This is a genomic window from Pedobacter sp. GW460-11-11-14-TSB4 (genome assembly GCF_059423705.1).
Window position 1 is genome coordinate 1 of record NZ_JBWKYI010000029.1, and the last position, 57,671, is coordinate 57,671.

The window sequence follows — 57,671 nt, forward strand, 5'->3', positions numbered from 1 at the left end:
CAAAATAGATTTTAATGGTTCTTTTATTTTTATAATTTAGTAAAATAAATAGTCAACTTTTTCAAGGACTAGACATTTCGATCATTATAAGCCTTAAGCCCGATTCTTTGTAGCGTTTTAATCGCTTTGACCATCTAGTCTTAGCGTCTCGCTAAGGCCAAAACGGAGGCAACAAAAAACTGAATATGTAATAAAACTGCCCTCATTTACAAACATCAAATAAAAGGTGGATCTTGCATAAGAAAAAAACAGAGGGCTTAGAAAGTTTTTGATAAAGGAAGTATTATTCCTAGAAATTGGTTGTTATTTTTTTCTAATTATTGGTGTAGTATATTTTTTTAAATTTATGAGTTTTCAGATTTTTATTGGTTTTTTGGCACCAGTCTTAATTATTTTTTTAGGAATATTGCTTAGGTTTTCCATAAATGATGGCTGGTCGTCTTACAGAAAATATTGGCTGTTTTTCGTTGTTATTGGTATACTTTTATTTGTCTATCAATTATGTTGTTAAAAGGGTTTAAACCAGAAGAGCTAATATTTGGAGGAATAGCTATTTCATCAATTATATTAGAAACAGGCTCTGTTGTTCCAGCACTAGTATCTTGTTGCTTGTTGAGTTTTTATTATTTGGCTTTTTGTTGGTATTTGTTCGCTGTGAAAAATGAAAAAAGGATTTTTCGCTCAATATCATTTGGGATCTTATATGCTTTAATCTGGTTAATTATTGGTGCTTGTACAGTTAAAATGTTTGGAGAACTGGGCTGGTTCTTTTATCTTATAGAAGCCTTACTGATTTTATCTGTTAGCTTGTATATATTTTTAAATAGAAAAAACAATAGTGATGTTTTTAATTCAACAAATTATTGGAGAATATCTGTAATTATAATCCTTAATATTTTTATTCTTATTTTTAAATAATAGAATTAATCTCCAATCTGGCGCAAGTGTTAAGTGCAGGGTGACTTCTGCCTAAGACAAAATCAAAGTCCAGCAGTTTAAAACTGTTGGGCTTTGTTATTTTTGTAAGAGTTCCAGTTTGATTAGCCTGGCTTTGAGGCTCCATATGTTCGGGAATATAGTTTGGCGAGTTGGGTGCCTTTCTGGTCTTAGCGTCCCCATCTAGTCTTAGCAGGCAGAGCCTGGTAGAAGATGGTCACCATATAACTATGGATTTGATAATCCTATTAAGTTTACTAATCCTGATGGAAGGTGGTAACAATTTCTTAACAGGGGGGCAATAAGTGGCAAAAAGCATGTCTGAAGAATTGATGAAAAAGAAAGACAAAAATTAATATGAATATTCAATTTTTCATAGTTGGTATTATAGCTGCAATATTGGGCGTGGTTTTGATATTGAACCATAAGTTTTACAAATATAAAACAAGCGATATGCTGTTTGTTGCTAAATTGAGGGTGTTTTTAGGTTCTTCAGTTTTAACCTTGTTTGGGCTGTTGGTTTTATATGATGAGCTAAAGAAGGTTGTCAATTAGTATTACTTTAAGCTCGGCAGCCTACCTTATTATGGATAAATAAAGTATGGACATCACACTTTTTTCAATAGGTTTTGTTACCATGATAATTGGAATAATCTTAATGATTAGAAACAGATTCTATAAACATAAATCAAGCGATATGCTATTTGTAGCGGAACTGAAAATATTTTTAGGAGGATTGATTTTAACGGGAATGGGAATAGCAATCTTAATTAATGAGCTAAATAAGATGTGAGTTGATTGTTGCGAAGCCGTTACAGGCCTATGGCTTGTGAAGAATAAAAATAAAATTAGTTTGAATGCCTAGGCGGGTATTCTTGTTTAATGAGCGTATAACGGTGAGTAGTAAAGATTCCCATTTATCATAAGAATCACACTAGCCTTAAGATCTCGCTATGACCTTTTTCGCTCTATAAACAATCATCTAAAGGCATTACAATAATAGCAGGAAAACCTTATTATATTGGTCCGGCAAATCACTTACCTGAACCTTAAATATTGGCGTAGATTTTCAAAATGTTTAAAATACAATACAAAAAACGGGTAGCTCAAACGAATTTGTCAAATACTGACTTAATTAAAAATATATTATTTGAACTTGATAAGTCAGGTTATAATGTAACTAGACAAGATCAAAAGGGTATAGACTTTAAGGATAATATATGGCGATTGGGTTCCCGGAGTGAAACCTTTCGTCGTGTAGACGGAGGAATATTCGAAATTAACCCTGAAGGTGGAAGTATCACTTTTACTTTTTATATCACTTTAACCTTTGAAATCCTATTAACAGGCATTATTGTACTGATTTGTCTTTTTCAGGACCCCTTTATTTTGATTTTTATAGTTTTTATCTGGTTGATGTTTTTGGTAAGGCTATTTGCAGTGAAAGATGCGGGTACAAGAATGCTGGTTAACGTGTTAAAAGCTTCTTGGTGAAAAAGCTATCCGTCACAAATACCCGATACGGCTAGAAATCAAACTATTATTCGAAGGTCATTTTCGTAGCTAATTATTTGTAGCGTTTTAATCGCTTTTGTCGTTTCTCCTTAAAAACCGGAAAACGATGAAAAAAATAACGCTGCTATTATTAATGGGTATGGCCCTGCTTTCGTGCAAAAAAAATAAAACTTCTGATTGTGAAAAGAAAATGTGTACTTACCAGTTTGCCTCGGTAGGGATCAGGTTTGTAAACAACAAAGGCGAGGCTACCGAAGTAAAAGACTTTAAAGTAGTCAACCAGCGAACCGGAGAGAAACTGCAGGCCAATTCTAGCATTTCGATTAATACCATAAAAGGAGCCTTTGTTGTAGTTGATGATGGTAATATTCAAAGCTTGTCTGAAGAAGGGGATGATTTAAAAATTACGGGTACATCAGTAGAAACTAGTCAGACTAAATCTGGTATCATTAAAGTTAGCGGCGGCAAGTGCGCGTGTCACATCGATAAAATCTCAGGTCCGCAACAGATTGCTTTCGATTAACAAGTATTCTTTATAGATTTTGATGGACTTGGCTTTTATAAGCTGAGTCTTTTTTGTTTTGTGATTTTCTACCGGGATTTTATTTTATCAATAATTGAATTAATTTGTTGAGTAACAATAAAATTGGTCAATCGTTTGCGTGATTTTTAGGCTTGATTAAGCAGATTTCTGGTGATACTTTTATTAGAAATCTTTATTGCTGGTTTAAGTGAGAAGCTGGTAATGTAAACCTAAAATTATGACCGGATTAAAAAAGTGTCTGTTTTTTGCTGCTGTAATGATGATGGCGGTATCGGTATTGGCGCAGCAAAAAACAAATAAGGCAGGCAAAAGACTACCTAATATCATTTACATTTATGCAGACGACCTGGGTTATGCTGATATCGGCCCATATGGACAAACAAAAATAAAAACACCTCATTTGGATCGGTTGGCCAAAGAGGGGATGAAATTTACGCAGCATTATACCAGTACGCCCGTTTGTGCACCCGCAAGGTGTATGTTAATGACTGGTAAACATGGAGGGCATTCCTATATCCGCGGAAATTACGAAATGGGTGGTTTTCCTGATAGTTTAGAGGCCGGACAAATGCCTTTGCCCGAAGGCGTTTTTACAATTCCTAAAATGTTGAAGCAAGTTGGTTACGCCACAGCATTAACGGGAAAATGGGGGCTGGGAATGAATAATACCTCAGGTTCGCCCTTAAAACAAGGTTTTGATTATTATTACGGTTATTTAGATCAAAAGCAATCGCATAGCTTTTACCCAACCCATTTGTGGGAAAACGATCAGGTGGTTCCATTAAACAATACATTTATTGATGTTCATCGCCAGTTAGACAGCACAAAAACACTTCATGATGCCGACTGGGATTATTTCAAAGGAAAAGAATACTCGCAAGATCTGATCACTAAAAAAGCGGTCCATTTTATTGAAGGGCATAAGGACGCACCATTTTTTCTTTACATGCCTTATACTATCCCGCATGTTTCGCTACAGGCACCAGAAGCATACATCAAAAAATACATAGGATTGTTTAATGAAAGGCCATATTACGGACAAAAAGGTTATGCCGCTACTAAATATCCCTTATCAACCTATGCAGCAATGATTACGTATTTAGATGATCAGGTAGGCATTATTTTAGCGGAAATTAAGAAGCTGGGGCTTGATGATAATACCATCATTATGTTCTCGAGTGATAATGGGGCTACTTTTAATGGCGGCGTTGATGCGAAATTTTTTAATAGTGTTAACGGTTCAAGGGGTTTGAAAATGGATGTTTATGAAGGTGGAATAAGAGAACCTTTAGTTGCCCGCTGGCCAGGCAAAATCCCCGCAAATTCAGTGAGCGATTTTGCATCGGTACAGTTTGATATGATGGCTACCTTTGCAGAAATAACAGGAACAAAAGCCAATAACACCGATGGCATTTCATTACTGCCAACTTTGTTGGGAACACCTGCCAAACAAAAACAACGCGAATATATTTATTGGGAATATCCCGAAAACGGAGGTCAGCTCGCCATCAGGATGGGTGATTGGAAAGGTGTTAAAACAGCCGTGCGTAAAAACCCGAAAAATACCGCCTGGCAGATCTTCAACATTAAAAATGATCGTTTTGAAGCGCAAGATGTAGCTGCCGAACATCCGGAACTGGCAAAACGGTTTGATGAAATTGTAAAAAAAGAACACCAGGTAGCGCATCTATTAGAATGGGAGTTTCTAGACAACCGCGGGCCTAAAAAAACCGGTAAATAGACCCGTTTAATATAGATATCAGCCGTTATACAGTTTTAAGTTATTTAAGGCGACAATATACCTAACAATTATTGAGTAGTATTAAACACGCTAGTATGTAGTATTTTAAGAAATAAAATTTTGTAATTGTCAATTCGTTTGTTTAGTTTAGTTAAACAAAATTGTATTTTATGTAAACAATATTTTAACCTTAACTTAACTATGAAAACATTAAAACTTTTACCATCCCTAATTTTGTTAACGGCTTTGTCCATCATGTCCTGTAAAAAGGCCGGCACGACAATTCAAGAAGAAAAACAAATTTCAGATGAACAATCTTTAGCAAAGAGTGCATTGGTTGTGAAACCTAAAAAGGTTTTGTTTATTGGTATTGATGGCTGTGTATGGAAAGCAATTACGGCCACAAACGCACCAAACCTTAAAACCTTAATGGATCAGTCGTACACCAGTACCAATGCATTGGCCCAGGTGCCTACATGGTCATCAAATGGCTGGTCGGCATTGTTTACCGGTGTGGGCGTAGCCAAGCACAAAGCATCCGATAATAGTTTTTCGGGTTCTGATTTTGTAAACTACCCGTCTTTTTTTAGGCAGATTAAAACCAGTTTGCCTGCGTTGCGCACCGCATCAATTGTTACCTGGTCTTCAATCAATAGCTATATAGTGGCAACCCCTGATGTAACCGTGAAACAGAACAGCGCAAATGATAATGCTACCGAAACCAGGATTATTCAGGAAATTACCACCAGCAATACCGATGTTGCATTTTGCCATTTCGATAATGTTGATCATGCCGGTCATGCCAGCAATTACAGAACCACAACGCAAATGTACATGGATTCGGTAAAAGCGGTCGATTTGCGCGTAGGAAGGATATTAACTGCTTTAAAAGCAAGACCAACTTATAATAATGAAGATTGGTTAATCGTTGTGGCAACAGATCATGGTGGAGATTTAAGTCATGGTGGTGCAAGTTACCTGGAACAAAATGCATTTATCATTTTAAACAACAGTGCCATTGCTCCTCAATTGGTTAATGCTTTACCAACCACCTCAACAGAATCGACGCCACACAGCATCTCTACTGTTAATTTTAAAACCAATGTTTATGGTCAGTTGCCTACGCTCAGTAGTCTTAATCTTAGCGCAACCAGTAGTTTTACCATCGAGTTTAGGGCAAGGGCAACAACTGCCACAAGCGATCCGGTAATTATCGGAAACAAAAACTGGGCAAGTGGTTACAATAAAGGAATTATCATTGCCAATAGAAACGGGGTAATCAGAGCAAACTTTGGCGATGGCACCCATAGGTTGGATATTGATGGTGTTGATTTAACCGATCAGTTGTGGCACCAGGTGGCGATAGTGGTTAATCGCAGCACGCAGAAAGCAACCATGTACGATGGCGGGGTTCAGGTAGCCGAAGGTAATATCTCGGCAGTTGGCGATTTGCAGAGTAATATTGCCTTTCAGATCGGGCAAGATGGTACCGGAAATTACAGCCCATACTTTACAGGTAATATCTCAGAAATCAGGTTGTTTAAATCTGCACTGCCTGCAACAAGCATTAGCGCTTACAGCTTTACTGCTTTAACTTCAGCACACCCGCAATACGCTAATCTGGTTTTATACACCAAAGGAAACGAAGGAAGCGGAACCACCTATAATGGAAGTTTGGTTACCCCTCAAATTAGCATCCTCACCAAAAACAGCGCAACGGTTACATGGAGTGCTTTAACTACACCTATATTTAAACGTAAAATAACCGATTACCATGGCGCACCTTATTTATATAGCGTGCCACCAACCATATTAAAGTTTTTAGGAATTACTGCGCCTAGCTATTATGATGGGCAAGCCCTGGTTAATTTCTAAATTTATAAGAAAAAAAAGCTGTACCTGGTTATGGGTACAGCTTCATTATCAATTTACTCCGAGAAATAATTTTAATCGAGCAATGTCCAGGTTTTTCTGGCCTGTACCTGCTGTACAACCTGCTGTTCGGCAACCACAATATTTTCTTTGCGCTGGCCAATATATTCTAATCCACTCAACTTATTCCAAAGCGCCACCAGTACATTCATAAACTCGCTGGCCATTAGCATACTGTTATTAATTTGTTTATGATCGTAAACCAGTTCGATGGTTTTGGCTAATAGCTCTTCAAAGTTTCCTGGAGTTACATCTTTCCACTCGTAAAAATACTTAAGCAGTTCTTCTCTTTCACGGGGATCAATCAGTTTAATGGCTGTAAAAAAGATATGAGCCAGACTGGAGAAATAACCGGTTAGAACTGCCGGCGATTCACGGTGTGCAATGTTTCTGTATTCGTAAAATAAACCTGCAATATAATCTACAATTTTCTCCGAGATCAAACGGATATTCTTGCCTAGCGGGGTAATATTATCACGTCCTCCCGTTTTATCAATAATTTTAAAAGCCGCCAGCTGTAAATCATTTAGTAAAACACTAAAAGATTCATAGTATCTGATCAGGGCCGGATGACTGGTTATGGTTGAACTGGGCGGTATATAATTGTTGTTGATCGTTAATCTTCCGTTCTCGTAATAAACCTGCCCGATAGTTAGAAAATAACTGTCGGCAGTTTGTGTGCTTACTTCGCTCTCAGGTAAAACGGCAATGGAGTAGCTTTTTGCCAACTCCGGATAACGGATTGGGCTTTCTTCGGGATTTGGTGTGCCTGTTGGGACGCGGTTAAACGGACTCACCACCAATAAAATAACGTAGTTACGCGGTTCTGACTGACCAAAATAATGGTTGTGTACCAGCGTGTCCATGTTATCTGATTGTACAATATCAATGTGGCAGCCTTCAGGTGTAATGGCATTACAATATCTTACCCTTACCTCGATATGGTTGGTTGCTTTTTCAATAATCTCAATATCATGCGAACTTTTGTAACCGGTAAACGGCGGTAAGAACCCATAATTGCTATTATTTAAATGTATAGATACGGCATCCCGAACAAAATCCTGTAAATAGAGGTCGCTTACTGTAAAATGATCACTAGAAAGCTTCATGCCATTAATCCAGTTAATGGATTTATATTTTAGCGGCTTTATCATGGTAAATGTTTTTATATAGGTTAGATAAAGATAGCACTTTCTCCAACTTCATTAGGCTTATTTACATTTTCTGAAACGCGTTTGGCATAAATCGTCATTTTTTCGGTAATGCCATTTTCTACAATATCCAGATCCGGATCAATAAAAATATTGCGTTTAAAAAAGGAGGTTTTAATAAAGAAAATCCATTTATAATTCTCCTGGTCATCGCCTTTAAACGCTACCGGGCTTTTGGCAAACTTCAGGTTATAATCGTCAATAAACTTATGGAACCAGGTACCAAAATTCATGTTTTCTACCGCTTTAACTTTTACTTTAAGGGGCTCTGGATCGGTACTTTTTTTATACAGTTCCAGTTCCAGTACCAATAGCCTGTTAAAATCGACATGGTCCATATTGATGTCCAGGGGCGTATCAGGATATTTCCAGATTTTATAGATTTCCGAAGGGATGCCGAGCAATGAAACATAAGCCCACCAAAAAATAAGCGGAACAAAAAAGCAGGTGATGCTGCCCGCACCAAACCACCCAAAATTTACTGAGCTTAACCAGTTAAAGGCCAGCTGAAATAAATAAACAGCTAAAATAGCCGAGATTAGTGTGGCGAAAAAGATAAAAACCTTGCGTTCCAGTAGGTCTTTTGGGTAGTATTTAGTTAACAGGTAAACGAAAACTGTACCCATTAAAAGATAAAAAATACAGCAAATAATATAACCCCAGGGCATAAAATTAAAGTTCAGAAAACCCAGGAAACCTGGAGCAGCTAAAATAATACCGATGAGCAGAACACTTACGATAAGTCTTTTGTTATTAAGAAACTGGTTCTTTTTATTAATGATGGAAAGAACCGCCGTTGAGATAAGGAAAATCAGCGGAAATAAGAGAAAGCGAATAAAAAATGATTGAACGTCCATTAATTTTTATAGATGTGATGTATTACAAATATAGTATCTTTAGTATTTGATTATAATCCTATTTTTTTTCGATAATATAAATTTAACCTATAACAAATAAGCAAGCTTAAAGTTTAAATGAAAAAAGGAACTTTGATTAATAACGAACTCTTTACCGATTATAAAGCGGTAGCCCATGCTGCCGACTTAATAGAGCGTGAAGTAATAGATGCTGATCGTGTTGAAGTTATCCCAATAGGGCCAGATAAGCGTGCTTTTGCAAAAGATATTGAAAACACCAGTACCTATTATACTGAAAGAAGAAGGCACGACCGTATCCGCATCAACACCAATAGAGAAAGTTTATATGATATGCTGCCCGAAGGGCTTTTTCATCGGCCGCCAACAGGCAGTGCAGGGATGGATGAGGAGTCGATGATTAAGGATATCAGGGATAGGAGAGAAGAAGAAAAGCAGGCGAGGTTGTTTTTCACCCCCTTTGATGCTGAAATTAATCATGTAAGGATTATGACCGAGCTTTATGAAAACAGGCTCGATAAAAAAACTACTTATTCTGATTTAAGCCAGATATTCGAATTTGGCTGGGGTGAATTTAACCTATTGAATAAAGAACAAAGCATCATCTGGATGCATCTATTGCCCGAAATTCAACTAAAAAGAAATGATATTGGCTTTGTATCTAAAGTGCTTACCGCCTTGTTTAATTTGCCGGTAAACCTTGTTGATACTACGGCTAATATTGGCCCGTTAAAAATTGCAGATGAACTGCAGATGGAGCTTGGCACCAGCGCACTAGGCATTGATACCATTATTGGGGATAGTTTTATGCCAGAACATGAGGCTTATCATGTTAATATTGGTCCCACCACACCACAAGAGCTGATTGGCTTTATTCCGGGTCAAAAGAACAGGGCCATTTTGGATATGGCGCTGAGTTACCTCATGCCGCTTGATGCGGAGGTAAGTGTTGAGCTGCTTACCGCAACCGATTTTCAGGAAACAGTATTGAGTGCAGATGGCGAAAGCGCCTATTTAGGATATACGGTATATATTTAATTGCAGGAAGAAACAAAGAAGCAATTCATTTTTACTAACTACTTACAAACCAGCATATCCATCTTAGCACCTTAAACCATTTTATATACCGTTGGCTTTAATAGTAAGCGGTAATGCACATTCATGGTGCTCCTTAATTTTAATTTAGCCAGGGTAAGGCCAAGCAGTTCTTCCCAGTCTTGCGGCGTAAGGTTTAGGTTATCTGCCGGCTCAATTATAATATCGGTGGTTTTAATAAATCCAGCATTGGGCCTGTTATCCATCACAATACCTTTGGCTAAAGTAATGCCTTTAAGCTTTTGGGCCAATTCGTAACGGCAAAAGTTAATTACATCTGCCCTGGTAATAATTCGATCTGCAGTAGTTAGTCCATACTTGTAAGCCTGAACGCGGTTGGCCGCATTTAGCCGGCTGCGGCCTCCTTTTGTTTGGCTCAATAAAAAAATGCTCTCTGCATTAACTTTGCTATTATCGTAGGTCACTAATCGGCTGCCTGCATTAATGTGGTTAGCCTCTTCGGCCTGTGTAACCCAGATATCCAAAAATAGAATATCGGCATCATCAATCGGTTTTAAAACAATATAGCTGGGTAATTCTTTGATGTCTTTTAATGCCGAACGGCTCTTTTGCTCAATTAGGGCAATGTTTTGCTCTAAATTTTTGAGCACAGTACTTAAAAAATCAGGGCCATAGGCAGAAAAGGAAGCCTTTTCATCTCTCAGCAATTCAAACAAATAATCGACCAGTTCTTTTGCATTTCTCGTATCGAAACGCTCGGTGCCACCATATCTGATTGAGAACGAACCATCACCCTTATCGTTCTCATTGGTGTATGGAATTTCGTTATAACTTTTGCCTTTATTGTCTTTCAGATTTTCTACTGCCAGCATTTGGTCCATCGCTTCGGTTTTAATCGGGATGATGTTATTCATCGTTTTAAGCCGGTGTTTTATCTGGCTTAACCTTTTATTCACCACCGGAAATGCATTGATGTAGATATGAAGTTCGTTCAGCATTTCCTGATTGATGGCCGCAGGAAAAACCACTTTAAGCCATTTCACTTTTTCATCAATCTGGTTTAAGCTGGCTGACTGGAAAATGTTTTCAAAAGCACCTGGCAATTCTTTGCTTTCATCAATGTTAAAGTCGTTGAGATCGCCAAGGGTAATAAACCTGTTGCTGTAAAACTGGAGCACATCAGCCTTAATCAGATTAAGCAGTTGTTTATGCTGAAAAGGCGCCTCTTGTTTTCCTGTTAAAGGCTCGTCCATAAAGCGTTCGGTATAAGCACTAAGCTCATTGTCTTTGTAGAACCATTTCCCTAAGGATAACAGATCGTAAGTATTTTCAGGCACCGAATAATTTTTCCAGTCAAAAAATAAATTCAGTTTATTAAAATCCATCCAGTTTTTTATACCACTAAAACCAATGTAGATGGTATTTTTTTCTATTGCTGAGCCGGGTAAAGTGTTCAAAACAGGTTGCTTGCTCAATTGCTCAACATTAAAAAGGGTATTTCCGGTGGCAATATATTTTACAGCAGCATTTTGAACTTTTACATGGTGTAAGGGACTAAAGAAAATATCGATTTTTTTTGCCTTATCATTTTCTTGCTGAATATTTTTCTTAAAGGCAAATTGTGTATAGGGCGAAAGGTAATCCTCATCTTCGATTGGCCTGGCGTGGATAATCGCATGTGCGGGCAACGATGAGGTTAAATGATCTGGAGCTAAAATGCGGCTGATCTTATCAAAAATTCTATTCTCAAGATTTTTAACATCATTGGCCACATTAAAAAGTTCGTTACTTAAGGCTTCAATAATCAATTTTACAAGCGGATCGAAATCATGACTATCCTTAACGTTCCAAAAATCTTCGGCATTTTTTAAAATTCTGTTCCGGATTTCATCTTTTGATGAATAAAAAACTGGTTTCATGTGTAGAATATTTTGGGCGTTTTAGATTATGTTGATAGTGGGCTAAGAAATAAAGCGGTGTTGAAAAAATATTTTTCTCCTGTGGTTTTTATTAGTGCGCTAACACTAATATCTACCTTTTTTTTAATCTCGGTTATCTTACGCAGTGGGTATACATTTTCGACCTCAGTAATACGTACTTCTACCTCGGTATTATATATCCTGAATTCATAATCAATAATGGATTTTAGCAACGATTTGCGGAATTTTTCCTCCCAAATGCTCTCGCTTACGATTAATTCAAAATCCAGATCCCATATTTCACATCCGAAATCACGATGGAATCTATGCTCTCCAAAACGGGTGAAAATAATCAATTCAATGTGGTTAGAAATCGATTTTCCGAGATTAGTTGCCTGTAGGCCAGCACCTGAAAAGATGGAGTTAAATCTGAAGGGTTTGTTGAAAAAATTTTCAGACATAGATGTTTGGCTTAAAGTTTGTTAAAAGTAAAAGAAATAAAATCGTTTTTAATAACCAAACAACAAATATTAAAAATTGTTATAGTACAATGTTAATTTGAAAAGGTTTGCATGATTTTTAGTGAGGTTGATGTCAGATTAATTATTAGTCAATTGCTATGTGAAACTATTAAATCTATATGAAACCCATTAACGCCACTGAAATTAGGAATTCATATACGAAGTTTATTTTAAACTTTGTTTTCCTAACACTCTTCTCCATTCTTTGTATTTATCTCTTTTTTGCAGCTTCTGATTATGAGTATACTTTACTCGATAAAAAAGTAAAAGAAACTGAAAAACTATCCTATTTACGAAAAGATATCAATACCAATTTCGATCTGATTTTAGTCCGCTTTAAAGAGCTTGCCCAATACCGCGATTATAATGCAAATGAAATGAGCAAACAAAGCATTTTATTGGGCGACATTCAAACCGCCAACAACAGGATAAAAGATTTGATTACCAGGAAAACCGAAGCGAGCCCGAGTTTCGATCTCTACGGAAAACTCAATAATAATGTTGGTGCAATGGCCGATTTACAGGATTCTCTGATCAAATCGAGAGGGGATATTCAAAGATATAAAGAACAAATAAACGACTGCCATCGGGCAAACCAGTCGGCAGCGAACAAAATTAGAAATGGCAGATACGGTCGATAATTAAAGATTATGATAAAACTAAGCATAAAAGAAAGACGGGAACAATTCTTGTTTTTTTTAGCCCTATTTGTTTTTACTGTCGGGCTTTTAAGCTTTGGCATTTTTTACAGCGGTACATCCCGGTACGAAATTTCTAAAGAAGAACTGGAAGTTAAAATTAGTGAAAACGAGGCCTTTGAAAATATGGTAAAAGAAACCATGCCTACGGTTGACACCACCTTTAAACAAATTACACGCTATAACCCAAATGTACAGGCGGTATTTTTAAAGAATGATATTCAGCTTTCGTTAGGCTCCATTAAAGCCGCATTTGATCGCAAAGCATCAGATTCACGATACAAAATCTTCGTTCAAACCTCGCAATTGTACGACAGGTTATTTTACGATAGACAAGAACAAAATAGAAACATAACGGATATCGAACTGCACAAAAGGCAATTAGACGACTGCATTACCAACAGACGTCAGCTGCAGCAAACCATATCTGCAAGATAAACATCCCACAACCTATAAAAAACGCTACCTATGTCTGACACAAACACCAAGCAAGTTAACTCAAATTCGCAAGGCTACGTTATTCTCTACATCCTTTTGGCTGTGCTGCTCTTAACAGGCCTGATTTTTTTATTTAAAAGCTCTTTGTTCGAAAAGAGAGCTATTGATGCACGGATCCTTAAAGATGAAATTTATTTAAACGAGGATTTGGTTTTTACCGACAATACGCCCAAAGCCACTAAATGGTTATGGGAGTTCGGTAACGGCGAAAAAGCAACTACAAAAACAGGCTCCTATCATTACACCAAACCCGACACTTATATTGTACGTTTAACGGTAGACGGCGAACTGCGCCAGGAATTTCCAATAACCGTACGAGATACTGTGAAAGCAGCGGTGATCGATAGCGTACTCACCATAAGCGGGCCAACTGCTGGTCTGGTTAATGAAGAAATCAGGCTGGAGGGCGATGGTGAAGGAAAAGATTTCGAATGGTCTTTTGGCGAAACCGGAAGGGTTGATGTTAAGGGAAAAACCGCCCTATACACTTACCGCGCTCCAGGAAAATATGTCGTTAAACTTCGCTCAGATAAAGCACGTAAGCCTGCTTTTTTAACCATCCTGATTACCGATCCCAATGCGGAAATAGTGGAAGATCTGGTTGCACCCGGCGATGGTGAACGTAAAACCATTGATGATATCAGGGCCCGCTTACAGGCCATTGCAAATGGTGCCGATTTCAACTCCAACTATTATTACCTCATTAACAAATACATGTGCAACAATGAAAAAGTAACGGTAAATGTGGAGATGAACGGAAAGAAAAAGCAGACCGATATTTATTCTTATTGCATGGGGCTAACTTTTGGTGGCGAAATAGCCGTTGATGAAGCGCAGTTAACCATTAAGCCCAATTCTACCTGTGCCAGTTTGTTAAACATTAAACAACATTCGGGAACAGCCCAGCCTGCGGCAACAGCAACTACTGATGCTGCGGCGAAAACAAAATAGATTTAACATCTGAACCTAATTTTAAAGCTCATCTACAATATTATGAAAAAATATTATGCCTTAACCATCCTGTTTTTAGGAATATCCTTTGCGTATGCACAATCGCCCGCATCGTTTGGCAAAAAAGTAAAATACATGCCTAAATCGTATGAAAGGCCAGCCGAAACCATAAATGTTAACGATAATACCAGTAGCAGCAGTTTACCCTGGATTGTTTTTTCCGACCGCGAAGATAATTATACCACTACTGCTCCAGGTGGAAGCCTGATTATGAAAAAAATAAGTTTTATGGAGCCTTTTTATGTTTCAAAAGAAGAAAACGGTTACCTGAAACTAATCAAGTACAAGGCGGGAATGATCAGGGGAAGAAAAATAAACGATAAAAAAAGTGCCATCAGTTATGGTTGGATAGCAAAATCTAAACTGCTTTTATGGCAACGGGCATTCTCTAATCAAAAAACAGGTTATGCCGAAAAAGCCATTGGCATTATCAACGGCAAAAATGCACTAACCGAACCAAAATTCTATTTCGATACCACCGATTCGATCCTGGTTTACAATACTCCTGAGCTTAAAGACAGGCGCACCAAAGTGCGGTTGCACGAAATTGCTTATATCTACAAAAAATCGGAAGACGGTAAAAAATACTTAATCGGATCTGACGATCAGCTGGTTGCAGATACCGCCTTAAAAAGTATTTACGGATGGGTTTCTGCCGAAGCAGTACACAGCTGGGGAGATCGGTTGTATATTACATCTGTTAAGCCTGGTAATTATGATAACGATGATTCTACTTCAACAGCGATTAAAAATGGAATAAACAACGGAACAGCTTTCGTGGTAGATCCTTTGTTACCAAGAGAAAACCTGATTTTAAGAAGTGTTCCTGTGGTTTCTGATGATGCCGGTGCTTATGCGGTGGGTATAGCTGCCGATGTTTACAATAAAAAGGACAACAAAATATTAACCATTAACGGTTCAGCATTATCATATCAGGATTATTTAAAGCTCCGCAAAAATAAAAGCAAGGTAAATGTGGTTTTTGTGGTAGATGGCGGAAGCCCGATGACCAAATATCTTGCGGGAATGACCAATACCATTGCGTCTTTCGAAAGCATAATGGGCGATTTTGGAAAAGGAACCAAAGTAAATTATGGCGGTGTGGTATATCGTGGCGAAACCGGATGCGCCTTGCAGGGAATTTTTGTTAGTCCGATTCAGGATGATTATCGCCAGTTGATGACTTTCCTGTCAAACCAGGCTAAAAATACACTGAGGTGTAATGGCGAAATTACGGAAGAACCTGTTTTTGCCGCGCTAAAAGCCGGATTAAATTTATTTAAAGCCAAAAAGAACGAAACCAATCTAATTATTTTGGTTGGCAGTACAGGCAATGTAGGGGGTACCAATAATTACCTTATTAATGAGCTGAGCGAGCAGGTGGCACTGGCAGATGCCCGGATTTTAGCACTACAGGTTTACAGCGATTTTAACCCGTCATTTAACGATTTTGTAATTCAATCTCGTAAATTGGTATCAGAATCAGCCATCCGCGCTGCTGAATACAGAAAAAACACGATGGTTAAAGGCGAGGGTTTAAAAAGCTTCCAGCCATATAATACCAGCCTTCAGGATTCGATTTCTTACTATTTGGATTATCCTAAAAACAGTTTAATACAAGGTGGAGTGGTTTTTCCCACTAAAGGATCGGTAAACTCGAACCAGAGCATGACCATTGCTTTACGCCGTTTTGTTAAAGAAACCAATATGGATATTTATAACCAGATCAGTTCTTTAGACAGTGCATTCCGTTTAACAGGTATCACACGCAAAAACCTATCAGCTGATGTAGAAGGTTTATTACCTGCGCCGGTTGGAATAGAAGTAGCCGATCGCATGCCACATAACGCCTTTAAATATTACAATACGGCGAACCTGTCGGCCGATGTGGTAAAAAACAATCGTTCTACCTTACAGTATGCCATTGTATTAAATAATATGGAATACAAGCAGATTGTAGATGTTTTTTCTATTATGTTAGGGCAAAACCTGCAGGCCGATCAGTCTTCTTTCAGAAGCAAGCTGGTTAAAAATTACGTTAAAATGCCTAAGCAACTACTGGGCATGAAAATATCATCAGGCGATATTAAAGCGATGACTTTGGCCAACTATATTAAATTGGTAACAGGTTTGCCTTTAAATAACGAATTCTTATCAAAATATGCGGTAAGCGATTTGAAGAACACGTCTAAAATGCCGCTCGATCAGTTCGAAAGTTATATCAAATTGTTAAGCCAATCAGTGCAACAAATTAAAAGGGCTACGCAGATTGAGCAACAATTTGTATCAAACGGAAAAATATATTACTACATCACCGAAAATAATTTTAACCCGGCAGTTTTGCCTACAACCAACTAAGGGATATGGCAATTACAAATTTAAGCGAATCGGTAAAAACAGCCCTGCACATTGCACAGTCTTTAGCAAAAGAATACAGGAACGAAACATTTTCTGCGGCTCATTTGCTCAAAGGCTTAATGCATAAAGATGTGGGTTTACGGTCGTTTATCACTTCCATTGGGAAGGATGAAGAATACATTAGTGAGTGGGCTGAAGTCCGGATTGATGAACAGACCAAATCGGCAAGTTTTAGCGATACCGTTAGTGGTGCACCAGAAATTGCCGTTGTTTTTGAAGAGGCTGATAATGTACGCATTAAACTGGGCTTGGATTTGATTACACCCGTGTGTGTGTTAACTGCATTGGCTAAACCTGGAATCGGTTTTCAACCCGATCAGTTAAAATCTTTTCCGATAAAGGAACGGGAGATTTTGGACCTCTATGTAAAGGATGAAGAAATTTCAAGGGTAGTTTCGCCGGATAAAACAACCGCTGGTGCCGAAAGTAAAAGTACAGGCAATGCACTGCATAAATATTGTATAGACCGGTTACAGCTGGTTCGTGATGGTAAAACTGATCCGATTATCGGCCGCGATAAAGAAACGAGGATGATGATGGAAATCCTTTGTCGCCGCACTAAACCAAACGTAATTCTTACTGGCGATGCCGGTGTAGGTAAAACCGCATTGGTTGATGGTTTTGCCATCGATATTGTCAATCAGAATGTGCCCGAAAACCTTAAACCGGTTCAGCTTTTTGAGTTGGATTTAGGTTCGTTAATCGCAGGCGCATCGTACAAAGGAGAAATAGAAGACCGGTTAAAAAACATCATCAAAGAAATAAAACAGTTTGAAAAAGCGGTGCTCTTTATTGATGAAATCCACACGCTATTGGATAGCAAAGGCCCGTTGGGTGCCGGAATTGGCAATTTACTAAAGCCAGAACTCGCCCGTGGCGAAATCACGGTAATTGGTGCAACCACTATTGACGAATATCGCAAAATTATTGAGCCAGAACAGGCTTTTAGCAGGCGCTTCGAAGTGCTTCAGGTAAATGAGCCAAATGAGGAAAGCACCATAAAAATGCTGCAGAAACTGGCGGTGAAGTATGAAGAGCACCATATTTTAACCATCGAACCCGATGCTTTGGGCGAATGTGTTCGTTTAGCCAAACGTTACATGAAAGACAGGAGGTTACCCGATTCTGCTTTTGATTTGCTGGATAGAACCATGGCTGCAATGAAAATGATGAACGATACCTCCGACGCCGTAATAAATAGCTTGGAAACCGATCTGGAAGCATTAAATACCAATAAAGATCAATCAGAGGCAGAGCGCTTTGCCGATTATAAATGGCTTTTCTCTTTGCTCCAGAATAAATTAAGTCCCGTTTTATTAGGGCGGCTAACCGACGAAACACAAACAGATGCCTTCGAAACAGCCGATGAATATCAGGGTTACATTAACAGTAGCCTGCAGGAACTAAAAAAATACGCTGCCGAAAAAAGCAACCGGATTACCAAACAGGATATTGCTTCGATTGTGGCTTATAAAACAGGTATCCCAATGGGAAAACTGCAGGCAGGTGAAAAAGAAAAATTGCTGAATATGGAGCAATACCTGAAAAAACGTGTGGTAGGGCAAGACCAGGCACTTAAAGCGGTTTCTGATGCGATATTGGAATCGCGCAGCGGACTGAACAAAAAAGGACAGCCCATAGGATCTTTCTTTTTATTGGGACCTACCGGAACAGGTAAAACCGAACTGGCTAAATCAATAGCCGAATTTTTGTTCAACGACGAAAAGGCAATGATCAGGTTCGACATGTCTGAATTTAAAGAAGAACACAGTGCCGCATTGCTATATGGAGCGCCTCCGGGTTATGTTGGCTATGAAGAAGGTGGCTTATTGGTGAACAAAATCAGGCAGCAGCCCTATTCGGTATTGCTATTTGATGAGATTGAAAAAGCACACCCTTCAGTATTCGATACCTTTTTGCAGATTTTGGATGAAGGCCATATGCACGACCGCTTGGGGAAAGAAGGCGATTTTAGTAATTCCCTTATTCTTTTTACCTCAAATATTGGTAGTGAATGGATAGCAGAACAAATTAGCAAGGGTATTATTCCGGCATCAAATCAGTTGATGGAGGTAATGGCAGGGCATTTCCGTCCGGAGTTTTTAGCACGGATTTCAGAAATTGTTCCCTTTGCACCGATTAACGAAAGCAATGTGGTGCGCATTTTCGAAATACAGCTGAGCAGTTTGGTGCAATCGTTGAATAAAATGGGTATCGAATTTGAAATAGCAGATGATGCTAAAAAAATGATTGCTTTAGATGGTTTTACCCCTAAGTATGGAGCAAGGCAGCTATCGGCCGTAATCAGAAATCTTTTACGCAGGCCAATCTCGAAATACATTATTTCAGGCGAACTCAAAAAAGGATCGAAGATACAGGTGAGCAAACATCCTAAAGAAGATACATTGCAATGGAATATTATTCAGCCAGAAGCAGTAACATTGGAACAAAAATTGAGCTAAAACGTTAACTATTATATTATTAGAATAAATTAATCGTAAATCTAAATCTACATACTATGTTTAATTATGAAATTGGTGGTAATGAGCGGAAAATTGATACCTCAGAAGCTTTCGCAGAAATTGCCCACAACAAAACGCTTTTTGTACAAAAACTTACCGATAACGATCCCATTAAGCCCGAAAAGGTAGAAGGATTAAAAACCGTAAAAGAGGTATTTGAACATTATAAACCAAATGTTAAAGTAGCTTTCGAAAAGCAAGATGGATCTACCGTGGGTGAAACCCTGAACTTTAACGATCTGGGCGATTTCGGCGTGAAAAATATTATCAATCAAAGTAACTACCTCACCAATGTCAATATCGAGAGAGAAATGTCTTTGAATGTAATTAAACAGTTAAAATCGAACAAAACCTTAAAAGCTACGCTTGATGATGAAGAAACTAAAGCGGCATTCATAAGTGCTTTGAAGAACTTTGTTGATGAATTGGAGCAAAATAAATAATCTAAACGCTGAGAAAACATGTCAAATCCTCAAGAATTAAAAACAGACCAAAATACAGCTCAGGCAGGGTTTAAACCTGCAGAAGGCAAAACCATAGAAAAAACATCGCTTAAAGATAACTTAGAAAAACTGGCCAGGGTTGGTGGTTTCGATCTGTTAGAAGCAACTGTTGATGGACTTCAGAATTTAAATCCGGAAAGAAAAGCAAGAAAACAGATTTTCTTAACGGGTGATGAAAAGAAGAAGGAACGTGAAGAGTTGAAAAAGAAAATCCAGCTTTGGATAGATGTGCTTGAGTCTTCCACCTCGGTAGCCAATATGGTTGAAAAAAGCACCGAAAAACTCAATGCTGCAGAAGAAAACTTAAATAAAAACATTGGTACAGCGCTCGAAAGTACAAGAGAACTGGAACAGGCATACCGATCGGTTCACTTATTCTATAAAAACACCGAGTCTGATAAACTGAAAAATGTGGTGCTGTTAAATGCATCGATGGATCAGGTAAAAGATCTCGATAATCCACGTTTTATCGAATACGTAGATGATGAATTAAAACAAAACTACGATCGTTTAGATCTCCGTAAAAATTATTCGTTAATGGTTGTTCCCGGTTATATGGGTTCTAACAAAGTGTTAGAAAGATGGGCTAAAATAGCACATAACAATAAAGCGATGCTGGTAACAGATTTTGCCGATTTAGACCAGCCTGATGATGTACTCGATTTATTTACTGCAGCTAATTTTACAGGTGGCGATGCATTTAGATCGAACGTAATTATGACCTGTAACTGGCTGGTAGGTCGTGGTAAGGTAGCAGAAGTAGGTGAGGAAGATGATCTTACCGTTCCGGGATCGGCCGCTCTTGCAGGTAAAATGTATTACACGTTAATGTCGCAGGTTACCGCAGGTAAAAAACATGGTGCAATAAACGAAGTTGACGGTGTAAAATTCGATTTAAAGAAAAGTGAAATCTCTCATTTAGAGCGCGTAGGTTTAGTGCCAATGGTTAACGAATACGGTAAAGTAATGGCTTTTTCGGCTAAAACCTTGTTCAATGGCGACAATATTGGTTTACAGACTTATTCAGTTGTTCGGGTATTCGATTATATCACCAAAGTTTTGTTCGATTTCCTGAACAGAAGGGCCTTCGAAAACTGGACTTCTAAAACAGAACAGGATTTGCGCAGCCAGATTGTTAAATTTTTGGATGGAATCCAGGGTGCAGATCGTTTAATCGAAAGGTTTAAAATCATGCGTTTTGAGAGAGACGAACTTCAAAAAGACAGAATCCACCTGGATATTCACATCACGCCGTATTTTCCGGCTAAAAGTTTTGTCGTAAAACTCGACGGCCATAAGGGTGAAGATGAGAATACCACCTGGAATACAGAGTACAATCAGCAGTAGTTTTTTGAGCGCTGAAATAAAAACCCAACCTTAGCGTTGGGTTTTTTTATGGGTTATGCATAACACTTAACAAATTCTTTATAATTTTGTAATGCATCGGCCAGATCAGATTAATCAAAAAAAATGAAGCAAGTACTTATCCTGAATGGGGATATTGAAAAAAACGCATCTACAAATTTCCTGATTAACGCGTATAAGCAAGGTGCTGAAAGTGCTGGCGCAACGGTAAGAGAATTGGCCATCATCGACCTGATATTTAACTCGAACAAGCAGTTTAATAACAGGCAAATTGCCGAGTTAGAGCCCGATCTGCAAAAAGCTTTAACCGCAATTAGGCAAAGCAACCATGTGGTACTTTTTTGCCCGGTGTATGTAGATCATATTCCGGCAAAGATTAAAGGTTTTTTCGATCGCTTATTTTTGCCCGACCAGATTTTTACTACCCAGCAACAAAACGTAAACAATAACTTTAGTGGCCGTTCGGCGCGGATTGTGTCTATTTTAGATGAAGCAACCTTTAAAGAATGGAAGGCAAATAAAAAAACAACTTATCTCTCGATTAAAAAAGTAGTTTTCGAAAAATGCAGAATGAGCCCCGTGCTCACCAATACCATTGGCGAATTACATTCTCTGGAAAATCATTACAGCCAAAAATGGGTAGCTAAAATGGAAAAATTTGGAGCGCAGCTCATTTAGTCATTCAAACTAAGGTAAATTTTTGTCCTAAAACACTACAACTTGGGTGAAATAACTACAGTTATGTAAGTTATTCATGGGGATGTTGTATGTGTAACACTAAAATTATCTTAAAACTTATCCACACTTTTTCCACAATAATATTTGTTTAACTAAGCGTTTAGTATGATTTATTGATTTTGCCCTGGTTTTAAAAATAAGATTATTCGCTATAGATGAGCGATATAGGGAGTTGTTGGCCTGATCTTTGGTTAAGACATTCGTGTAGCGGAGGCTACAATAAATCAAATTTTTAACCTTTAAATTTTAAAACTATGGCTTTCAAAGCTAGATTAAATTTTTCGGGCAAGGAGTACGATGTGCTTCATTGTGCCTATGCGTTAAACCGCGATGTAGATGCAAAGGGAAGACCTTCTTCCGGAGTTTACGGCGGTACCATCGACATTGAGATCGAATCAACCGAAGACACCTCAATTATCGAGGCGATGGTAAACAACCAATACAAACCCATTACAGGAACACTTCTGATCAAGAAAACAGAGGAAGATGCCAAAATGAAAGAAGTTAACTTCGAGGATGGCTACATTGTTAAGTATTCCGAAGGAATCAACATTGTAGGCGATCACCCGATGACGCTTAAGTTCCAGATTTCTGCAAGAAAGCTTAAATTAGGAAACGCCGAGCACCTTAACGACTGGCCAAAAGCCTAGAGAAAGGTTGAAGGAAAAAAGGTAGAGGGTGTAAGGTTTAGGGCATGAGGTAAATAAATGCCAAACGCCATGCGCTCCACGTCAACCGTCAACCGCAATTCATTCATTTCAAAACATTTAAACTTACTACAATGGCATTCAAAACCCGTTTAAACTTAGGATCAAAAGAATTTGATGTACTACAGTGCAGCTTTTCATTAAATAGAGATGTTGACGCAAAAGGGCGTCCATCATCAGGTGTTTATGGTGGCACCATCCACATCGAAATCGAATCAACCGAAGATACTTCTGTGATCGAATCGATGGTAAACAACCAGTACAAACCGCTTTCCGGAACCTTGGTGTTCAAAAAAGGCGAAGAAGACGCAAAAATGAAGGAACTGTCGTTCGAAGATGGCTACATCATCCAGTATAACGAGGGTATTGCGGTAAACGACAATACACCTATGACATTAAGTTTTGTGGTATCGGCCCGTAAGCTAAAACTGGGCAACGCAGAACATGAAAACGATTGGCCTAAAGCTTAATCGTAATCAAGTATAAAATAAACAAAAGCGACCGGTTTATGCTGGTCGCTTTAAGTTCATCTCCATTTTCATCATCCTAAAATACTAAATAATGCGTTTAGTCTTACAGTCATTAGCTTAAGGCTATCTCAATCAAATTAAAGCTCAACCATGTCTAACCAGTTCAAATATATTGTCGTAAAAAACGATTACCGCCCAGGTAAAGTATTTGGTTTGGTACAAGCACACAATTTTCATCTGAACATGCCGCCCATAAAAATAAACTCATTTTTATGAGGTGGTCATGCAAAAAAACGCCGCATTAGGCTTAGCTAAGGGCAATTGTTGTGATCAAGATTAATCAATATGGAAAAGAAACTCATAGCAGAAATCAATATAGAGGATAAGGGAATTACTCATTTTGCTTCCTTTAGCCTTCAGCAGGCTTTTAACGAACATCATTATTTCGAGCTGCGTTTTAACCACGATCAAATGGGCGCACCGGGACTGATCAGTTTAGAGGATAGCCGGGATTTTGTAGGCAAAACCTTAACCGCATCTTTTGGTCATTCGCCAGAAGGCATGCAAAATTTTGTTGGACTGGTTTCGAAAGTAGAACTGTCTCAAAGCCATGGTTACCATGGGGTTTTAATTGTAAGTGGCTATAGCCCAACGATTTTGATTGACCGCGGACCAGATCTTGGGTCTTATTTGGATAAAGATTTAAATGAGATCGTAAAACTGGCAACAAAAGATACACCTGCCAATGATTTAAAGGTTGTGGCGAATGCAGCCAGAACCTCATCAATCGATTACATCATTCAATATAGAGAAAGCGATTTTGCTTTTTTGAACCGGCTTTCGGCCGAATACCACGAGTGGTTTTTCTATGATGGTAAGCAGCTTAATTTTGGAAAACCCAACACGCAAAAAGAAATAGCTTTATTTTACGGCAGAGACGTTCAGGAAATGCAATATGCAATGGAAATTGCACCGATTAAAAATAAACGCTTTTCTTATAATCCTAAACAGGATGAGATGCTGCAGAGTGAAAGTACAGGAAGTGTTGATGGTACACCCGATTTATCACATGCCGTTAAAGCCTCGAACCTTACTTTTAGTAAAACATTTAATCAGCCTTCAGCCATCCGGGTTGATAACAATAGCGATATTTCAAATCATGTAGAAAATCAGGAAAAAGCAAATGTGAGTGAGTTGCTAAAGGTAACCGCTAAAGGAGATAATGCAGGTTTAAGCATTGGTGGGATTGCCGAAATTACCATGAGCTTACGCAAAGAACTGGCTTTCACATCAGAAAGTTTAGGCAAATTCCTGATTACCAGTATAAAACATCATATCGATGAAAATGGCAAATACCATAACACCTTTGAGGGGAAAATATCGACCACAGAAAGGATACTGGTAAAAAACTTCGAAAAACCACAACCAGATATGCAGCTTGCCGATGTAATCGATAATAACGATCCAAAAGGCCAGGGGCGTATTAAAGTGAAGTTTAAATGGGAGTGCTTAACCAACGATGTTACAGAGTGGCTGCGCGTAGTTACACCAAGTGCAGGTGTAGGCGATAGAGGAAACAACCGTGGCTATTTTGCCATACCAGAAATTGACGATCAGGTGATGATCGCTTTTGAAGAAGGAAATATTGCAAGGCCAGTGGTAATGGGAAGTGTTTACCACAGTGCCAGTGTAGATAGCAGCCCTTTGATTAAAAACCATTTAAAGAGTATTATTACCAGAAGCGGCCACCTTGTTGAGTTTGATGACGATCCGAATACGCAGGGCATCAAAATTACCGACATACACGAAAATATTATCCATATTGATACCAAGGGTAATAATATTACGATAACAGCACTAGAGAACATGACCTTAAACTGTAAAAATATGCAGATTAATGTGCAGGAGAATATGAATACCAAAGTAGGTAAAAATATTGCTGAAAGCGCAGGTGAAAATATTTCTACAGATGCCGGAAACAACATTAGTCAGATTGCTGGTCGTGATATGCAAATCGTAGCCACGGGAGATATTAAGGAAAGTTCTGATAAACGAATGGAATTTGCAGATCAGGAGATCCGCAGGCAATCTGATAACATGGAAACACTTGCGAATAATGGAATCAGCATTTTTAGTGAAAACGATAAAATGACTTTGCAGAGCAAACAGACTGTAGAGCATAATAGTGCAGAAAAATCGATCTCTTTCTAAAGAAATTATTTATGGCCATTACAAAAAGAGCAAAAAATATTTTCATTACTTCCACCGGCGATTATACTGTAAATACCGGAAGTTTAATAGAAATTGCCAATAAGGTAAATATCGAAGCTAAAAATGACGACTTATCGTTTATAAGCCATAAAACAATCCATATTAATGGTGAAGAGGGAATAAAATACAATAAATATGCGCCATCCGATCTGGTGATAGAAAAAAGTGAGTATAAATTAAAAAGTACTTATGCACACGATCAGCTTTGCATTTTAGCCGACGAAATGGGCGAGAAAATGTTTATGTACTGGGCGCTTTATCTTTTTGGCCACGACATTAAACCAGAAGCCTATAGCAAATTATACCGGGCATTAAGTGATAGAAGTTTTCAGGCTCCCGAAATAATTGTGGTAAAAGGTGCAGTTGGGGGGCACAAAGCAGCATATAGCAATAAACGAAAGCAAATTCTGGTTTCGGAAAATGTTTTAAAAGAGGCTGTGGCGAGCAACGATGGCAAAACAGTACTTTTTGCCGCACTGGTAGAAGAGTATGGTCACCACATTGATAATTTATTGAGAACAGACTTTAGTCCTGAACCAATTGCTGATGATGATATTATCGACGAAGGGGCCAGGTTTGCTTATAACTTTTTCACCTTTAACATATTTGAAGAAAGCAGCATTACTTATGCCGAAGCAGAAACACCTGAGTTTAATGGAAAGCTGGTTGTTGACTTTGCTAAGGAACACGAACAGCTTAAAGCTTTTGTAAACGAAGAGCAACAGTACGATGGTATCCCCTTGGCAGATGTAGAATATTTTGGTGCTGGTTTTCTTGATGCGGCACATGGTTATGGCCATGGCACTATAGAGATGGAAGCACTTGCCGGTAGCAAGAGTAAAATATTTAAAAAAGATGAGGTATTGCAGATTTATTTTGGTAACTGGCTACGCGACTATTCGCAAATGATTGTTGGCGCGACTATTAATGCTTCTGGTACAGCAACTACTGCTAGTAAAAAAGTGGCACCTAATAATACCCTAAAAATGTCGCACCAGGGATGGGTTGAGTTATTGGAGATTTTTGCAGCTAAAGAATTTGTATATGATGTGGCTGTAGAAGAAGCGAAAAGAACCAAAAAGCCCGTCACCGAAAACTATCAGGCACACCTCGATGCCTTCAGAAAAAAGTTTAAAAAGCTTACCAAAGAAATTTTAGGCGTTTACCGCCCCGAAGAACATATTGATAATGCTTTTAAACTTCCGGATGAGAGTAAAGCCATTGATCTGGCCTCGAGCAGCGCCGTTGCATTTACATACCAAACACCTGAAGGAAGTATACAGAAAAAACTGTTTTATGGCCAAAGCAGTTCCAGCCCGATCGATCCTGTACGTAACATGAAAAGCTATATTCATGGTAAAGGATATGATGCCGAAAAATCAAATGCCGTAAATCCATCTGCTGTTACCTATATGAAACAGCAGCTGATACTGGCCTGCCGCAAAGGGAAAAATAATGAGGGTTTTATGCATTTTGGTGCGGCCCTGCACGTACTCGAAGATTATTTCTCGCATTCTAACTTTTTAGAGGTTGCCCTGATCAACAATGGTGCTCCTATGGTTTATCCATGGGTAGAAAATAAGCAGGGTAAACCTGCTAAAGATATTCCGATTGTAACCGGCATTTTCTTGTTAGATGATACCGTGGCCAGTGTGGCGCCAAAAATGGCTGAGGCCATGTTCCCGATAAAACCCAGACCTTACGAAACCCGTAAAAAGGGTGAACGTACCTTTCCCGAAGGTTTTATGTTAACCATGCTCACCAATTTATCCAAATCGCAAAAAGGAGATCATACCCAAAATAACGTAACTTATAAAGGGATTGCCGTTAGCGGTTTGTTAAAAAGCTTAAATCTATGGTTAAATTTTGTCGACTGGAAAGCCGACTTTATGGAGAAAAATAAAAATACTCCACTTGGAAAAGGGATGACAGTTATTGATAAACAGATGAATAGTTTGGGCAATAACCTCGCCTTTGTAATGAATGTTTCTTTTAATATTTTTTTGGATGTTACCGATGATGGGATTAGAATTATACAATCACTATCTTCAGGTTATGGCAGCGATCCTACGCATACGCAGATTGCCAAAGATGACCCGAACCATCCATTGCATAAACTGGCCGCAGAGCTGGCCATTATGGCCGTAAAAGATGTTGGTACCAGGTTTAAAAACGGTGCCAGCGGCGAAGCATTGGCCAAATATGTAGCCGATACTTATTTTGTACATCCTGCCCTGGTGAAGAATGAGTGGATTACTCAGGTAAATGATATACTAAAAAAGTGGAAAGAAAAAAATCCTTTGATTATCAATAAACTTAAATTTCCTACCATTTATCATGAACATGCACCTGCGGTAATGAGGGATATCAAGAAATTTGGAGAGACGGTTGACCAAACCTATAATAATGCCAAAAGAGAATTTGAGGCATTTAAAAAGAATCCTACCGGTTATACCCGCAGGCAGGCGGTTGAAGTGAAAAAAACAATTGTAAGGGGTATAACGGAAATGAACGACCAGATGGCGGATAAAATTAATAAAAACCCAACATTAAAGAAAAGTAACGATTGGTTGCTCGAACAGCGGAAGAAAATGGAAAATACCATCGAAAAGATAAAACACATGACACTCGATTAACCAAGTGTTAAATGAAAATCTAAATTTATCTGTCAAAACAAAATAACGGATAAACTTTTTTCATTTAACAGATAAAACTATGCCAATGAAAAAACTACTTATTATAACCTTATCATTATGTACCACGCTTTTTACCAATTGCCAGCAAATGCCAAATAAAGACTTAGCCACTATCGACCTGAAAAATGCTTTAATTACAATTGACGATTGCGGGGTATTGTACAAAGGAAAAAGATTACCCTTCGGCAAGCCCTTAAAAGAATGGGAAAAAGCATTGGGGCAAAAAAGCAGCAGACCTGAAATTGGCATGTTTGACGATTTGGGCGTTGGTTTAAGTGCAGTTGAAGACGAGACAGATTTTTATATTTTTTTCACCAATCTCGATTCTCCGGAAGGTAAAGCTGGTAAATTAAATTTTGCTGCTAAGTACGAATCTGGCGAGCACATAGCTGCGAGAAATATGGAGGGCGGAAAATCGCTAATAAGCGACGAAAAAATAAAAGAATTCAATAAAGAAAATGAACTGACAAAGAAAGAATTCTTTTATCCATTTAAAACCTATCAAGGGGTGGTAAATATCCAGGGGGCTCCGGTAAAGGGTGATATGGATCTGCAAACCATTAATGCCTATAGGGAGCAAACTGAAAAGCTCGATATTTTTACCTTTTGGGATCGGAATGTAAACAGTAAAGATGAAACCTTAACCACAAAAGGAGAAAGAGGCGAATATTTTCAGATTACTGATAAAAAATGTGGTGGCAAACTATACCGGATAGTACTTTTCTTTACCGATTATAAACTGGAATATATTATGGTTTCCAGTTTATCAAAAAGTGAAATGGAAACCTATGATGAGTTAAGGAAGTAACAGGGTATATAGCTGGAGTAAAAATAGAATACATGAGGTAATGCGTGTTTTATGAAAAACAAAATCACTTTTACAATTTTTTTATTAACGGTATGTTTATTTGCCTGCGCACAGGGAGAAGATGACAGATTGTACCCATTTAGATCGCCTGTTACTGGCAAAGTTGGCTACATGAATAGTGAAGATAAAATTATTGTTCCCGCAATATATTCGGCTGCAATTAAATGTAATTTTTTACCATTGGGCATAGTATCTATAGGTGAACCCAATACCGAAGAAGAAAGAGTTGGTTTAGTGAACTTAAAGGGCGAATTCATATTGGATGTTAAGCTTGGTTACGAATTTATTGGTGTAGGCAATTATGAGGACGGGCTCCTTATGGTCGCTAAAAACAATAAATACGGGTATGTTGATTTACAAAATAAAGTTAAAATCCCTTTGGTATATGAAGATTTGGAGATGTTTATAGATGGAATTGCTGCCGCTAAAAAGAACGGAAAATACGGATTCGTAGATTTAAAAGAAAATGTGGTAATCGATTTTAAATTCGATCATGTAAATTCTTTTTCAGGCGTCCAAAAGGATGGTCAGGAATATGCAGCGGTAGAGGTGAATAAAAAATGGGGGTTTATTAATAAAAAAGGCCAATTCATTATTCCACCAACTTACGATTATGCAAGAAATTTTAATAATGGTACCGTAGAAGTAAGAAATAAAGGCAAAGTTGGAAAAATCGATATAGCTGGGAAAATTATTATCCCTCTTAGTTATGATTATTTAGACGAAGAGGAAGTATCTGGCGAAACCATTATTAAGGCGCGCATTGATGCACAACCGCAATATGAGTTTTTGTATCATACTGATGGAAGATTTATAAAAAAGAGAAAAATGTACTAACTCAAGTTCGTCAAACAAGTTTTTATGATTGATCAAGCAGGAATCCATGAACAAAAGACCCAATTAATCGGGTGCCCAAACCTAGTTTTATTAAAACTTAGGCCACCGCATTTCAGCCGATCGTATGGGGTTTTGATTTCGTTTACAACTGCTGGCCAGGTGACCACCATGAAATATGAAATGATGGTAACTTACGTTAAAACATTGGTAGATGAGCAGGTAAGGATTTTCAGTTTAGAACGATTAAGCCCTGTTTATATTAACGATTTAGCACCTGAAAGCACAGTAGATCAACTGGCTTACGAAACGGGAAAAGTTTTTTACCCCTTACTGGTTCAGGTCGGATTTGATGGGGCATTTATCGGGATTTTTAATCATGATGAAATAAAAAAAAGGTGGGTTGAAACCAAAGAAAAAGTGATGGAGTATTTCACTGGGGAAGAAACTGAAAAATATTTAGCTCAAACAGAGCTGATGATCAATGATGACTTTGCACTTGATATCTGTTTCAGGAACGACTGGTTTATTAACACTTTTTTTGCGCCTATTTATAAATCCTATGGCGAGGGGCGTGAGGTAAAAAATGTCAGACGTTTTGCACTTTCACCAAATGCCACCCCAGAGCACTTTGATGTTATCGAAAATATAGATCCTTTTCTGAATCATTACAATGCGATAGAAATACACCATAAGGGAAAGATAGACCAAACAGAGCTAAATCTTTTTAGCGATGGTGAAGATGGAGAAGGCATTCCTGTTGAAGCTATTTATGAAGCCGATATTGTACTTCAGAAAGAAACAAAGTCAATCGATGCAATTATTGCCAATTGGAGCTGGAGCGATGGTCAACAAAAGTCGATAACATTACGTGTTTTCAATATGTTCGACGAGCCAATTGATGCTGATGGGATTAACGATAACCTAGGTAACAATCTCATGTTTTTGGATAAAACCGAAAGCCGTAATGGAAGTGGTTTTGGATACTTTTTCAAATCTATTTTTAAAAAAACGAATACAACGAGCTAAGCATATGGAAAAACATTTGGTCGTTCACGGAGCAACATGTCTGTGCAATTTTGGCACCGCTCCAGATAACCTGGTTGTGTTAACGCACAAAAAAGAATATGCCAATGATAAAGATGGCGCGAAAAAGTTAATTGCAAGTACTAAAGATATTGGTTCTACATTACAAAAGAATTGTTTTGGTTCTTGCTCAAAGAAGAATAATAGTCCCTGTACCGCAGTAATTACCGAATGGGGTGCTTTTTATGATAAAGTTACATTAACGCACGGTGGCAATCTGTTATTGGAAGATAGTAAAGCAACCTGCCCGGTCGGCGGAAAAGACTGCATAAAAGTGCTAAAACATGGTCAACAGGCTGATGTTAGTGCTCAAAATATGAAAAAGGCAGATCCAAACATTCAGCAGGTATTAAACCCCGCAGGTGTTAGTAATCAATCATCTGCTGGTGAAGGAATTATAGTAACTATAACCAACTAATATGGCTAGAGGAATTAAAAGAATTAGTTGTATACGTGGCCTTTATTATCCTAAATCGAGCAGGCCTAATAGTTTGTATGTAGTAAAACCAGATCAAGGGGTAGTTTTTGCTGTTTCAGAATGGTATCCTGATACGACAGCTGCAGATAAAAAGAAAGATATTACCTGGATCATCCAGACTGCCGATAGGAAAACAATATTGAATCAGATTCTTGCCGCGCCCAATCAAAATTTAAACTTTGTTATTCCTAAAAAGTTATGTGGAAATCTTACCTATTATATCGAAGCAAGTTTAACGGGTAATAGAGATAAAGCAGAAACGGGATTACAAGTGCGGGGTTTATGCACACCGCTGATTGTGTCTTCTAAATGGAGTACGCAAGCTGGTGGCGGAAACATCAAAAACCAGGCAGGCATTATCAAATACGGGCATGTTGTTCATTTAAATTTACAAACAGAAGGCTTAAGTCATAAAAAATTAATCATCGATGTTTACAATAGGATCGGCTTAAAAAGAAAGGATTATGTTGTAGGCACCTATACTAATGTAGATTGTATAGATGGCGAAGTTAATTTAGAAATTAGGAATACTTTCAGTTGGATGGCCCTCGTTAAAAACATTAAAACAGACGAAGATTTTTATGTAATGGTGAAGGACGCGGCAACCAATCAATACATAAAAGATAGTTTGGGGCAAGAATTGCATGCCGTATATCTAAAAGTCAGAAATGAGCCAGTTACCACAGTAATTGATGGGGCCAGAAACAATAAGGTGGCCAAGGTTGGCCAGGCACAACCTAATCCCATCAAATACGAGCAATGTAAATTTAATAAAATTGATGTTAGCGAAGTAGAGATTAAGGATGGTAAAGCTAAATCAGACATTACCAACGTATTTAAGGAAGGTGCAGCCAATTCAAAGGGTAGTGGGGCAATAAGCTACAATACGGTAGCACCAGATCGTACAGTAGGTAAAGATGTCATTGTAGATATAGGGGGATTTAATACGCAGAAATGCGGATCGAAAAAGCACCTTGGAAAAAATGTAATCTTTAGGAACGTTGGTCAGGAACTTGGAAAAGATGATAAATCAATAGTAATTAAAGGACAAAGCACGGTTAAAGAAAAAGTATATTCAGATTTATCTAAATTTAATCTTCTTCCGCTACAATACATCTGGCCAAGTAAAACTACACCCAATCAGTTTTGGTATTACATTAATAGTTGCCGGTATTATGACGAACCAACCAGACCTACAGTTATAGTAAATGTTTATCCAGATATTAAATGGACACTAGAATTTAAATGGAACCACAAAATTGCCTTTGCATATACAGCTGGCAATCAACTCCATCCATATGATATCAATACCGGTGCACGAACTGTACTACTTTCCGAAATGGATCGTACATTTTCAAGAGAAGATGGAGAAATGGCCCAGTCTTTTGAGATGTCGCTGGAGGCCAAATGGAATACTGACAAGCAAAAGCTCGAAGTTGGTAAGGAGTGGGGGGAGAAAATAGCAAAAACGCTAAAAATCTTCAACAAAATGAAGGCTGCTACTGATGTGATTGCTAGATCTCCAGTTAATGGTGGTAAACTGAGCTTTGAAATTAAAGCGCCTGTAATTGCAGCTTCATTGAGTTGGTATGCTGAAAAGCTAGAAGGCAAACCAGATTTAGGCACCAATATAACATTAGGTGTCGAATCAAAACCATTGGTTGAGGCCGAAGGGAAAATAAACCTTTGGAAGATTTTTAGAGAATATGGTCCTAATGCAATATGTCCGGGGGCGGGTACTATTATTAATTTTGTGATAGAACATCTTGAAGGCAATGTTGGCATCAGTTTTATCGTAATATTTACAGGTAGCATAAATGTTAAGGGACAAATACAAGGTAATACCGCAGCTCCAAAGGATACCAAAGGTGAATTAGAAATTATAGGAAAAATACAGGTAACTATCGAATTTAAGGCCTGGGCTAAGGGCGATCTTGGTATGGCAGGCTTTGAAGGTTACCTTACCGCAGATGTAAGCACATTTATTTCTGGCGGGTTAAAAGGAGAAATTAGCAAAGATGGGGTTTTAGGCTACCCCGTTTTAGAATTTGGTGGAATTATTGCAAAATACGTAGCGGTAGGTACGGTGAAATTTGGCATTTTTAAAAGAACCTATTCTAAAGAAGGTAAATATGTAATTGTTGAACCAAATAAGTCTGATTTTAAAAAAAGGTACCTTTTAGGACCTTATGCCGATAAATAAATTAAATAACATGAAGCGAACTATAATTTGTCTATGTATGTCTTTGATCATTCTCGAAGGATGTAATTCACAAACACTCGATTTGGATAAGATAGACTTTAATGATAACCCTCACCTGGAAAAATTAAAAATATCGAAGGTAGAAAACCAAAAGGGACATTGGGTTTTAAACCAATCAGGCAGTGATGTTGGTTTATCCCTTTCGGGTGTAGAAAGTAGTGTGCAATATACGCTGAGGACACCAGAAGAGCTTGCCAGGGTAACTTTTAACAATTTACCATTAGATAACATTGGTGCTAAATTGGTAGCGTACAAAGGTAAATTGGCTTTTGCCAGACTTTCTGTAGATAAAAGCAAAACATTCGACTTATTTAACCACCTTAAACAAATGCTGGGGAAACCAGATCAAACATTTGATAATCTGGCCTATGATAAAAATAACGCTGAGGTTAAGCTACTTGAAACAGGTTTAAAAGGAGATGTTAAAATAGTTAAAGATGAGTATGATGATGAAATGATTGCCTATCCCTATCAAAATGTATGGGTTAAGGGCAACCTGATTTATCAATATACGCTGGTAACGGCAAAAGATTCTTTTTCGAACACCTTGGTTATTATTTCTAAAGAAGCGTTAAATGATAAAATTATATTTGGATATCATAACCCTGAACATGATCCAATTTTAAGTAAATACGCAAAATAAACACGATAATGAGATTTGTTGAGCCTTACTATTTGGTAGATTTTGATATGTCAATCTGCAATTTTGAGATATTGATTAATGATATGCCCGCTTTCAGAAATACTGATGGAGGATCATTAAATTCACATGTGCCGATTAATCAGTTAATATTGGCTTCTGGCATTCAAAGAATAGCCTTTCGCATTCTGCCATTAAAAGGAGAAACAGTTTTAAGGAAAGACAGCTACCTTAAAATTAAAATAAATTTATTTGATGCCAACAGCGGCAACTATGATAATCTTGTTGAGGTATTTAAATATGAAACCCCATCCTTTAAAGAAATACAAAGCATTGCCATTGAGGAGTATGGTAACTTTAAAGCCGATGTGCCTTACCGTTTGGATGGATGGAGCAATTCGCAAAACGTAAAGGAAATAGAAGAAATTGAATCCAGGGCTACGGCTTTCCTTAAAAAAGTTCATCAGCAGATGATTATCAATCCTGGTGCTGTATTCAGTATGTTTGAAAAAAAGTTTTTAGAAGTGGATAAATCCCTTTATTTAAATGATGACAATAAAAAGGGTTGGCAAAATTTACTTACCCAACTAAATAAGGAAAATTTTACCTTGCAACCATTTCCAGCCAATACACATGTAAGGTTATATGGAAACAAGAATGTTTTCGAAGTAGTACGTGCAGATGGTTCGGCAATTATTAGCTATAAAAATGAAGCAAACGATGAGTTTGAATTGCCAATTTATATCTGTCATCAAGCTGGTAAAAGCGATTTTGAAATAATTAGATAAATAGAGTGGTTATTGAAATATGCTAGTGTTGTTAAATATCGCAAAACAAAAACAACCAGATCAAAACACTCAGACATATAATAAATGGTGAAAATTACATTTCGCCATTTGTCTTAAATTTCGTTTCAAAAAGTAACATCTTGCCTAAAAAAGCTACAGTATTTTAAGTTATGTGGTGTAGTGGGAATGAGACGTGCTATTATTTCAAAAAAAATACAATTTTTTTCTTGTCAAAATCTGCGTTCTGATAGTCATGGGGGCAATATTTTAGAATTGATGGAGTGTGTTAGTCGTTATATATGAGTTACATACGCAATAATTGGCTTAATATTTGGTTTATAATTAATGTAGCGGAGGCTACGATAAATCAAATTTTTAACCTTTAAATTTTAAAACTATGGCTTTCAAAGCTAGATTAAATTTTTCGGGCAAGGAGTACGATGTGCTTCATTGTGCCTATGCGTTAAACCGCGATGTAGATGCAAAGGGAAGACCTTCTTCCGGAGTTTACGGCGGTACCATCGACATTGAGATCGAATCAACCGAAGACACCTCAATCATCGAGGCGATGGTAAACAACCAGTACAAACCCATTACAGGAACACTTCTGATCAAGAAAACAGAGGAAGATGCCAAAATGAAAGAAGTTAACTTCGATGATGGCTACATTGTTAAGTATTCCGAAGGAATCAACATTGTGGGCGATCACCCGATGACGCTTAAGTTCCAGATTTCTGCAAGAAAGCTTAAATTAGGAAACGCCGAGCACCTTAACGACTGGCCAAAAGCCTAGAGAAAGGTTGATGGTAGAAAGGTTGAGGGTAGAAAGGTAGAGGGTGTAAGGTGTATATCTCCTCTATGCTATTCGCCAACCGCCATGCGCTAAGCTCCAGGCTCGCAAGAATTCATTCATTTCAAAACATTTAAACTTACTACAATGGCATTCAAAACCCGTTTAAACTTAGGATCAAAAGAATTTGATGTACTACAGTGCAGCTTTTCATTAAATAGAGATGTTGACGCAAAAGGACGTCCATCATCAGGTGTTTATGGTGGCACCATCCACATCGAAATCGAATCAACCGAAGATACTTCTGTGATCGAATCGATGGTAAACAACCAGTACAAACCGCTTTCCGGAACCTTGGTGTTCAAAAAAGGCGAAGAAGACGCAAAAATGAAGGAACTATCTTTCGAAGATGGCTACATCATCCAGTATAACGAGGGTATTGCGGTAAACGACAATACACCTATGACATTAAGTTTTGTGGTATCGGCCCGTAAGCTAAAACTGGGCAACGCAGAACATGAAAACGATTGGCCTAAAGCTTAAAATTTTCAGTAGACCAGGCCATAGATTTCTATGTGTGGCCTGGTCTTATGTTCTTTCCTTTAATCAAATGGAATAGAAACGCAATAAACATTAAATACCCTCCTCATGGCAGATGTATTTGCTTTTAAAATCAATAAAATTATACGGAGGCTAACAAAAAGATATGTGTATATCTTAATATGGGCTCTTTTAGGCATAGGTTTCGCCGCATGCCAGCAAAATAATAAAAAGCAGAGTGTTTTATCAACTACCGTTAATAAAGATTCTTTGGCTTTAGTCAACACAAATAAGCACCTGGAAGGCGAAAAAAATCAAGATCCGCCAAAAGAAATGGTGCATGAGCTTAAAAAGGAAGCAGGGTACATCCTGCTGGTAAATATTACCAGGGTTGACTCTGTTTACAATGCTGAAAAAGTTTTTAGTGCGAAAATATTGAAATCGTTTAAGGGGAAGCTAAAACCTATGGATAGCCTGAAGTATATGGTAATGAGTGACTTAAAATATATTAAATACCCAAATGATACGCTGATTGTTTTTCTCCAGAAGGCTAAATCATCGCTTTCATTTTCCGGAAGCAAGGATGTGTTTTTCTATGCACTCGAAAATGCATCATTTACAAGTACTAAATATCTTGATTCACTTCTAACCAAAAAATAGCATGCCACTTTCATTGCCAAGTTTTACCGATTTAAGGATAAATTACCCCGCAACAAGTAGCGAACTGGTAAAGGCAACAATTGGTGGTGCTGTTAATGCAGCGTACATTACCAATACCTGTGTGGTGAGGATGAGCAGGGCATTTAATTATCTGGGTATTAATAACAAGGTTTTTAGCCTAAGCCTGCCTAGCTGGAAATATACCACAAAACAGGATTTTCTAGCCCAGGAAAAGGTGAAAATCCATGCCATACCCAGTCGATATCCGTATACTAAAAAGTTCGAAACTATTGCTGGAGCTGATCAAAAGCGCTATTGTTTTCGTGTGAGTGAATTTTTCGACTACCTCAACCATAAATATAAAAAACCTGATATTAAAGTGGAAAAAGGAGTTAGAGAGAAATGGATAGCACATCATGATTTAAGGGCGTTTCAAAATAAAATAGACGGCGTATCGGGGATCATCTGCTTTAAAACCCAGTTTAGTGATGCAACTGGCCATTTTACCTTGTGGGATGGCTATAAATGTTTATATCAGGATTATTTCTTAGACCCAAGAACCAGCGGAATTTATTTGTGGATTTGCTAAAAGATCGAATTTATGGAAAAGAAACTCATTGCAGAAATTAACATAGAAGATAAGGCAATTACCCATTTTGCCTCATTTAGTTTAAAACAAGCTTTTAATGAACACCATTATTTCGAGCTGCGGTTTAATCATGATCAGATGGGTTCGCCAGGGATGATCAGTCTAAACGACAGCCGCGATTTTGTAGGTAAAACTTTAACCGCATCATTTGGCTACGATTCTGGCAATTTGCAAGGTTTTGCTGGTTTGGTAACTAAGGTAGAGCTTGCACAAAGCCATGGGTACCATGGTGTGCTGATTGTGAGTGGTTACAGTCCAACCATTCTGATCGATCGCGGGCCAGATCTGGGTTCTTATCTTGATAAAGATTTAAATGCGATTGTCAACCTTGCCACATCTGATGTGCCTTCAAATGATATTAAAATAGTAGCGAATGCTGCAAGAAAGGAACCTATTGATTATCTGATTCAGTACCGCGAGAGTGATTTCGATTTCCTGAACAGGTTATCGGGTGAGTACCACGAATGGTTTTATTATGATGGTAAACAGTTAAATTTTGGCAAGCCGGATGATCAGAAAGAAATTGCATTGATTTATGGGCGCGATGTACAAAACCTGCAGTATGCCATGGAAATTGCGCCCATCAAGAATAAACGTTTTGCCTATAACCCTAAACAGGATGAGATGCTGCAAAGTGAAAGTAGTGGGCAAAGTAATGGATCACCAGATTTAGCGCATGCCATACAGGTATCAAATGCCATGTACAGTAAAACTTTTAATCAGCCATCACTTATCCGTGTAGATAATAGCAGCGACATTAAAAACCACGTGCAGAACGAAGAAAAAGCACATATCAGCAATCTTTTAAAGGTAAATGCCAGTGGCGATAATGCTGCTTTGAGTATAGGCAGTATTGCCGAAATTACAATGAGTATCAGAAAAGAGCTTTCTTTTAATACAGAAAGCCTTGGTAAATTCCTGATCACCACCATTGATCACAATATCGATGGTACAGGAAAATATTACAACACCTTCGAGGGTGTGGTAGCCACAACAGAACGCCTTTCCGTAAAAAATTACAGGAAGCCCAATCCAGATATGCAACTGGCAGATGTAATTGACAATGCTGACCCGCAAGGACAGGGGCGCATTAAAGTAAAATTTAAATGGGAATGTAAAACCAATGATGTAACCGAATGGCTGAGGGTAATTACGCCAGATGCCGGAAGCAGCGAAAAAGTGAGTAAAAACAGGGGTTTTGTTTTTATCCCCGAAATTGGCGATCAGGTCGCTTTAACTTTCGAAGAAGGCAATATTGCAAGGCCAATTGTATTGGGATCGGTATTTCATGGCAAAAGCGGTAGTGGCGGTAGCGCCAGCAATAACAGCAAAAGTTTAACCTCTAAAAGTGGACATACCTTAACCATGGATGATGGTGGAGGGATGCTGCTAAAAGATAAAACTGGTTTAAATCATATTTCAATTGATGGAAAAAATGCTATCGTGGTTACAACAGATAATAGTATTAAACTTCAAACAGGAAATGTGATGATTATTATGGATAAGGAAACAGATAAGATCATTATTCAGGCTAAAAATATAGAAATCCGTGCAGCAGATGATTTTAAGTTAACTGGAGATGGCGCACCAAGTAAAAACGGAAGCATGGAGTTCGAAACGAAATTATCTATTGTCTCTAAAAACGAACTTTCGCTAAATGGAGAAAGCGCCGCGAGTTTAAACGGAAAAGATGTGAATATTGTAGGGAGTAAAACCGTTATCGATGGTTCACCGGTTAAAATAAATTCTTAATATGGAGAAAGTATTTGAGAAAAATTATCAATTACAGGTTAAGGGAAACGTTAAAATGCTAACCATGATGGATAGTTTTTCTACCATAGGAAAGTATATATTATCATATTTTGGGCAGAATTCCATTAAACCAGAGCTACAAGATTATTTAATAGAAGAAAAAGAAGTTGAGTTAACCGAGTATTATGATCCAAACACGTTTCAGCTGATAGAATATGTAAATAAGCTCGCCTATATCTACAGTAGTCAACAGGTTTGCATAAATAGTGATGGAAATATAAAAGGATTGTTAAATCTCCCTGAGATTAAATCAAAATGGGATAAGCTTAAAAAGGAATTAATGCAAACTAACCCTATTGCAGCATTTGAGATTATCAGACATAAAGAAAGAGAACTATCAAATCCGCCAGAGCTATTAGAAAATTTAGAAAATACTCATTTTATGCATTTATTTTTATATGCTTTCAACTATACTGCTGATGGCGTTGAGTATCAAAAAAAAAGAAGTGTTAGAGACCGGATGGGGATAGGTTTTTTAATTCCGGTAAACCAAACTTTTTCTTCAGAAGTGATTGAAAATGGTTATGTGATCAATGCCGAAGCTACATTAGATGATAGGGGTAAGATAGATACACAGATGATAGCAAAGGTTACCGGGCAAAAAGACTTTGATATTAAGCACTACACACAGGCATCATTTACTTATAATGTATCTGGTATCTTGCAAAATGCTGAGATGAAAGTGTTTGAACAGATAAATAATGATTATAAATCAGATTTATATTTAAATCTGAATAGCATTTAGTTTATGGCTGATGAAGATTTACAATGGCTAACTGAAAAGCATTACCTGGTTTGTCCCAAGGGCGCTATGTTTAAACAAATGAAGGTTACCAGTCAGGATCAGGTAACCTTTAGCGGCAATAAGGTAGCTACAACAGCAGATACCATGAAGGCCAATGTTTTTATATGTTTGGGCAGTATGGCATTTATGGCAGGTGCTATAGCAGGCCTATTAGTGGCGGCTCTGGCCTTGTTGGCCGTACCGGTTGCTGGATGGGCATTAGCTTTAATTATTGGTGGTGCTTTATTGCTCGCTATTGGGGCAGGATATATGAAGTGTAAAACCAACGCTGCAGCCAGAATTTGGGTAAATTCTTCTCCAAATCTCATCATTCATAAAAATGAAGGTTTGGTTGTTGGCCAAAGCCAGTTAAGCTGCCCGCCAGAAGGTGCACTGATCGATATTAAGGAAACGTTTTGGGAAGCCATGATGAGTACCACCATGAATAATGTTGGGCACATAGCAAACTTTGCCTTTGGCTTTTTGGCAGGCCGCGGTATGGGTAGTATGGCCGGTACATTGGGCTCGCAGGGAATAAAAGCAGCGGGGGCAGAGTTTCTTGCTGTTGCCCGTACAGAAATGGGTGCCATGTTTAACCCTGCCTCGTTATTTGGTAAAATGAGCTGGTTTTGCAGAGCTATGCGGGGTTTAGGAATGTTTGGAGCCTACAAAGGGCAGTACGACATTTGGACTAACGAAGAAATGAGTGTTACCGATAAGTTGCTGGCCAGTGGGCAGGAACTTATTTTAGCAGTTTTTGCTGCAAAAGGAGCTTCGCTGGTTTGTTTCCCGGCAGGTACAACCGTGCATACCGGCAACGGCTTAATGTATATTGAAGATATTGTGGTAGGTACTTTAGTGTGGACGGTAAGTGAAAAAAGTGGACAAAGAGAATTAAAGCCTATTACACAAACACATCGCCGTACCACATTAACCATGATGGTTGTTGAACTGCAAAATGGAACTATATTTGAGGTAACCCCAGAGCATCGTTTCCTTGTAAATGAGGAATGGAAAGAAATCCAATCTATTTCTGTTCTGGATGAGTTGGAACTGGTTGATGGTGAGAAAATTGCAGTCAAAAATATCGGTTTCATCAGCAAAAGTGCTGTTGTATACAATTTTGATGTGCAGGATAATGAAAATTATTTTGTTACAGAAGCTGGGGTGCTGGTGCATAATGGGTATAAGGGGCTTGAACCCGGTACGCCAGAGCATAAACTGGCGAGATGGGAAGAATATCAGCAAAATGGTGGTAAATGGGATTATGATCGTTGGAGTAAAACTTACGATGCCAATTTATTAAATGCTAAAAAAGGAAACGCGGCAGCAGATGCATATCATCAAGAACTTGGTTGGGGAAAAAGGGAGGTAACGGTTGATGTTGATGGCCAGGCAAGAAGATTGGATATTGCTGATGTAGATGACATGAGAGGTGTGGAAGTAAAATCTGGAAATTATTTCTCAAGAACTGAGGAAATTCGATCAGAAATAGCACGTGATAAAAAGCTTGTGGAACAAGGGTGGGATATTGAATGGAGAATAGAGGGAGGGGCAAGCCAGCCACTATTAGACGATTTGCGTGAAGCCGGAATAACTGTAACACAAAAACCATAAATAATAAACAAATGAGTGAACAAAGACTTAAGCTAACTAGAGATGATTTTGAAGAATGGTTGTTTTCCCTTCCAGATAAACAACAAGAATTTAAGACCTTATTTTTTGATAAGACAGGTGTTAAACTTGATTACTCTATAGAAGCTCTTGATGATATTGAAGCTTGGTTACTTAATAGTTTCGAAAAGAAAGAAGACTTATTAAAGGAGGACAATAAACATTTGTTGGATTTGATTGTAAGTTATGTGGGCGGGATTTTTAGGGAAAATCTGAATGCTAAGTGGGATATTGACTTAGAAAATGAAAAAAATGCATATTATAGGCTACCCATAATCACGAATGATCAGATGTCAGTTCCGGTATCTCCACATACACTTATTACCGCATCAATAGGAAGAAAAAAGGGTAATTTTATATCTACTGTACTCAAAAACACAATTAAAAATCTAAATAAGTAAAAGCCTTAATTGGCAATTTGCATAATCTTTTAATACATTATTTGATATTTAATATGAAACGAAGAGGATTATAGCACTGAGCGTATTAAAATGGTATTTGAACAAACAGAAGCTGGGATTTAAGTTTTGAGAATTTAATTAATTACGAGCTTCCAAACGATTTTATTAGACATTATTTGTTATACAAGGGGAGGATAAGCCTCAATTGAAAAAGTAAAAAGGGGTAACCATGAAATTGAGATGCGAGATAATTCTGTTAAAGATATCCGTGTTGAGATTCTGATGTTAGGAGATGGTAGGCTAGATAAATGGGGGGATATATTATCGACTACCGGTTTTTATGTTACAAAAAATCATTGGCCTGCTGAACCAAGAACGGTTTTAAAAATATACTAAATGAGTATATTCCAGAAATCAAACTCCCACATATTTACCCGCCCATTTCCTTGGGGAGAGAAATTACAGATTCAATTATATTGGAAAATAAAAAGATACATTTTCTATTAGCAACCATTTCAGATACAGCATCAGATTTCTCAGAGCAAAAGGGATACACAGCATCAGAAGAATTTTATATTGAGCATAACATTGATATCCTAAGAACTGGAAACAGAAATAATAATGGGCCACGAAAAGCTAATTCAAAAATTTAAAAAACAAATTAAAGATTTAAAAACTGAAGCGTTTACGGAGGCCTCTTTAAAAAAAGTTTTTGATGATATAATCAGGTATATTGATGAAGACGTTAAGGATAAAGCGTTTGATAGATTAGCATCAAATCTCACCATGGGATTAGGTGTACATGCTGGCGATTATCCCAAACATCTAATCTTAAATGGAGATAAGGATGGCTGGAAATACATTACCAGATATTTATTGTGGCAAGATCATATCCTGTATAAGCTTTTCAATTACAAAGAAGTAAGCTCTAGATCGGTTGGCTGTATTATTGCCCTGGCTACAATATGGAAAATGGAAAAACTGGCTCAGTTATCAAGAGATTATTTCCAGCTTTTATTTAATCAAGATAAAAAAAGTTATACGCATGATGAAACCCATCATTTGTTTGTGGCCACACTTTTTGATCTATACTCAACCAAAAGCATCAACCAGGATTTTTATGATACGCTTCCCAAAGAACATGTCTACAAAAAGTTTCTAGATCATTGGAACACAGAAAATCTGGAAGTGTTAGCCACTATAATTTTTGATATCTGTGATATGCACATCTACAGTGCTTTAGATCTAAAAGATAAGTTTAGTGAAATATTATCATTAGATCTCATTCCCTATGAAATCAGACTAATTCAGGTATTGAGAGAACAAAACGGATTAGCTATGCCAAAAGTGTCGCACCCGCTTTTAGAAACTCCTCTCGCTGAAATTCCTGCTGAAAAACCAGAATGGGATTTATCTAAAGATCAGGTGTTTCAATATCTGATTTCGAAAGAAAAGGCAGATTAAGATAAAAATAAAAACTATGAGTTATTCGGTTCAATGTTATCTCTGTGAGGCCATTAAAATAAAAGAGCTCTATGCCAGTAAAAATCAGGCATCTTTTGAGAAACTTTCACGAGCGCTTTCTGAAGAACTGAATGGCTTAGACAACGATTTCGAAGATGAAATCGACTCCCGGAAAAATGCCAAGGAAATTCTGAGAGATTTTATTAATGGAGAGGTTAGGTTCCCTGATTTAGCTTTTATGTATGGCTATGTCTACGAAAAAATTTGTGAATACTATGGTGAACTAATTTCACCGCCTAGTGGTGATTTTTCCACTGCTTATTATTGGTCATTAAATAAAGAAACGTATAAAATATTTGTCCCGATTCCAACACCAGAAGATTTTCCAGAGATCTACAGTATTTCTACATCAGAATTGTTAAATGAAAGTTACAGATTCCTATCTGGGCCGAAGCGTGAAAATATTGATCAGGAATACCTGGAAAGTGAAAAAGAAGATTTTAGATTCGCATTCGACAAGGCCATTCAACAAAATAAGGATTTAGTGTTTTTTTTATACTAGACCCCAATTATGATGTCGAGACCTTCATTATTATTGCCAAAATATGGGTGTTAGCTAAACCTTATCCTGCAACAATAGTTTAATTACATTTTTTAGGGCGGGGTTTCGGTTAGACTCTTTCCAGATCATGTAGAGCTCGGTTCTTTGCGGAATATGCGTAAGCTCTACAAACTTTACGTTTTCCTGATAACCGTATTGCAAGGCGGTGGGCACAATAGCGATGCCCAAACCTTCTTCTACCAGCTTGTAAATGGTGAGCGCATTAACCGATTTATGATAAGTTTTGGGTTTAAAACCATGGTCCTCGCAAATACTCATCATCAGGTCATAATAAAAGGGACTGTCATCACTCGAGAAAAAGATAAAAGGTTCTTCGCCTAATTTTTTTACTGCTTCAAAATTGGCCTTTTTCATGGGGTGGTTTTTAGGCAATACCAATGAAAAAGTGTCCTGGTGAATCATGCGTTTAGAGATACCCGGTTTAAACTGTTGCATTCGCACAAAACCCACATCAAGCATATCTTTTTCCAGTAGTTCGATCTGTAGCTTATTGGGCATTTCATCCAGATTGGTTCTGATCTCCGGAAAATCTTTGTTAAGTTTAAAAATAACTTCGGGTACGATTTTTTGCGCCGCTGAACCTAAAAAACCAATGCGGAGTTCGCCCTGTTTTCCTTCGGTAATATTGCTTAATTGTTTTTTGATGTTCTCGATATGGCTAAACAGAAAATCTACCTCATCTTTAAGGTATAGGCCTGCCGCGGTAAGTTCCACCTTTTTCTTGTTGCGATCGAACAGTGGTGCATTAAAAATTTCCTCCATCTGTTTAATCTGCCGGCTTAGGCCAGGCTGGGAAATAAAAAGGCGGTCTGCGGCTTTTCTAAACTTCAGTTCCTCGGCCAAAACCTGAAAATATTTTAAGTGTCTAAGCTCTATCTGATAACTCATGGTTATTACATGATGATGTAATTGGTATTTATAGGTATCAAATATAGGGCTTATTTTTGTGTAAAACCTTTCTAACATGAGCGAGCAACAGATTTTTAATTACGGAACAGATCATTTAACCGCTAAACTGGCTTTAGCCATCAGTAATGGCCAAATAAAAGGTGTATTGAGTCAAAGTACCCGCGATAAAGTGCTGGAAAGTAGCCAGGTGGTTGAACGTATAGCGGTTTCCGGTAAAGCCGTTTATGGCATCAATACTGGTTTCGGACCACTATGCACGTCCATGATTTCGGCGATTGATACCCGTAAATTACAAGAAAATATTCTGAAAAGCCATGCTGTTGGTGTAGGTGAGCCGATAGATAGCGAAATATCAAAACTGATGCTGGTTTTAAAACTGCAGGCTTTAGCGCAGGGATATTCAGGTATTAAAATCGAAACACTCGATCGAATGATCTGGTTTTTAGAAATAGGTGCCACACCGGTAGTACCCAAACAAGGTTCTGTTGGTGCTTCAGGCGATCTTGCCCCTTTATCTCATCTCTTTTTGCCTTTAATTGGCTTAGGAAAGCTTCATTACAAAGGCGAAATTATTGCTACAGCTCAACTTTTACAAGAATACCAGATGAGTCCACTGCAATTGGGACCGAAAGAAGGCCTGGCTCTAATTAACGGCACGCAGTTTATCGCTGCACACGCCGTTAAAGTGGTGCAAAGGTTGGAAAATGTATTGGATTCTGCCGATATCATTGCGGCAATGATGATTGAGGGCCTACAAGGATCTGAAAAGCCCTTTCATGCACAGCTTCACCAGTTGAGGCCTTATCCGGCAAATATTGCGGTTGCAGAGCAGGTGCGTAAGCTGTTACAAGGTTCTGAAATTATGAAATCGCATGCCGATTGCGCCAAAGTACAGGATCCCTATTCGTTAAGGTGTATTCCGCAGGTACATGGTGCTTCCAGAACCGCATGGTTACATTTAAAGGAAGCTTTAGAAATTGAACTGAATTCAGTAACCGATAACCCGGTCATATTTAATGATGATTTAACCATTAGCGGGGGTAATTTTCATGGTCAGCCATTGGCTTTACCGCTCGATTATGCCTGTTTAGCTGCTTCGGAAATCGGGAATATCAGCGATAGACGGATTTATCTTTCACTGGAAGGAAATACTCCTGGCGTGCCGAAACTGCTGATGAAAGAAACGGGATTAAATTCAGGATTTATGATTGTACAATACACTTCGGCAGCTTTGGCCAGCGAAAATAAAGGACTTTGTTTCCCGGCCAGTGCCGATAGTATCCCAACTTCTTTAGGTCAGGAAGATCATGTGAGCATGGGCTCGATCAGCGGACGTAAAGCCCTGCAGGTGATCGAAAACGTAGAGAAAATTTTAGGTATTGAACTATTCTGCGCAGCGCAGGCTGTTGATTATCATCATCCGTTAAAACCCGGAAAAATATTGGCTGCTGTACACGATTTTGTTCGGACTGAAATTGATCATTTTGAAGAAGATCAGATTATGTACGACAGGATGGAGAATGCCATTCAAATGGTACAGCAAGGTAAAATTGTAGCCGTTGCAGCTGAGGCAGAATCAACATTAACTTAGAATTTAAAATTGCAAAACATGGATTTTAAAGCACAGCTATTGGCAGGTATTCCTTCAACATTACCTGCAAAAAAACCCAGAAATACAGAATTAAGCCACGCACCCGTAAGAAAGGATGTTTTAACAGCTGACGAAAAAAAACTGGCTGTTAAAAATGCTTTGCGTTATTTCCCAAAAGCGTGGCACCAGGAACTTGCACAGGAATTTTTAACTGAACTGGAAAACTACGGACACATTTATATGTACCGTTTTATGCCCGATTATGCCATTTATGCAAGAGACATCGCTGCATATCCATGTCTTACCGTTCATGCTGCGGCAATTATGCTCATGATTCAGAATAATTTAGATCCGGCAATAGCGCAGCATCCTGAAGAACTGATTACTTATGGGGGAAATGGAAGTGTATTCCAGAATTGGGCACAGTATCTTTTAACCATGCAATACCTTGCTACAATGACCGATCAGCAAACGCTGAATATTTATAGCGGGCATCCGCAGGGATTATTTCCATCAAATACCGCTGCGCCTCGGGTAGTGGTAACCAATGGCATGATGGTGCCAAATTATTCTTCGCCTGAAGACCTGGAAAAGTTTAACGCTTTAGGTGTAACCCAATATGGGCAGATGACGGCGGGTTCGTACATGTACATCGGGCCTCAGGGCATTGTTCATGGCACAGCCATTACCTTAATGAATGCTTTTCGCAAAAAGGGTTTTTATGGAAAGGATACTGCAGGCAAAATTTTTCTTACTGCAGGATTAGGTGGCATGAGCGGCGCGCAAACCAAGGCGGGCAATATTGTGGGTTGTATTACGGTGTGTGCTGAGGTAAATCCAAAAGCTGCAACTAAAAGACAACAACAGGGTTGGGTAGATGAGCTGATTGATAATTTAGATGAACTGATTAACCGTGTGATCGTTGCCCAAAAAGAAAAAGAAACGGTATCGCTGGCTTACATCGGTAATATAGTTGATGTTTGGGAACGGTTTGATCAGGAAAATATTGAAGTGGCCATTGGCTCTGATCAAACTTCGCTACACAATCCATATTCAGGTGGTTATTACCCGGTTGGTTTAAGTTTCGCTGAAGCAAACGAAATGATGGCCGGTGCACCTGGCCAGTTTAAAGTTTATGTTCAGGATTCGTTAAAAAGGCAAGCCGCAAGCATTAATAAACATACCGGCAAGGGAACTTATTTTTTCGATTATGGAAATGCTTTTTTGCTGGAATGCAGTAGGGCAGGTGCAGATGTAATGTCGCCTAACGGGATAGATTTTAAATACCCATCTTACGTCGAGGATATTTTGGGTCCATTGTGTTTTGATTACGGTTTTGGTCCGTTTAGGTGGGTTTGTGCCTCAGGTAACGAAAATGATCTCGATTTAACCGATCAAATGGCTAAAGAAGTAATGGAAGAGATTAAACTGAGTGCCCCGGCAGAAATACAACAACAATTGCAGGATAATATCAACTGGATCAGTGCGGCAAAAGAGAATAAACTGGTGGTCGGCTCAAAAGCCCGGATTTTATATGCTGATGCAGAAGGAAGGGCAAAAATTGCCTTACGTTTCAATCAGGCCATCAAAACAGGCGAATTATCGGCGCCGGTTATTCTGGGCAGAGACCATCATGATGTAAGCGGAACAGATTCTCCTTTCAGAGAAACGAGCAATATTTACGATGGAAGCAGATTTACTGCCGATATGGCTATCCACAATGTAATTGGCGATAGTTTTAGGGGTGCCACATGGGTTTCGATACATAATGGCGGCGGTGTTGGCTGGGGAGAAGTGATAAATGGTGGTTTCGGAATGGTATTGGATGGAACTGAACAAGCTGCTGAAAAACTACAAAATATGCTCTTTTATGATGTAAATAATGGAATTGCCAGAAGAAGCTGGGCGCGTAACAAAGAAGCCCGTTTTGCCATCGAACGCGAAATGGAACGGACTGGTACTTTAAAAATTACGTTGCCAAATTTGGTTGATGATGAGGTATTGGATGGATTAGAGATTGACTAAGTTTTTTACCTTGATTGGGAATCACGATTCATCGAAGATAATCGTCATGCAATGCGCTTTAAGATTCCCGCCTGCGCGGGAATGACGATGCATTACAAATCTTAGCCCACTTTGCGGTTAAAATGCAAACGATTAGCTCAATGGTAAAGTAAAATGAAAAACAGAACCTTTGCCTTCTTCACTTTCCGCCCAAATCCGGCCACCATGCCTTTCAATAATTTCGGCACTTAAATAAAGCCCGATGCCAAAGCCCGAAATGGTATGATTGCCCTGCACGCGGTAATAACGTTCGAAAAGTTTATCAATATCGCCAGGTTTTATGCCTATTCCTTCATCTTTAATCTGAATTTCAACTTCAGTATCATACAATTTGCAGGTAACCTCGATACGTGTACCATTGTCTGAATATTTTAGGCCATTGCTAATCAGGTTCGAAATGACATTGCCGATTTTATTCCGGTCGGCATTAATGTTAACCTCGCATGTGGGGTTTAATATAATTTGATGCGACGATTGTGAGACATAAGTTTCTTCGATGGTTTCTTTCAGCAGTTCATCCAGGTTGAAGTTTGTTTTTTCGATCAGCAGTTTCCCCGACTCTAAACGGGATACATTTAAGAACCCATTAATCATTGTGGTCATTTTTCTGATCTGATTATGCGCTTTATCTAAAGCGATAACGGAATAATTATCTTCGTCTTTTTTAGCCTTACGCTGCAAAACCTGTACAAAACCATTGATCGCGGTGAGTGGTGTTTTTAACTCGTGACTGACCATTCCGATGAAGTCGTTTTTTCGAAGCTCATCTAATTTTTGTTCAGTAATATCAATAAAAAGACCAGAGTATTCTGTTGCATTTCCGTGCTGATCTAAAAATACACGTCCGGTTGCCCTCACCCATTTTTCCTCGCCATCGATTAAATTGTTAATGGGATATTCCGTATCGCTGGGTAAATGGTTTTTGATGGCATTATCAAGCGCCGAAAAAAGCATATCATGGTAATCCGGATTCACCGCCTTCATAATCATATCCATTTCTGCAGGTTGATCCAATGGCAGTCCCAGTAACTCCTTAACAAAGCCAGACATGGTAACTTCGAGCGTTTTCGGATTAATGCTCCATGTGCCCATTCTACCGGTTTCTATCGCTTGTCTGAGTTTTTCTTCACTGTCTGATAGTCTGTTGGTATATTGAATAAGATCATCATGCGTTTGAGCAAGCTCTTCATTTGTAGTGGCCAGCTCTTCGTTTGCTGCTGCCATTTCCATGTTGATACCTTGTAATTCTTCCTGATAAAGTTTTCGTTCTGTAATATCAGGACTTACCGTCGCAATGGCAATTACTTCATCGGTTTCTTCATTTCGAATAGCAAAGCCATTCCATTCAATCCAAAAGGGCTTTCCTGTTTTTTCATTCCAGAACCGAATCTCCTGTCTGAAAGTATTATTCTTCAAAATGCCTGGTATAATCTGCTCCGCCAGCAATCGGTCTTCAGGAAAAACACAATCCAGGATTGTTCTGTTTGAGATGTTAAGCCAGCCTAGTTTTTTTAGTGCGGCGGGATTTAGGTATTGGATTGACATATCCAACTCGGCAATGCCAATAAATTCTGAACTTGCCTCGATCAGTTTGTTCAGGTTCAATCGCTCTATTTCAATTAATTTCCGCTCCGTAATGTCAATACAAGAACTAATGTAACCGGCAAACGAGCCATCGGCATGAAAACGTGGGGGACCACTGGCAAGCAACCACCTGTAATCACCTTTTTTGGTCAGTATTCTAAATTCGCCGGCAAAAGGTTTTTTTTCGGCAAGGGCCGAAAGGTAAATATTGACATACCTATCCCGGTCTTCAGGATGAATCAAATCTGCCCAGCCAAAGTCGAGCAGGTCTTTCATTGACCGGCCTGTAAGTTTTACCCACGGTTTATTAAAATATATGGCTTTTCCACTTTCATCCCCAACAGCAATAAAAATGTCGGTACCCTCGGCCATGGTTTTGAACCGTTTTTCGCTTTCCGAAAGTTGATTAAAACGTTCAACAACCCTTAATTCCAGCTCGTTGTTTAAAACGTGTAGTGTTTCTTGTGTTTCGTGTAGTTCTTCATTTGTGGCAACAAGCTCCTCATTGGTTGAGGCCAGTTCTTCTACTGTTGCCGCCAATTCTTCATTTAAAGTTTGTTCGCGTTGTAGCGCTTCTTCTTTTTCAAGCGCCCGTTCTACAGCTTCGCGCCGCAGTACCCTTTCGCTTACATCGATTGCGGTATGTAAAATACAGATTGTTTTTCCCTGATCATCCTTGATGGCCCTATACTCAAAATCAAAATAGAAAGTTTGCAATTTACCATCAATGATGATATCAGCAGCAGTATCCTTGCCTGAAATGACCAACCCTTCCAGCCATACTTTGCGGAACATATCGATAAAAGGCTGACCTTTTAATTCAGGCAAGGCATCTTCGAGTGATTTTCCGATCACGCTTCTGTCTTTTCCCCAAATTCTCAGCATGGCATCGTTTGCCGTCTGAATTATAGCCGTTTCGCCAATATGTACGGCAGTGGCCGTATGTGTTAAATTAAAAACTTCCAATAATTGCTCATGGCTTAAAAAAGGGCTTGATTGACTCATGTTGCGGTTTAAGGAATGATTCTAAAATAAATATTTTAACTAATTTTCAAGATAAATTTAAATCATGTATCTAAACATGATCATTTTTGATATAAACTATATACTAACCATAACCTCCTTAAAAAGGTTTTTAATTATATGAATTTCTGATGCATATTGGGTATTTTTTCTACAACCAAAATATAAAGTGTTGGTGAGTTTTGACGTGCCTTCCCAAATTACCTTTACCTTTCCTTCTTCAACTTCTTTTTTGCAAAGAAAATCGGGGATAATAGCCAGGCCTTTTCCGCCAGATAAGCAGCGTACAATCGAATTGAGGTTAGGCACGATATAATTGGGGCGGAAATCGGCATGTTTGCCAAAGTTAAGCTGCCAGAAACGTAAAAGATGCTCCATATCGCCGGCAGTTCCATACCATTTTTGCTGTTTTAACCAGGTTTCCATGCCGGCTAAATCTTTCTTTTTAACCAACGAATCAAAAGTTTGCCCATCTGTTTCTATTCCGCCTACCAACACGATGGTCTCGGAAGAAAAAGCCTCATGCTCTACATTAGGCGAATTGCCTTTTTGTGGGGTAATAATGAGGTCTAAAATACCTTTATCCAATTGATCGAGCATTTCAGGGTATTCGCCAAAACGGATAATTACATTAAAAGGAAGTGTAGAAATATATTGTTCGAGCGTAATCTGAAAAGTCTCAAAACACATACCCACGCTGATGGTTGGGGTGTGTTTCTCCGTGCTTTTTTGAAAATGTTTTTCGGCATCTTCCAGTTTTCCAAGCGGCTCTACAATAAAATTGTATAACACTTTCCCTTTTTCGGTAGGAATCATTTTCCTGCCCGTACGCTCGAAGAGTTTGTAGCCGACATAACTTTCTAAAGAACTTAAATGTAAACTTACCCCAGGCTGCGAAATAAACAGATTTTCTGCTGCACCGGTTAAGGTTCCGGTTTTATAAATCGCCTTAAAACTTCGATACCATTCTAAATTAACCATTCTTTTAGTATTATAATTCTGATACAAAGCTATGAATTAACTTGTTTTAATAATAGGTTCAAGCGCAGTAATTTTGTCTTATCAAAATAGAAAAACGAAATGACAAAAATATTCATCATTAATGGAGGACAAAAGTTTGGTCACTCCGGAGGAAGATTTAACGAAACAATAGCGGATGCAACAGCCGATTTCTTTTCCTCATTACCTGGTTTTGAAGTCAAAACAACCAATATCAATCACGATTACGATCCGCAAGCAGAAGTAGAAAAATATGTCTGGGCAGATGTTGTAATTTATCACACGCCCATTTGGTGGTTTCAGTTGCCGCATGAATTTAAAAAATACATTGATGTGGTATTTACCGAAGGACATAAAAAAGGAATCTATATCAGTGATGGCCGTAAAGCCGATAATCCGACAAGAAACTATGGTACTGGCGGAATGTTACATGGCCGTAAGTATATGGTCACCTCATCGTGGAACGCGCCAAAAGAAGCATTTACCTTACCTGAAGAGTTTTTTATGGAAACCAGTGTAGATGATGGCGTATTGTTTGGTTTCCACAGAATGAATGCTTTTACCGGAATGGAAAGGATAGATGGCATCCATTTTCACGATGTAGAAAAGAACGCCGATATGAGGAGCGCACTTACATTGCACCAGGAACATTTGACCCAAAATTTTTTAAATACTGAAGTATATGAGCATTTATCTAACAGCAATAGTTAAGAGTAAAAAAGAAACCATAGCCGCACTAAGGGCTGTGTTATTGGATATGGTAGCCAATTCGCGTAAGGAAGAAGCCTGCATTCAGTATGATCTGCACGAAGCTGCAGGCGATGGTACTTTTATTTTTCAGGAGGAATGGAAAGATCAGGCCAGTTTAGATCTGCACAATGAGCAGCCTTATATTTTAGCCTTTGTGGCACAAGCTGATCAGTTGACAGCTGAAATTGTAATTTATAAAACAGCCAAACTGGCTTAATTATAGTTTTGCACGCCTGGCTGTTAACGAAGAACCTGCAGAAGCAATGACAACAAAAGCCACTGCAAAACACTCTTTTAGAGTGAGGTATTCTTGTAAAAAAACGAGTGCAGCTAAGGAAGCCATGGCAGGTTCGAGGCTCATTAAAATACTGAAAGTCCGAGCAGGAAGCTGCTTAAGGGCTCTCATTTCGAGGGTAAACGGGATAGCGCTTGATAGTAGCGCAAGCGCTGCTCCTAAACCCAATAACTGCGGATTTAAAACGCTTAAACCACCACCAAAAATGCCAAATGGCAAAATGACCAGGGTAGCGAATAACATTCCAATGGCCACAGCATCGCCACCTTTCATTATTTTTGAGATCCTGCCGCCCAATATGATATAGGCTGCCCAAAAAATGCCAGCTAAAAGTGCCAGTAACACACCCGCAACGTTTAATCCTGTACTTGTCCATGGGGCAATTAGCGCAATGCCGGCTGCGGCCAGTATTACCCAAAGAAAATCTACCGGTTTTTTAGAGCCAAAAATGGCCAGCCCTAAAGGGCCAACAAATTCTAATGTTACGCCTAAGCCAATCGGAATTCTTGCTATAGCCATATAGAATACCATATTCATTACCCCTAAACAAACCCCATACAGCACAACATATTTCCATTGCTTGGCGTTTAGTTTAAACAGGTTTGGCCTAAAGGCAATTAATAAAATCACTGCAGATAAACCAATCCGTAACGAAGCTGTAGCAGCAGCACCAATTTGTGGGAAAAGCCCTTTTGCAATTGCCGCCCCACACTGTACACTAATAATAGAGAGTAAAACAGCTGGTATGGGTGGAATATTGATTTTGCTTTTCATTTGGTGCTCGTAAATGAGGCGCAAAATTACGGAATTATACCCTGCTAATCTTTTAAAATAAAAAAAGGGAGAATCAGATTACGCTAATTCTCCCTTTTCAATCAGATTTTAGGTTATTAACAAAACAGTTCCTGTTCGTCTCTGTTTTCGGTAGGAATTTTCTTTAAGAAATCATCAAATGCCGGGCCTTCATTATCAGAGTAGATGCCGTAAGCGTCTAATATGTACCCGATATTTTTATCCTGGTCTTCTACAAGATATAACACAGAATTATCGGCCGGATCTGAATCTCCTTCAAAGCGATAAGTTTTTACAATGGTTAAATCTTCAGGTTTATAAATTTTGCCGAGTGATTTACTCTGCATTTTACCGTGGTCGGATATTTTTAATTCGTTATCTTTTCCTTTCAGCCTCAATTTCTCCAAAATTTGACTCAAAGTGTTCATTGCAATTGGCTGTTCCATAGTTATACGATTTTACTTATTTATTAAACAAGTGGCATTCGAAATGGTTTTGGCCATCCTTCTTTTTAAGCAAACTAAATGATTGTCAATCTGTTTCTTATACAAACTAAATTTTTATAAAATGAAAAACTACCTTTTAAGCTTAGCTATAGCAGGCGTAGCACTGATTAGTGCTTGTGCTAAAACCGACAAAGAAATTGCCCGGGCCACATTAACAGAAACTGCTGATAACACAAAAACCATTGGAACAGCAAAGTTTTACGAATTGAGTGATGGAAAAATTAAGATGGATATCGAGATGAATTTTGCCGCACGTGCAGATAGTAATGTTGCCGTTCACTTTCACGAACATGGCGATTGCGGCAATATGGGCGAAAATACACACGGGCATTGGAATCCTACCAAAGAAGCCCATGGCAAATGGGGATCTGCTGCTTATCATAGCGGAGATATTGGCAACATCATGTTAGATAATAAAGGCCATGCTACGCTTTCGGTGACTACCGATAGATGGAGTGTGAAGGATGGAGATATCAAAAATATCATTGGCCGTGGCATTATTGTACATGGCGGTACCGACGATTATACGACACAACCAACTGGTAACTCAGGGCCACGGGTAGGTTGCGGGGTAATTGAAGCGGTGAAATAAAGTACTTATTAGCGATATTTAAATACTAAACCTGTCAGTCTGAGCCTGTCGAAGACTCTTTGTTAATGAAAAAAATGCACTTCGACAAGCTCAGTGTGACATCAGAACTATAAAAAAGCGGTTAAATTTTTAACCGCTTTTTTTATGCAATTTGATCGGGCTTGTCATCATCATTTAAAAACCTAAATTATTATGGCAACTCTAAACGAATCTCAAAACGGCAAGGCCGTAAAAGGAAGAAACAAAAAACCAACACCAAGGGTAGACCTTACCGCAATGGTCGATCTGATGTTTTTATTAACTACTTTTTTTATGCTCACCACTTCATTGGGCTCTTTAAACGCGGCAGATATCGCTAAACCCATTAAAGACGACGGCGCACATATTGAACCGTATCCCGAATCGCGCACCATGACCATCCTGCTCGGCAAAAACAACAAGGCTGTTTGCTACATGGGCACAATAGAAAAGGCAAATATGAAGGTTACTGCGGTAGCCAACATTCAAAAAGAGATCATCGCAAATGAGAAGCTGGTTGCTGAAACCCATCAGCATAACCCGGCCAAATATATGATCGTCATTATAAAACCTAGTAAAACGGCCAGGTTTCAGAATTTTGTAGATGTAATTGATGAAATGAAAATTGCCAATATTAAATCGTATGCCATTGATGATGATCATATTGCAGAAAAAGAGACTGCGTTTATGGAAATGAACGGCATCTAGACCATTGGTTTTTTTAAGATCCCAGCCCTTCATACAGCGAATAAAAAGAATATAAAACGGTTTAAGGTTAATGAATAAATTGAATATGATAAATGCCACGGTGATTAATCAATAAATATTGCGTTTTTAATGAGCTGAGGCCGTTTTATTAAACTGTATTATAGAAATGTTAGGTTTGTGTTAGGTGTTTAATACTACATCTGTATAGCTAATATTATTACATTCGTTGAAGTGTTTGGCCAAGCATCAGGCGCATCCCGAAAAGCCTTCAAAAGAGTAGGGATCTTAAAACTCAAAAAAATCTAGTATGAAAAGTTTAGAATTAAAAAATCTTGGTGTTAAAGAAATGAACACAACTGAAATGTCACAAGTTGAAGGTGGTGGTATTGTTAACAATACATTAAACGAACTTTTAGCTTCTCTTTCAGGAACTTTAAATGCAGTTGGCGCAGACACTTCAGCATTTTTAAACAAAACAGTAACCAATGTTTTGAAACTTGTTTGGAGTCTATAAGCAATTTATTGTATCCGCTGTCCCGGTTCCGGGATAGCGGATGCTTTACGATTTCAACACTATGGCGATAACCAGCTACTCGACTGAAAGAATTTCAAATACCGCTCTCGTTTACCGTTCCAGAATTAGTAAATCAAGCCAGTTAATTTATATTGTTGCCGTGGCAGCCATTTTAATTGTTTTGATTGCCCTTCCCTTTATTAAAATACCCATTAGTATAAATGGTACAGGCATTTTACAATCGACCATCGAAAAAACCGAACTTATTGTGCCGGTTAATGGCCGGTTGATACAGTACAGACTTTCGGATAATAAAAGACTTAAACAAGGTGATACGCTACTGGCCATTGATGCCGGTTTACCCAAACAGCAAGATGCGCTGGTAGAAACGCGTAAAAACCAGATCACTCAATTTTTAGAGGATATCCATACGTTGCTGTCATTTAATGGCGGTTCATCAAGCCTGCAAACCGGGCAATATGTAGCATCCTGGCAGCAGTATGTGCAAGAATTAAAAAATGCCGGTATTGCAAAAAGACAGGCTACCAGCACCTTTGCGCGTTACAGCAAACTTTATCAAAATAAAGTGTTAACGCAATCAGAATACGAAAAATACAAATACGAACTCGAGCAGGCCGAATCGGTTTACTTAATGGTGCGTACCAAATATAAAACCCAGTGGCAAACCGAAGCCAATGGTTACCGCAACGAACTGCGTCAGCTTTCCGGCCAGCAGGCAGAACTTAACGAACAGAAGAAACAATATGTATTGCGTGCCCCGATTGATGGTTCTGTACAGAGCTTAATTGGTTTGCAGAATGGCGCA

General features: G+C 38.4%; 53 protein-coding genes (1 of these 53 running past the window's edge). 44 read left to right on the forward strand and 9 right to left on the reverse strand.

What is annotated here, in order from left to right; translation table 11 throughout:
- Nucleotides 1-501: 501 nt before the first annotated feature.
- The 6 genes from AC07YT_RS21015 to AC07YT_RS21040 all read left to right on the forward strand — a co-directional run bounded on the left by AC07YT_RS21015 (nucleotide 502) and on the right by AC07YT_RS21040 (nucleotide 6,611).
- The gene (locus AC07YT_RS21015) at nucleotides 502-918 is read left to right on the forward strand and encodes a hypothetical protein (protein ID WP_086548613.1); all 417 of its coding nucleotides are present in this window, start codon (nucleotides 502-504) and stop codon (nucleotides 916-918) included.
- 375 nt (nucleotides 919-1,293) lie between these two features.
- The gene (locus AC07YT_RS21020; protein ID WP_086548614.1) at nucleotides 1,294-1,491 is read left to right on the forward strand and encodes a hypothetical protein; all 198 of its coding nucleotides are present in this window, start codon (nucleotides 1,294-1,296) and stop codon (nucleotides 1,489-1,491) included.
- A gap of 519 nt (nucleotides 1,492-2,010) precedes the next feature.
- Nucleotides 2,011-2,430, forward strand: coding sequence for a hypothetical protein (locus AC07YT_RS21025; RefSeq protein WP_086548615.1), 420 nt, complete (start codon nucleotides 2,011-2,013; stop codon nucleotides 2,428-2,430).
- Between the two features lie 127 nt (nucleotides 2,431-2,557).
- Nucleotides 2,558-2,974 carry a hypothetical protein gene (locus AC07YT_RS21030; RefSeq protein WP_086548616.1) on the forward strand — a complete coding sequence of 139 codons (417 nt, stop codon included), beginning with the start codon at nucleotides 2,558-2,560 and terminating at the stop codon, nucleotides 2,972-2,974.
- Nucleotides 2,975-3,212: 238 nt separating this feature from the next.
- Nucleotides 3,213-4,736 carry an arylsulfatase gene (locus AC07YT_RS21035; RefSeq protein ID WP_086548617.1) on the forward strand — a complete coding sequence of 508 codons (1,524 nt, stop codon included), beginning with the start codon at nucleotides 3,213-3,215 and terminating at the stop codon, nucleotides 4,734-4,736.
- 201 nt (nucleotides 4,737-4,937) lie between these two features.
- On the forward strand, nucleotides 4,938-6,611 hold the full coding sequence (locus AC07YT_RS21040) for an alkaline phosphatase family protein (protein WP_086548618.1): 1,674 nt from the start codon (nucleotides 4,938-4,940) through the stop codon (nucleotides 6,609-6,611).
- 71 nt (nucleotides 6,612-6,682) lie between these two features.
- Here AC07YT_RS21040 and AC07YT_RS21045 read toward each other — a convergent pair whose 3' ends face one another.
- Both AC07YT_RS21045 and AC07YT_RS21050 read right to left on the reverse strand, forming a co-directional pair.
- Complete coding sequence (locus tag AC07YT_RS21045) at nucleotides 6,683-7,822, reverse strand: hypothetical protein (protein WP_086548619.1); 1,140 nt, start codon at nucleotides 7,820-7,822, stop codon at nucleotides 6,683-6,685.
- Between the two features lie 20 nt (nucleotides 7,823-7,842).
- Nucleotides 7,843-8,736 (reverse strand): TssN family type VI secretion system protein, encoded by an 894-nt coding sequence (locus AC07YT_RS21050; RefSeq protein WP_086548620.1) that lies wholly within the window; start codon nucleotides 8,734-8,736, stop codon nucleotides 7,843-7,845.
- Between the two features lie 117 nt (nucleotides 8,737-8,853).
- Here AC07YT_RS21050 and AC07YT_RS21055 point away from each other — a divergent pair, with 117 nt between their 5' ends.
- Complete coding sequence (locus tag AC07YT_RS21055; protein WP_086548621.1) at nucleotides 8,854-9,792, forward strand: type VI secretion system baseplate subunit TssG; 939 nt, start codon at nucleotides 8,854-8,856, stop codon at nucleotides 9,790-9,792.
- Between the two features lie 71 nt (nucleotides 9,793-9,863).
- Here AC07YT_RS21055 and AC07YT_RS21060 read toward each other — a convergent pair whose 3' ends face one another.
- Nucleotides 9,864-11,729 carry a type VI secretion system baseplate subunit TssF gene (locus AC07YT_RS21060; protein WP_086548622.1) on the reverse strand — a complete coding sequence of 622 codons (1,866 nt, stop codon included), beginning with the start codon at nucleotides 11,727-11,729 and terminating at the stop codon, nucleotides 9,864-9,866.
- 26 nt (nucleotides 11,730-11,755) lie between these two features.
- Nucleotides 11,756-12,190, reverse strand: a complete 435-nt coding sequence (locus AC07YT_RS21065) for a GPW/gp25 family protein (protein ID WP_086548623.1) — start codon at nucleotides 12,188-12,190, stop codon at nucleotides 11,756-11,758.
- 179 nt (nucleotides 12,191-12,369) lie between these two features.
- Here AC07YT_RS21065 and tssO (AC07YT_RS21070) point away from each other — a divergent pair, with 179 nt between their 5' ends.
- The 29 genes from tssO (AC07YT_RS21070) (at nucleotide 12,370) to AC07YT_RS21210 (ending at nucleotide 44,440) form a co-directional block, all read left to right on the forward strand.
- Nucleotides 12,370-12,891, forward strand: coding sequence for a type VI secretion system TssO (gene tssO / locus AC07YT_RS21070; RefSeq protein ID WP_086548624.1), 522 nt, complete (start codon nucleotides 12,370-12,372; stop codon nucleotides 12,889-12,891).
- Between the two features lie 9 nt (nucleotides 12,892-12,900).
- On the forward strand, nucleotides 12,901-13,386 hold the full coding sequence (tssO, locus tag AC07YT_RS21075; RefSeq protein ID WP_086548625.1) for a type VI secretion system TssO: 486 nt from the start codon (nucleotides 12,901-12,903) through the stop codon (nucleotides 13,384-13,386).
- Nucleotides 13,387-13,416: 30 nt separating this feature from the next.
- Nucleotides 13,417-14,397, forward strand: a complete 981-nt coding sequence (locus AC07YT_RS21080) for a PKD domain-containing protein (RefSeq protein WP_086548626.1) — start codon at nucleotides 13,417-13,419, stop codon at nucleotides 14,395-14,397.
- 42 nt (nucleotides 14,398-14,439) lie between these two features.
- Nucleotides 14,440-16,815 (forward strand): type VI secretion system protein TssR domain-containing protein, encoded by a 2,376-nt coding sequence (gene tssR, locus AC07YT_RS21085; protein ID WP_086548627.1) that lies wholly within the window; start codon nucleotides 14,440-14,442, stop codon nucleotides 16,813-16,815.
- A gap of 5 nt (nucleotides 16,816-16,820) precedes the next feature.
- Nucleotides 16,821-19,337 (forward strand): ATP-dependent Clp protease ATP-binding subunit, encoded by a 2,517-nt coding sequence (locus AC07YT_RS21090; RefSeq protein WP_086548628.1) that lies wholly within the window; start codon nucleotides 16,821-16,823, stop codon nucleotides 19,335-19,337.
- Nucleotides 19,338-19,393: 56 nt separating this feature from the next.
- Nucleotides 19,394-19,840, forward strand: coding sequence for a hypothetical protein (locus tag AC07YT_RS21095; RefSeq protein ID WP_086548629.1), 447 nt, complete (start codon nucleotides 19,394-19,396; stop codon nucleotides 19,838-19,840).
- 18 nt (nucleotides 19,841-19,858) lie between these two features.
- Entirely contained in the window at nucleotides 19,859-21,247 is a 1,389-nt protein-coding gene (locus AC07YT_RS21100) for a DUF5458 family protein (protein ID WP_086548630.1), read from the forward strand.
- Between the two features lie 123 nt (nucleotides 21,248-21,370).
- The gene (locus AC07YT_RS21105; RefSeq protein WP_086548631.1) at nucleotides 21,371-21,943 is read left to right on the forward strand and encodes an NAD(P)H-dependent oxidoreductase; all 573 of its coding nucleotides are present in this window, start codon (nucleotides 21,371-21,373) and stop codon (nucleotides 21,941-21,943) included.
- Between the two features lie 314 nt (nucleotides 21,944-22,257).
- Nucleotides 22,258-22,653, forward strand: a complete 396-nt coding sequence (gene tssD / locus AC07YT_RS21110) for a type VI secretion system tube protein TssD (RefSeq protein WP_025141859.1) — start codon at nucleotides 22,258-22,260, stop codon at nucleotides 22,651-22,653.
- 131 nt (nucleotides 22,654-22,784) lie between these two features.
- Nucleotides 22,785-23,180: a type VI secretion system tube protein TssD gene (gene tssD / locus AC07YT_RS21115; protein WP_025141860.1), complete on the forward strand. Its 396-nt coding sequence runs from the start codon at nucleotides 22,785-22,787 to the stop codon at nucleotides 23,178-23,180.
- Nucleotides 23,181-23,525: 345 nt separating this feature from the next.
- On the forward strand, nucleotides 23,526-25,391 hold the full coding sequence (locus AC07YT_RS21120) for a type VI secretion system Vgr family protein (RefSeq protein WP_086548632.1): 1,866 nt from the start codon (nucleotides 23,526-23,528) through the stop codon (nucleotides 25,389-25,391).
- A gap of 11 nt (nucleotides 25,392-25,402) precedes the next feature.
- Nucleotides 25,403-28,087, forward strand: coding sequence for an HET-C-related protein (locus tag AC07YT_RS21125; RefSeq protein WP_086548633.1), 2,685 nt, complete (start codon nucleotides 25,403-25,405; stop codon nucleotides 28,085-28,087).
- Nucleotides 28,088-28,172: 85 nt separating this feature from the next.
- Nucleotides 28,173-28,955 carry a DUF7738 domain-containing protein gene (locus AC07YT_RS21130; RefSeq protein ID WP_086548634.1) on the forward strand — a complete coding sequence of 261 codons (783 nt, stop codon included), beginning with the start codon at nucleotides 28,173-28,175 and terminating at the stop codon, nucleotides 28,953-28,955.
- Nucleotides 28,956-29,006: 51 nt separating this feature from the next.
- Nucleotides 29,007-29,852 carry a WG repeat-containing protein gene (locus AC07YT_RS21135; RefSeq protein ID WP_086548635.1) on the forward strand — a complete coding sequence of 282 codons (846 nt, stop codon included), beginning with the start codon at nucleotides 29,007-29,009 and terminating at the stop codon, nucleotides 29,850-29,852.
- Between the two features lie 132 nt (nucleotides 29,853-29,984).
- Nucleotides 29,985-30,878 (forward strand): patatin-like phospholipase domain-containing protein, encoded by an 894-nt coding sequence (locus AC07YT_RS21140; protein WP_145954292.1) that lies wholly within the window; start codon nucleotides 29,985-29,987, stop codon nucleotides 30,876-30,878.
- 4 nt (nucleotides 30,879-30,882) lie between these two features.
- Nucleotides 30,883-31,353, forward strand: coding sequence for a DUF4280 domain-containing protein (locus AC07YT_RS21145; protein WP_086548637.1), 471 nt, complete (start codon nucleotides 30,883-30,885; stop codon nucleotides 31,351-31,353).
- A 1-nt stretch (nucleotide 31,354) separates the two neighbouring features.
- A complete protein-coding gene (locus AC07YT_RS21150) occupies nucleotides 31,355-33,616 on the forward strand; it encodes a hypothetical protein (protein ID WP_086548638.1) in 2,262 nt (753 codons plus the stop codon).
- A 37-nt stretch (nucleotides 33,617-33,653) separates the two neighbouring features.
- Nucleotides 33,654-34,319, forward strand: a complete 666-nt coding sequence (locus AC07YT_RS21155) for a hypothetical protein (RefSeq protein WP_086548639.1) — start codon at nucleotides 33,654-33,656, stop codon at nucleotides 34,317-34,319.
- Nucleotides 34,320-34,327: 8 nt separating this feature from the next.
- Nucleotides 34,328-35,104 carry a hypothetical protein gene (locus AC07YT_RS21160; protein ID WP_086548640.1) on the forward strand — a complete coding sequence of 259 codons (777 nt, stop codon included), beginning with the start codon at nucleotides 34,328-34,330 and terminating at the stop codon, nucleotides 35,102-35,104.
- A 397-nt stretch (nucleotides 35,105-35,501) separates the two neighbouring features.
- The gene (tssD, locus tag AC07YT_RS21165; protein WP_086548641.1) at nucleotides 35,502-35,897 is read left to right on the forward strand and encodes a type VI secretion system tube protein TssD; all 396 of its coding nucleotides are present in this window, start codon (nucleotides 35,502-35,504) and stop codon (nucleotides 35,895-35,897) included.
- A gap of 144 nt (nucleotides 35,898-36,041) precedes the next feature.
- Nucleotides 36,042-36,437 (forward strand): type VI secretion system tube protein TssD, encoded by a 396-nt coding sequence (gene tssD, locus AC07YT_RS21170; RefSeq protein ID WP_025141860.1) that lies wholly within the window; start codon nucleotides 36,042-36,044, stop codon nucleotides 36,435-36,437.
- A gap of 105 nt (nucleotides 36,438-36,542) precedes the next feature.
- On the forward strand, nucleotides 36,543-37,094 hold the full coding sequence (locus AC07YT_RS21175) for a hypothetical protein (RefSeq protein WP_086548642.1): 552 nt from the start codon (nucleotides 36,543-36,545) through the stop codon (nucleotides 37,092-37,094).
- A gap of 1 nt (nucleotide 37,095) precedes the next feature.
- Nucleotides 37,096-37,683, forward strand: a complete 588-nt coding sequence (locus AC07YT_RS21180; protein ID WP_086548643.1) for a T6SS effector amidase Tae4 family protein — start codon at nucleotides 37,096-37,098, stop codon at nucleotides 37,681-37,683.
- Nucleotides 37,684-37,695: 12 nt separating this feature from the next.
- Nucleotides 37,696-39,495: a type VI secretion system Vgr family protein gene (locus AC07YT_RS21185; RefSeq protein ID WP_086548644.1), complete on the forward strand. Its 1,800-nt coding sequence runs from the start codon at nucleotides 37,696-37,698 to the stop codon at nucleotides 39,493-39,495.
- A 1-nt stretch (nucleotide 39,496) separates the two neighbouring features.
- On the forward strand, nucleotides 39,497-40,300 hold the full coding sequence (locus tag AC07YT_RS21190) for a hypothetical protein (RefSeq protein ID WP_086548645.1): 804 nt from the start codon (nucleotides 39,497-39,499) through the stop codon (nucleotides 40,298-40,300).
- Between the two features lie 3 nt (nucleotides 40,301-40,303).
- Nucleotides 40,304-41,956 carry a Hint domain-containing protein gene (locus AC07YT_RS21195; protein ID WP_086548646.1) on the forward strand — a complete coding sequence of 551 codons (1,653 nt, stop codon included), beginning with the start codon at nucleotides 40,304-40,306 and terminating at the stop codon, nucleotides 41,954-41,956.
- A gap of 11 nt (nucleotides 41,957-41,967) precedes the next feature.
- A complete protein-coding gene (locus tag AC07YT_RS21200) occupies nucleotides 41,968-42,414 on the forward strand; it encodes a hypothetical protein (protein ID WP_086548647.1) in 447 nt (148 codons plus the stop codon).
- A gap of 621 nt (nucleotides 42,415-43,035) precedes the next feature.
- Nucleotides 43,036-43,878, forward strand: a complete 843-nt coding sequence (locus AC07YT_RS21205) for a hypothetical protein (protein WP_086548648.1) — start codon at nucleotides 43,036-43,038, stop codon at nucleotides 43,876-43,878.
- A gap of 16 nt (nucleotides 43,879-43,894) precedes the next feature.
- Entirely contained in the window at nucleotides 43,895-44,440 is a 546-nt protein-coding gene (locus tag AC07YT_RS21210; RefSeq protein ID WP_086548649.1) for a DUF7691 family protein, read from the forward strand.
- A gap of 54 nt (nucleotides 44,441-44,494) precedes the next feature.
- On the opposite strand, the gene AC07YT_RS21215 is transcribed toward AC07YT_RS21210, so the two are convergent.
- Nucleotides 44,495-45,388, reverse strand: a complete 894-nt coding sequence (locus AC07YT_RS21215; protein ID WP_086549477.1) for a LysR family transcriptional regulator — start codon at nucleotides 45,386-45,388, stop codon at nucleotides 44,495-44,497.
- A 76-nt stretch (nucleotides 45,389-45,464) separates the two neighbouring features.
- Between AC07YT_RS21215 and hutH the strand changes: the two genes are divergently transcribed.
- Nucleotides 45,465-47,000 (forward strand): histidine ammonia-lyase, encoded by a 1,536-nt coding sequence (hutH, locus tag AC07YT_RS21220; protein WP_086548650.1) that lies wholly within the window; start codon nucleotides 45,465-45,467, stop codon nucleotides 46,998-47,000.
- 18 nt (nucleotides 47,001-47,018) lie between these two features.
- Complete coding sequence (hutU, locus tag AC07YT_RS21225) at nucleotides 47,019-49,025, forward strand: urocanate hydratase (RefSeq protein WP_086548651.1); 2,007 nt, start codon at nucleotides 47,019-47,021, stop codon at nucleotides 49,023-49,025.
- Between the two features lie 132 nt (nucleotides 49,026-49,157).
- On the opposite strand, the gene AC07YT_RS21230 is transcribed toward hutU, so the two are convergent.
- Together AC07YT_RS21230 and AC07YT_RS21235 are read right to left on the reverse strand one after the other, a co-directional pair.
- Complete coding sequence (locus tag AC07YT_RS21230) at nucleotides 49,158-51,653, reverse strand: PAS domain S-box protein (RefSeq protein WP_086548652.1); 2,496 nt, start codon at nucleotides 51,651-51,653, stop codon at nucleotides 49,158-49,160.
- 96 nt (nucleotides 51,654-51,749) lie between these two features.
- Nucleotides 51,750-52,652 carry a LysR family transcriptional regulator gene (locus AC07YT_RS21235; protein WP_086548653.1) on the reverse strand — a complete coding sequence of 301 codons (903 nt, stop codon included), beginning with the start codon at nucleotides 52,650-52,652 and terminating at the stop codon, nucleotides 51,750-51,752.
- A 99-nt stretch (nucleotides 52,653-52,751) separates the two neighbouring features.
- Between AC07YT_RS21235 and AC07YT_RS21240 the strand changes: the two genes are divergently transcribed.
- Nucleotides 52,752-53,381 (forward strand): NAD(P)H-dependent oxidoreductase, encoded by a 630-nt coding sequence (locus AC07YT_RS21240; RefSeq protein ID WP_086548654.1) that lies wholly within the window; start codon nucleotides 52,752-52,754, stop codon nucleotides 53,379-53,381.
- Nucleotides 53,353-53,637, forward strand: a complete 285-nt coding sequence (locus AC07YT_RS21245; protein WP_086548655.1) for a putative quinol monooxygenase — start codon at nucleotides 53,353-53,355, stop codon at nucleotides 53,635-53,637. The genes AC07YT_RS21240 and AC07YT_RS21245 overlap by 29 nt, the downstream gene beginning before the upstream one ends.
- Here AC07YT_RS21245 and AC07YT_RS21250 read toward each other — a convergent pair whose 3' ends face one another.
- On the reverse strand, nucleotides 53,638-54,489 hold the full coding sequence (locus AC07YT_RS21250; protein WP_086548656.1) for an EamA family transporter: 852 nt from the start codon (nucleotides 54,487-54,489) through the stop codon (nucleotides 53,638-53,640).
- 116 nt (nucleotides 54,490-54,605) lie between these two features.
- Entirely contained in the window at nucleotides 54,606-54,953 is a 348-nt protein-coding gene (locus AC07YT_RS21255; protein ID WP_086548657.1) for a hypothetical protein, read from the reverse strand.
- Nucleotides 54,954-55,074: 121 nt separating this feature from the next.
- Here AC07YT_RS21255 and AC07YT_RS21260 point away from each other — a divergent pair, with 121 nt between their 5' ends.
- The 4 genes from AC07YT_RS21260 to AC07YT_RS21275 all read left to right on the forward strand — a co-directional run.
- The gene (locus AC07YT_RS21260) at nucleotides 55,075-55,605 is read left to right on the forward strand and encodes a superoxide dismutase family protein (protein ID WP_086548658.1); all 531 of its coding nucleotides are present in this window, start codon (nucleotides 55,075-55,077) and stop codon (nucleotides 55,603-55,605) included.
- Nucleotides 55,606-55,797: 192 nt separating this feature from the next.
- A complete protein-coding gene (locus AC07YT_RS21265; protein ID WP_086548659.1) occupies nucleotides 55,798-56,331 on the forward strand; it encodes an ExbD/TolR family protein in 534 nt (177 codons plus the stop codon).
- A 307-nt stretch (nucleotides 56,332-56,638) separates the two neighbouring features.
- Entirely contained in the window at nucleotides 56,639-56,845 is a 207-nt protein-coding gene (locus tag AC07YT_RS21270) for a bacteriocin (protein ID WP_086548660.1), read from the forward strand.
- A 61-nt stretch (nucleotides 56,846-56,906) separates the two neighbouring features.
- Nucleotides 56,907-57,671 carry the 5' portion of an HlyD family secretion protein gene (locus AC07YT_RS21275; protein ID WP_086548661.1) on the forward strand. 396 nt of this gene lie beyond the right edge of the window, so 765 of the gene's 1,161 nt are visible here — the first part of the coding sequence; its start codon is at nucleotides 56,907-56,909; the stop codon falls past the right edge of the window.

What these genes read in the sequence shown, in the direction of transcription:
- AC07YT_RS21015 (WP_086548613.1), top strand. Translation starts at nt 502, where the DNA reads ATGTTGTTAAAAGGGTTTAAACCAGAAGAGCTAATATTTGGAGGAATA.
- AC07YT_RS21020 (WP_086548614.1), top strand. Translation starts at nt 1,294, where the DNA reads ATGAATATTCAATTTTTCATAGTTGGTATTATAGCTGCAATATTGGGC.
- AC07YT_RS21025 (WP_086548615.1), top strand. Translation starts at nt 2,011, where the DNA reads ATGTTTAAAATACAATACAAAAAACGGGTAGCTCAAACGAATTTGTCA.
- AC07YT_RS21030 (WP_086548616.1), top strand. Translation starts at nt 2,558, where the DNA reads ATGAAAAAAATAACGCTGCTATTATTAATGGGTATGGCCCTGCTTTCG.
- AC07YT_RS21035 (WP_086548617.1), top strand. Translation starts at nt 3,213, where the DNA reads ATGACCGGATTAAAAAAGTGTCTGTTTTTTGCTGCTGTAATGATGATG.
- AC07YT_RS21040 (WP_086548618.1), top strand. Translation starts at nt 4,938, where the DNA reads ATGAAAACATTAAAACTTTTACCATCCCTAATTTTGTTAACGGCTTTG.
- AC07YT_RS21045 (WP_086548619.1), bottom strand. Translation starts at nt 7,822, where the DNA reads ATGATAAAGCCGCTAAAATATAAATCCATTAACTGGATTAATGGCATG.
- AC07YT_RS21050 (WP_086548620.1), bottom strand. Translation starts at nt 8,736, where the DNA reads ATGGACGTTCAATCATTTTTTATTCGCTTTCTCTTATTTCCGCTGATT.
- AC07YT_RS21055 (WP_086548621.1), top strand. Translation starts at nt 8,854, where the DNA reads ATGAAAAAAGGAACTTTGATTAATAACGAACTCTTTACCGATTATAAA.
- AC07YT_RS21060 (WP_086548622.1), bottom strand. Translation starts at nt 11,729, where the DNA reads ATGAAACCAGTTTTTTATTCATCAAAAGATGAAATCCGGAACAGAATT.
- AC07YT_RS21065 (WP_086548623.1), bottom strand. Translation starts at nt 12,190, where the DNA reads ATGTCTGAAAATTTTTTCAACAAACCCTTCAGATTTAACTCCATCTTT.
- tssO (WP_086548624.1), top strand. Translation starts at nt 12,370, where the DNA reads ATGAAACCCATTAACGCCACTGAAATTAGGAATTCATATACGAAGTTT.
- tssO (WP_086548625.1), top strand. Translation starts at nt 12,901, where the DNA reads ATGATAAAACTAAGCATAAAAGAAAGACGGGAACAATTCTTGTTTTTT.
- AC07YT_RS21080 (WP_086548626.1), top strand. Translation starts at nt 13,417, where the DNA reads ATGTCTGACACAAACACCAAGCAAGTTAACTCAAATTCGCAAGGCTAC.
- tssR (WP_086548627.1), top strand. Translation starts at nt 14,440, where the DNA reads ATGAAAAAATATTATGCCTTAACCATCCTGTTTTTAGGAATATCCTTT.
- AC07YT_RS21090 (WP_086548628.1), top strand. Translation starts at nt 16,821, where the DNA reads ATGGCAATTACAAATTTAAGCGAATCGGTAAAAACAGCCCTGCACATT.
- AC07YT_RS21095 (WP_086548629.1), top strand. Translation starts at nt 19,394, where the DNA reads ATGTTTAATTATGAAATTGGTGGTAATGAGCGGAAAATTGATACCTCA.
- AC07YT_RS21100 (WP_086548630.1), top strand. Translation starts at nt 19,859, where the DNA reads ATGTCAAATCCTCAAGAATTAAAAACAGACCAAAATACAGCTCAGGCA.
- AC07YT_RS21105 (WP_086548631.1), top strand. Translation starts at nt 21,371, where the DNA reads ATGAAGCAAGTACTTATCCTGAATGGGGATATTGAAAAAAACGCATCT.
- tssD (WP_025141859.1), top strand. Translation starts at nt 22,258, where the DNA reads ATGGCTTTCAAAGCTAGATTAAATTTTTCGGGCAAGGAGTACGATGTG.
- tssD (WP_025141860.1), top strand. Translation starts at nt 22,785, where the DNA reads ATGGCATTCAAAACCCGTTTAAACTTAGGATCAAAAGAATTTGATGTA.
- AC07YT_RS21120 (WP_086548632.1), top strand. Translation starts at nt 23,526, where the DNA reads ATGGAAAAGAAACTCATAGCAGAAATCAATATAGAGGATAAGGGAATT.
- AC07YT_RS21125 (WP_086548633.1), top strand. Translation starts at nt 25,403, where the DNA reads ATGGCCATTACAAAAAGAGCAAAAAATATTTTCATTACTTCCACCGGC.
- AC07YT_RS21130 (WP_086548634.1), top strand. Translation starts at nt 28,173, where the DNA reads ATGAAAAAACTACTTATTATAACCTTATCATTATGTACCACGCTTTTT.
- AC07YT_RS21135 (WP_086548635.1), top strand. Translation starts at nt 29,007, where the DNA reads ATGAAAAACAAAATCACTTTTACAATTTTTTTATTAACGGTATGTTTA.
- AC07YT_RS21145 (WP_086548637.1), top strand. Translation starts at nt 30,883, where the DNA reads ATGGAAAAACATTTGGTCGTTCACGGAGCAACATGTCTGTGCAATTTT.
- AC07YT_RS21150 (WP_086548638.1), top strand. Translation starts at nt 31,355, where the DNA reads ATGGCTAGAGGAATTAAAAGAATTAGTTGTATACGTGGCCTTTATTAT.
- AC07YT_RS21155 (WP_086548639.1), top strand. Translation starts at nt 33,654, where the DNA reads ATGTCTTTGATCATTCTCGAAGGATGTAATTCACAAACACTCGATTTG.
- AC07YT_RS21160 (WP_086548640.1), top strand. Translation starts at nt 34,328, where the DNA reads ATGAGATTTGTTGAGCCTTACTATTTGGTAGATTTTGATATGTCAATC.
- tssD (WP_086548641.1), top strand. Translation starts at nt 35,502, where the DNA reads ATGGCTTTCAAAGCTAGATTAAATTTTTCGGGCAAGGAGTACGATGTG.
- tssD (WP_025141860.1), top strand. Translation starts at nt 36,042, where the DNA reads ATGGCATTCAAAACCCGTTTAAACTTAGGATCAAAAGAATTTGATGTA.
- AC07YT_RS21175 (WP_086548642.1), top strand. Translation starts at nt 36,543, where the DNA reads ATGGCAGATGTATTTGCTTTTAAAATCAATAAAATTATACGGAGGCTA.
- AC07YT_RS21180 (WP_086548643.1), top strand. Translation starts at nt 37,096, where the DNA reads ATGCCACTTTCATTGCCAAGTTTTACCGATTTAAGGATAAATTACCCC.
- AC07YT_RS21185 (WP_086548644.1), top strand. Translation starts at nt 37,696, where the DNA reads ATGGAAAAGAAACTCATTGCAGAAATTAACATAGAAGATAAGGCAATT.
- AC07YT_RS21190 (WP_086548645.1), top strand. Translation starts at nt 39,497, where the DNA reads ATGGAGAAAGTATTTGAGAAAAATTATCAATTACAGGTTAAGGGAAAC.
- AC07YT_RS21195 (WP_086548646.1), top strand. Translation starts at nt 40,304, where the DNA reads ATGGCTGATGAAGATTTACAATGGCTAACTGAAAAGCATTACCTGGTT.
- AC07YT_RS21200 (WP_086548647.1), top strand. Translation starts at nt 41,968, where the DNA reads ATGAGTGAACAAAGACTTAAGCTAACTAGAGATGATTTTGAAGAATGG.
- AC07YT_RS21205 (WP_086548648.1), top strand. Translation starts at nt 43,036, where the DNA reads ATGGGCCACGAAAAGCTAATTCAAAAATTTAAAAAACAAATTAAAGAT.
- AC07YT_RS21210 (WP_086548649.1), top strand. Translation starts at nt 43,895, where the DNA reads ATGAGTTATTCGGTTCAATGTTATCTCTGTGAGGCCATTAAAATAAAA.
- AC07YT_RS21215 (WP_086549477.1), bottom strand. Translation starts at nt 45,388, where the DNA reads ATGAGTTATCAGATAGAGCTTAGACACTTAAAATATTTTCAGGTTTTG.
- hutH (WP_086548650.1), top strand. Translation starts at nt 45,465, where the DNA reads ATGAGCGAGCAACAGATTTTTAATTACGGAACAGATCATTTAACCGCT.
- hutU (WP_086548651.1), top strand. Translation starts at nt 47,019, where the DNA reads ATGGATTTTAAAGCACAGCTATTGGCAGGTATTCCTTCAACATTACCT.
- AC07YT_RS21230 (WP_086548652.1), bottom strand. Translation starts at nt 51,653, where the DNA reads ATGAGTCAATCAAGCCCTTTTTTAAGCCATGAGCAATTATTGGAAGTT.
- AC07YT_RS21235 (WP_086548653.1), bottom strand. Translation starts at nt 52,652, where the DNA reads ATGGTTAATTTAGAATGGTATCGAAGTTTTAAGGCGATTTATAAAACC.
- AC07YT_RS21240 (WP_086548654.1), top strand. Translation starts at nt 52,752, where the DNA reads ATGACAAAAATATTCATCATTAATGGAGGACAAAAGTTTGGTCACTCC.
- AC07YT_RS21245 (WP_086548655.1), top strand. Translation starts at nt 53,353, where the DNA reads ATGAGCATTTATCTAACAGCAATAGTTAAGAGTAAAAAAGAAACCATA.
- AC07YT_RS21250 (WP_086548656.1), bottom strand. Translation starts at nt 54,489, where the DNA reads ATGAAAAGCAAAATCAATATTCCACCCATACCAGCTGTTTTACTCTCT.
- AC07YT_RS21255 (WP_086548657.1), bottom strand. Translation starts at nt 54,953, where the DNA reads ATGGAACAGCCAATTGCAATGAACACTTTGAGTCAAATTTTGGAGAAA.
- AC07YT_RS21260 (WP_086548658.1), top strand. Translation starts at nt 55,075, where the DNA reads ATGAAAAACTACCTTTTAAGCTTAGCTATAGCAGGCGTAGCACTGATT.
- AC07YT_RS21265 (WP_086548659.1), top strand. Translation starts at nt 55,798, where the DNA reads ATGGCAACTCTAAACGAATCTCAAAACGGCAAGGCCGTAAAAGGAAGA.
- AC07YT_RS21270 (WP_086548660.1), top strand. Translation starts at nt 56,639, where the DNA reads ATGAAAAGTTTAGAATTAAAAAATCTTGGTGTTAAAGAAATGAACACA.